Source organism: Bacillus sp. LJBS06 (assembly GCF_016924995.1).
Classification (GTDB): domain Bacteria; phylum Bacillota; class Bacilli; order Bacillales; family Bacillaceae; genus Bacillus; species Bacillus stercoris.
The window spans coordinates 264881-322551 of the sequence record NZ_CP070483.1 but is presented as its reverse complement, the minus strand read 5'-3'; the positions used below and the strand labels follow the sequence as shown (position 1 = coordinate 322551).

Below are 57671 nucleotides of genomic sequence, written 5' to 3'. Positions count from 1 at the left end.
TGATCTTTGTGCTTCTTCACATACTCAGCTGCGACTTTGGCAGGTTTCTCGCCTTCTTCCACTTTGATCATCACTTCGCCCATATCGTCTTGCGTCCATTTAAACTGGCTCAGAAGCTTTGCGGCATTCGGCTGCTCTTTGCTGAAGCCTTTGCGTGTGATCGTATGGATTTCCTCCGCGCTGCCATAAGATTGTTTCGGATCATCGAGATATTTCAGCTTATATCTGGAGAACATCCAGTGCGGTGTCCATCCTGTAATGATAATCGGTTTCTTACGGTCGTATGACTTTTTAAGTGTTGCGGTCATCGCGGCACTTGACGCTGAAATCAATGTCCAGTCATTCAGGTCATAATCCTTCATCGCTTTGTCAGTCAGGGCCATAATCCCTGAACCGGGGTCAATCCCGATGATGGTCTTATTCACCTGTTCTGCTGCGGTTGCATTTTCATCGTGTTGTGAACCGCAAGCCGCAAGTGAGAGCGCCAGCATGGCGGAAACGCCAATGCCGATGATTTTTTTAAGCATCAGGCATTCCCCCTGCTTTTCTTCTTCACTTTAATATTTTGAGTAATACGGTCCAGGGTAATGGCAACGATAACGATGGCGATACCCGCCTCTACTCCGACCCCGGTTTTCAGCTGTGTAACGGCGCTGTATACTTCAGAACCAAGTCCCGGCGCACCGACCATTGCGGCGATAACAACCATTGATAAAGCAAGCATGATGCTTTGGTTGATTCCGGCCAGGATGGTTTTTGTCGCAAGCGGAAGCTGAACTTTAAACAAACGCTGAGCTGTTGTAGAACCGAACGCCTCAGTCGCCTCAATCAGATCCGCCGGCACTTGTTTAATACCGAGAACGGTCATGCGGATTGTCGGAGGCATCGCGAAAATAACTGATGCAACAACACCCGGCACAACACCAATGTTAAAGAAGAAAATCGCCGGCAATAGATATACGAAAGCAGGCATTGTCTGCATTAAATCAAGAATTGGCGTTACAATACGGCGTACCATTTCTTTCTGGGACGCCCAAATTCCGATCGGAACCCCGACCACAATCGAAATAATCACAGATGTCAAAACAAGCGCCAATGTCTGCAGCATTGGGTCCCAATATCCTAAATAATCGATCAGGAGGAATCCAATCAATGTAAATAACGCAATTCCTCTTGTACTGATCCACCACGCAAGTGCGGCGAAAATAATCGTTAACAAAATAGATGGGATAAATCCAAGTCCGCTGACAATTCCATTTACAAAAGCGGCAAGTCCGTTTGCGATTCCGTCGAAGAATCCGCCAAACGTCATTGTAATCCAGTCAACAAAACGGTCAATGATATCTGCTAAAGGTATTCTAGGCAGTCTATCCATCTTACTTCACCTCCTGTGCAGAAGGATCTTGTGTTTGTTCGCCAGTGCCTTCAGCATTGATATACTCGTTATTGCCGGCAAGCGCGCCAATCAGTGCGCCTTTTACGACAATCCCTTTCATTCTTTGCTTCTCATCTACAACCGCAATTGGAATATTCGCGTCAGAAACAACGTCAAAAATCTCTGTCAAATACGTATCCTCTGGTACAGTCGTAAATTCTGTATTCAAGATATTTTGAAGTGACAAATCAGATTCAGCCGCTTTTTTCGCATCAGACGCATAGATAACACCTAACAATTTCTTTTGTTTATCCACTGCGTAAATTGAAGAAATTCCAAGGTTTTTCATCAATGTCAATGCCACGCGAGGCCCTTTATCAATCCGCACTGTTTCAGCGCGTTTCATAATATGGCCTGCTGTGAGGACTTTAGATAAATCAACATCCTCGACGAATTTCTCAACATATTCGTTAGATGGATTCATCAGGATTTCTTCAGGCGTGCCGATTTGAACGATGTTGCCGTCCTTCATCAGAACAATTCTGTCGCCGATCCGCAATGCTTCGTCCAAGTCGTGCGTAATAAAGATAATCGTTTTTCCGACATTATCGTGAAGATCAAGAAGTTCATCCTGCATATCTTTACGAATCAGTGGATCGAGCGCACTGAACGCTTCATCCATCAGAAGAATGTCCGGATCATTTGTCAACGCGCGGGCAAGGCCGACACGCTGCTGCATCCCGCCGGAAAGCTGGTCAGGATATTGGTGTTCAAATCCTTCAAGTCCGACGAGCTTTAAGGACTCAAGCGCTTTTTGCTGGCGCTCCTGTTTGTCTACACCTTGAAGCTCCAGTCCGTATTCTGTATTTTCAAGTATCGTTCTGTGCGGGAACAGAGCGAATTTTTGGAAGACCATGCTGATTTTTTTCCGGCGGACTTCCCGGAGCTGGTCTTTAGACATATTTGTTATCATGTCACCATCAATGTAAATATTTCCGGCAGTCGGTTCAATAAGCCGGTTTAACATCCGTACTAAAGTTGATTTACCGCTCCCTGATAGACCCATGATGACAAATATCTCACCATCATATACTTCAAAATCTGCCTGATTAACCCCAACGGTTGAACCGGTTGCTTTCAGGATCTCTTTTTTTGTCTTTCCATTGGCAAGCATTTGAACTGCCTTCTTTGTTTGTTTCCCAAAAATCTTGGAGACTTTCTCGACTTTTATCTTAATTGGTTTCTCATCTACACTCATATTTTCCCTCCATATTAAGCAATCCTAATAACCGTAACATTTATGTAACTTCCTACACAAACAGCATATTCTCTTTTATTCTGTACCATTTCTTTATAAACATCCATGTGACCACATGATCTTATTTATGCTTCTAAATACTCTGTAATCCTCCTATATAATTGTATTTTACGGGTGATTTTTCTCCTATCTATAGGTGAAAACGCTTTTATTGGAATTGAATTCCTCCTGCCTATTATGACTTCCTGCTCCTTTACTGGAAAAATAAGTTGCTTTCCCAGCATCAATTATGTATTATAGTTTCATGACTATAAAACAATCAGATGATCAAATCAGAGCGCAAATTTTTAAAGCACTGTCTGATGAATCAAGGCTTGCTATTATTCGTACGCTTTATGTCAGCGGAAAAGAACTCAGCTGCGGTGAAGTAGGTGAAAAGTGCAATATTGTGAAAACCACGGCATCTTATCATTTTAAAACGCTGCGTGAAGCGGGATTGACGGCAACCCGAAAAGATTCGCGGACAAAATATGTCAGTCTCCGTGAAGACACATTTCAAACATACCTGCCTGGCTTTTTGGAAACCCTCTAACAAAGGGTTTTCTCTATACATATTTGTTTCATAGTTTCAAAGTTATAAAACTATAGGAGTGATAAAATTTGAATCGTATTTGGCTTTTCTTCAGTGTCATGTTTGTCATTGGCACAGATACCTTTTTGCTTTCCCCGCTTCTCCCGCTTTTACAGGAGCAGTTTCATGTCTCTACTGATTTGTCAGGCTGGATGGTCAGTGCTTATGCACTCGGTTATGCGCTCTTCGCTTTCATTGCGGGCCCAATCTCAGACCGTTTGAACAGGAAAACAATCATGCTGTGGGGGCTTGCGGGCTTTATCGTATCCACGTTTTTATGCGGCATCGCTCCCTCTTTTGCCGCCATGTGCCTGTTCCGTTTTGCCGCAGGCGTTAGCGCTGCGTTTGTGACGCCTCAAATTTGGGCGTCCATCCCAATCATTGTTAAGCCTTCTCAGATCATAAAAAGCATGGGTATTGCGACAGCAGGATTGGCCGCTTCACAAATGCTCGGACTGCCGATCGGAGGGTTTTTCGCTTCCTTTACATGGCATACGCCATTTTTCGCTTTGTCAGCGTGCTCGATTATTCTTCTATTGATTCTGGCGGTGGTTATGCCTGATATCCGCCCTTCTGAACCATTGGTGCGCCCATCAATAATCAACCCATATCGGGAGCTGTTTTCACTGCCGAAAACATCGGTCATTCTGCTTGCCTATTTTCTCTTTCAAACCGGAAACTTCGCGTCGTTCAGCTTTCTCGGCACTTGGCTTTCCGCGGATTATCATTTAACCGTGTCACAAATTGGGGCAGCTATGCTTGTTCTCGGACTGGGAAATATGCTCGGAAGCCTTATCGGCAGCCGGATTTCAGCAAAGCTGGGCATGTTTAAGACATTGATCGGCGGGATGCTGCTGATGGGCGCTCTCTATTTCGCTCTTCCTTTCTTTCCTAACTTATTTTTAGTCGAAACGAGCTTTTTTCTCACGTTCTTTACAGCTGGCATTATCTTTCCGTTAATGATGGGTGTCTCTCAATCCATTTCACCAAACGCGCGAGGAACCATCGCTTCCCTTTCCAATGCCGCTATGTATGCAGGAACCACTGTCGGCACAGGTATTGCAGGTTTTTTATATCAAAGCACACAGCATTTCGGAGCTGTCACAGGATTTACTGCCATTCTGTTCATACTTTCTATGGCGCTCTACCAGACAATCAATAAAACCGGGAAACGCCAATCCGCAGCCCGGGTGCAAATGTAAAAAAAGCACCTCTTTCAAGAGGTGCTTTTCCTATTCCAGCTCAGTTTGTTTCGTCTCTTTCCCCATAATCAAAATACAAGCAACCGCGAGTAAGATGGCAATGCAAAAGATTGAAAAGATAACCGAAAACGAAATATGACGGGCTGCGAGCGTTCCAACGAGCAAAGGTCCGAAGATGCCGCCGATTCTTCCAAACGCCGCTGTCGTTCCTGAACCTGTTGCGCGAATCGCAGTCGGATATTGCTCCGGGGTATACGCATACAGCACGCCCCACGCACCGAGATTGAAAAACGATAACAGCATTCCAGCCGTAAGCAGAAGGCCTAAAGAATCAGCCGTTCCAAAGAAATAGGCGCTTCCTGCTGTACCAATCAGGTAAATGATGAGTATCCACTTCCGGCCCGCTTTTTCAATCAGCCATGCGGCAGAGAAATAGCCCGGTAGCTGAGCAAGCGTCATCAGCAGGACATATTCAAAGCTTTGAATCATGCTGAAGCCTTTCAGCAGCATGACACTCGGGAGCCATAGGAACATGCCGTAATAAGAAAACACCACACAGAACCAAACGATCGACAGCATTACGGTCGGCCGTATATACTGTCTTGCCCAGACGCTTTTTACATTCTCCCACACAGATTTCTTTTTGGCAGAAAGCGATTCATATTTTGGTGAATCAGGCAGACTCGTCCGCAGGTATAACGCATAAAAAGCAGTCAGTGCGGTTAACAGCAGGGCAGCCTGCCAGCCGAAGCTTGGTATCACAAAGTAAGAAATCAAGGCCGCTGCGAGCCAGCCCACAGCCCAAAAGCTCTCCAGAAGCACAATCACTCTGCCCCGCTTTTCAGGCACAACCGCTTCCGAAACGAGTGTCGAAGCGACTGGAAGCTCTCCGCCAAGTCCCATGCCGATCACAAAACGAAGGATTAGAAATGCCGATAAGCTCGTCACAAAAGCTGAAATGCCGCTTCCGATGGAAAAGCATAGAAGGGTGATAATAAATACTTTTTTTCGGCCGATTCGATCAGCCAGCAGACCAAACAAAAACGCTCCCGCAGCCATGCCGATGGAATTGACGCTTCCGATCCATTTCATTTCCTCGGGCGACAGATTCCACTCTACATGGAGCGCGGCGATAATAAACGATAATATTCCGACATCCATTGCATCAAACAGCCACCCCAAACCGGCGACGCCCAGCAGTTTACGCTGGGATATAGGCTGTTGTTTTCCCATTGCCAACACCTCTGATATGCAAAATGATTACCGTTTAAGTTTACACCTGTCTTTACACATTGTCATTAACTAAATGATGTAAATGAAAAACCCCGCTTATGTTCCACAAGCGGGGTTCTGATTATTGCTGCAATGCTGCTTTTTTAATATTATCCTGAAGCTGGGCAATTCGTCTCGCGCCGTCTTCGCGGAGGCGTTTGTTTTCTTCTTCGATTTGTTTTGTTTCCTGCATGCCGCTGACAATCGTGTTCCAAGACGATTCGATCGTTTCAATATCTATGCTCGGTCTGCCGGCCATTCTCGCAATTTCAACACTTTGGCTCGAGATGTTTTCAGCATTTCGTTTTAGCATCTCGTTTGTCCGGCGGTCAAGCTCGCTCATAGAATCAGCCACAAGCTTTTGCCGTTTCACCGTAACAGCCTGAATAATGCCGTTTTTGAAAATCGGAATGGTAATGATAAACGCGGAGTTGATTTTCCCGATCAGCTTTGCGTTTCCGCGCTGCAGGAGACGGATTTGTGGTGCGGTTTGAAGCGCCACCATCCGTGCCATGTCAAGATCATACACCCGTTCCTCAAGCGCCTGAATGCCGTTGCGCAGTGTATCGAGCTGCATTTGCGCCAGCTGGTTTCCGCTTGCCGCTTTTTCCTCATATGAAGGAAGGATCGACTGCATCTCTTCCAGTTTCATCTGCCCGGCAACGACGTATTTTTCAAGCTCCATATAGTATTTGATATTGTTTTCATACATTTCATCGAGCGTGTAGTTCGTCTTCGTCATCTCATCTTTGTATTTCGAAATCTCAACGTTGATTTTTTCAATCTCTCCGCCAAGTGTCTGATACTTTTTAAAGATTTTTTCAATCATGCTGCCGCCGCGTTTGAAAATTTTCGCCATTAATCCCTTAGGCTCATCAAAATCATTTTTGTCGAAGCGGTCCATGATTTTTCCAAGCTGGGTCAGCATTGTGCCAGAGTCTGTCACACTTGTTGTTTTCATCATCCCCAAGATGCGGTCAGAGAACTTGGAAATTTCAACGGCCGGCTCCTTGCCGTACTCAAGCAGCTCCATTTGGTTTTTGACGTCAATTTGTTGAGCAAGCCGCTTTACCTCTGGTTCCTGACGGAGCTGAAGACGGATATCGTCAGCTTTTTGCTGGGAAATCTCTTCATTTTTATCGAGAACAAGCGGATTTTGATTTTCTGTTGTCATGCTTTTCTTCTCTCCTTATTTTTGGGTAATGTTTCTGAAGAGCCTTTTCACAAGCGAAGGCTCTTTGTAGTCCTGCTGGAACACCATGTCGTCCAGCCAGTGGATATCATACTGATCCTCTTCAATAAACTGCTCAATATCTTGGTGTCCGGGCGGATTATAAATGATGATATCGATTCCGATTTCATTCAGGAACAGCAGGGCGGCAGCATCCGAACGCGTGAGTCCGCCGCTCATTTCCATATGATATAAAACGAGTTTCGGAACGGTTTGCGCATAGTCAAACATTTGAATTAATTTCAGCAGATTAGCAGGCAGGTTTGTCGTTTGTTTAAACAAATAGATTTGAACATCCTTGACTTGTTCCTGATGCAAAGCCTTAAGCCGAGGATGCCTGCACATTCTCGAAATCGTTTTGGCAATGGCGGTCTGAACGCCCGCCGGCAGCTGTTTGTACTGCCACACATTGCTTGCCATCAGCTTGTCCGGATCAATATTCCCTTCTTGATCAAGTGCGTGGCTGTAGTGAAATTGATAGTTCGACTTTATTTCTTCTGTAAATGGAAAGCTTCTGACCATTTCTGTTTCCTGATAATCCGCTAGAGTATGAAGCCTGTTCCAATATTCCTTATTGTCTTTCGACACGCCCATAATTTTGGCGAATACATTCGGAATTTCAATGGAGTGTTTATCTGCTTTGAAATTCGGCCGAATAAAGGCGCGTTCTTTCGTGATTAAAAACAGTTCATCATAGGTCGTTTTCAGCGTAACGGACACCGGTGTGTGATCTCTGAACTGCCATGGCTTGTACAGCATGGACTCCTCGTGATTCAGCACATGTTCAATTTCTTTTGTTGAGCGGTAAGCCACTGTTGATTTACGGTCTGGTTTTTCTTTCGGAAACGGCTGAAGCTCCGAAACATCCGGGAGCTTTTCCGTAAAACTGAGCTCCTGCTTTGGATCGACAAGCGCCAGCTGATCGGTACCCGCCGGATGAAACAGCAGAACATCACAGCCGACCAGCATCAGATAATATAAGAAATAGAGCTGGCTTTTCGTCGCATCTCCATACCAAACAACCTTTGGCATCTCACGCTCTATATCGGTTTTTTCCAGCCACGGATTCAGGTGATTTAAAGAAAACTTCGAGACATCAAGCAGCACTCTGCGAAAATCAGGATGATTCAGCCCCTTCTCATGACTGTCCGCAAAGGTATGTAAAAGCGTCATCAGCGCTTTTCTTAAATGGCGGTGCATCAAGGGGTTTGAGTGCTTCGCAATCAGCTTTTCCCCGTCCAGAAAGGCAACAAAGCGGCTGACTGACAGCCCTTTTTCTTTCTGATTGATGGAATGAATATGCTGAAGCTTTTGAAATGTTTCCGGTTCGATTGTTTTATCAAGCGTTTCACTCAAAATAGTCATGCGGTCATTTACAGACAGCTCATACAGCTCGTTATAGTAGTCTGTCTCATCAATAGGCGTGCCTAATATCTGTCCGGCAAGGCGGGAAAACGAAAGGCCCTGTGCTGTTTCATAGTGATCCCGCTCCGGCAATGGCTGAAACAGCAGGCTTTTCCAATCCCCATCAGCCGGAAGTGCTTTATGAATGATTACTTCTTCTTGTCTCATCATATCCTCCTTTCCGGTTTGTCATTGAACGATATTTCGGTAACAAAAAAGGAAGGACATTGAACCTCCCTCCTTGTTTTGTTTTATTCTTCTTTTGAAGCGGCTGTTTGTTCGCGCACCTGCTTTTGTTTGTTGATGTAGTGAATGATCAATGTTACCGCAAATGCAGCGATAATGATGATGAAGAATACAGAGTGCGGCATTTCGTAATGGAAAGCGCTCCCCGCCATTTTGAGCGCGATAATGCCGATTAACACGAATGCTGTGTTTTCCAGCTCAGGGATTTTATCAATCAGCACAAGGAACACTTTTGCCACTGTACGCATCATTAAAATACCAAGCATACCGCCGATCAGAAGCACCCATACTTTTTCAGATACCGCAAACGCGGCCAGGATGCTGTCCACAGAGAAGGCAAGATCCATTAATTCTACTGAAACGACAGTCGCCCAGAAGATCCCGAACGTGCGGACCATCCAAGAGTTTTTCTTCATGCCGTCCGCTTCTTCTTCTTTTTCGCCTATCCAGAAGTGCTTAATGACGAGCCAAGCCAGGTAAAGCGCGCCAAGCACCTTGATCCACCAGAATTTAATGAGGAGCATACCGAGCCCGATGAAAATAAACCTGAAAATATAAGCTCCAAACAAACCATACGTTAACGCTTTTTTACGCTGTTTTTCCGGCAGGTGTTTGACCATGACCGCAAGAACAAGCGCGTTATCGGCCGATAAAAGGCCTTCCAGAACAACAAGGGAACCGATCAGACCCCAGGAAACAGGATCAGTCAGAACTTCCCCCCACATTTTCCAATCGAAAAATGAAGCATACGTAGACATGATATGATGTAAAAAGTCCAAGTTTTTTCCTCCTATTAATTTGAAACGGTGACTTCTCTATTTGTCACTCGTTTACACTTGCAAACCGTAATTCCGGCACAATGCAGCCAGCCCGCCGGAAAAACCGCTGCCGATCGCATTGAATTTCCACTCGCCGCCGTGTCTGTATAGCTCACAAACGACAACAGCTGTTTCTATGGAGAAGTCTTCTCCCAAATCGAAGCGAAGAAGCTCATTCTGCGTCTCTTCGTCCACAACACGCACAAACGCATTGGAAACTTGTCCGAAGTTTTGGCTGCGTGCTTCAGCATCGTGAATGGTCACTGTGATGCCGATTTTCTCAATGTGAGCAGGAATTTTTGAGAAATCCACGATAATCTGCTCATCATCTCCGTCGCCTTCACCCGTACGGTTGTCACCCGTATGGATGACACCGCCGCTCGGGTGTTCAAGGTTATTATAGAAGACGAAATCGAGATCATTTACGCAGTTATCATGCGCATCAACTAAAAAGGCCGAAGCATCCAGGTCAAAATCGTGTCCGCCGGAGTACTTGTTTGTATCCCAGCCTAAACCGATCACCGCTTTTGTCAGTCCCGGATTTGTTTTCGTTAAATCAATGCGCTGTCCTTTTGATAATTGAATGGCCATACTGCCTCTCTCCTTTCTGCTCTTCGTATTTTTCTTAACCGACTTGCAAACCGTAGTCTGTTGCAATGCGGGCAAGGCCGCCTTGGTAGCCTGAGCCGATTGCGGAGAATTTCCACTCGCCGTTATGTCTGTAAAGCTCCCCTGCAATGATTGCCGTTTCAATAGAGAAATCTTCTGCAAGATCGTAACGGATGAGCTCTTCATTTGTTTCTTCATTTACGATGCGGACGAACGCGTTTGAAACTTGTCCAAAGTTTTGGCTGCGCGCTTCTGCTTCGTGAATGGTGATAACAAATGAGATTTTATCAATGTTTGCCGGTACAGCGCTGAGATTTACTTTTACATTCTCATCGTCGCCTTCGCCAGCACCAGTCAGGTTGTCGCCTGAATGAACGACTGAACCGTTGCCGCCTTCAAGCTGGTTATAGAAAATAAAGTCGTTTGGTGACGCGCATTTGCCTGCGGCGTCTAACAGAAACACACTTGAGTCAAGATCAAAGTCGTGTCCGCCGTCATACTTGTTCGTATCCCAGCCTAAACCGACAACAACCTTTGAAAGACCCGGATTTGTTTTTGTTAAATCTACTTTTTGTCCTTTTGCCAATGAAATTGTCATGTTTCATCCACTCCTTTTCTTTTATACGTATCGGCTGATAATATCTTCTAATCTCGTATCGTTCGTGCCTTCACCAATCGCCGCAAACTTCCACTCACTGCCGCTGCGGTAGATTTCTGCTGTAATCAGGCTTGTTCTGCCGGCATAATTGTCTCTCAAATTGTATTTGAGCATTTCTTCATGATTAGATTGATCAACTACGCGAATAAACGCATTTTGAATCATGCCGAAATCTTGTTTTCTTCTGACACAATCGTAAATGTTCACTACAAATACAAGCTTATCGATGTTTCCAGGCACTTTATCTAAATCTATCATAATTTGCTCGTCATCGCCCGCACCGTCACCCGTCAGGTTGTCGCCTGTATGCTGTACACCGCCGCAGCGGCTTTTCAGGTTGCCGAAATAAATCAGATTTTTCTTTTCGGTGAATTTTCCGTTTTCCAACATCAGCACTGAAGCGTCACAGTCGATATTCGGACCGCCTCCGCCAAGCAGTTTGCTGAAGAATCCTCCGCCTGAGGACACTGGGTCCCAGCCGAGACCGACCATCAATTTTGACAGACCGGCTTTTCCTTTTGTTAAATCAATTCGTTGACCTTTTTCTAAAGAAATTGCCACACGATTCACTCCTACTCATCAAAATGTGAAGATAGTCACATTTATTTTTACGCTCACAAGGAAAATAAGCCGTAAATTACTAATATATACGTTTGTTATTATATCAAAGTTTCGTAAAAGTTAAGAATAATTGACGAAAAACCTCGAAAAAAAACTTCCATATTTGATATATGATTTGCAAATGCTATAAAATGCACTTCTTAAACAAACCATTTGACGTGAGCGAGTCATTTTGCCTATTCTTGTGTCACATTGTAAAAACAGACAGAAAGGAAGCGGCCATTTGATTCATGTAAGCATACTTGATCAGGCACCTGTTTCTAAAGGAGAAAGCCCTGTGACAACTCTTCAGCATTCGGTTGAGCTTGCTCAATTAAGCGAACAGTGGGGCTATAAGCGTTATTGGTTTGCCGAGCACCACAGCACGAAAGGACTGGCAAGCACAGCGCCTGAAATCATGATCGCCCGCATCGCAGCACAGACAAACACGATTCGTGTCGGATCAGGCGGCGTCCTCCTGCCTCAATACAGCCCGTTTAAGGTGGCTGAAACCTTTCGACAGCTTGAAGCCCTGTACCCAAACCGGATTGACCTTGGCGTCGGCCGTTCCCCCGGAGGCACGACAAAAACCCGGCTTGCGCTAACAGACGGGGTGAAAAGAAGCTTAACCGAATTTAACAGACAGCTGCAGGATGTCTCTTATTTTCTCACAGATTCCCTTCCTCCCGACCATCCGTATGCAGGAATCAAAGCGGCGCCCCTTATTGATACTGCACCAGAGCTATGGGTGCTCGGTCTTGGCGAAAACAGTGCAAGACGTGCAGCGCACCAGGGGATTGGATATGTATTTGGGCATTTCATTAATCCAGAACGAGGAGAAAATGCGTTCCGCATCTACCGAGAAAGCTTTCGGCCCTCAGCCCATTTCCCAAATCCGGCCGCCCTTTTTACGATTTTTGTCATTTGCGCAAAATCAGATGAAGAGGCAGAGGAACTCGCGTTAAGCCAGGATTTATGGCTTCTTCGCGTCGGAAAAGGCTTGGACAGCCGCGTGCCGAGCATCGAGGAAGCGAAAGCGCATCCCTACACTAAATCCGATAAAAAACTCATTGCAGAAAACAGAAAGCGGATGATAATCGGTTCTCCAAGCACTGTCAAACAGCAGCTGTTAGACCTCACAGACCGCTATGAAACAAATGAAATCATGGCTCTGTGCAATGTGTTTGATTTTGAGGCGAAAAAAGAATCGTATGAGCGCCTTGCCGGATTATTTCTATAAAAAAAGCAGTTTCCCCTGGGGAAACTGCTTTTTTTGTTATTGGCGCCCTTTTTTGCGCTGTGCTTCTTTTTTGATAAACATCCAAACTCCCTGAACTGCAAATCCGAGCAAAAGCAGAACGATCAATAGCAGGGTAATTGACGGCCCTGGCGGCGTCCCGAGCTGATAGGATGATGTCAGTCCCGCAAATACGCTGAATAACGAAATGAGTATAGCTGTAATGAAGACCATGTTAAAGCCTTTTGCAATTCTAATGGCGAATGCTGCCGGCAATACGAGCAGGGCTGATACAAGAAGGACCCCGATGATCGGTATAATGACTGAAATCGCAAGACCTGTGACAATACTGAATGACAACGAGAGAACGTTTGTATTGATTCCCGATGTTTTGGCTGTTGCTTCATCAAACGTCAGCAGGTAGAGCGGCCTTCTCAATACGATAAAGTAAAGCAAGATCAGCAGTGTGATAATACCGATAATATAGACCTGCTGCTGGTTGACTGTCACAAGCGATCCAAATAGGTATTGATCGATGCTCATATTGGCTGTGCCTTTGGAAAGGCTGATTAAAAACATCGCGAAGGACAAACCTGCTGCCATTAAGATGGCAATGGACACTTCTGAATAAGTCCGATACGCCCGCCGCATGTATTCAATTCCGATCGCGCCGATGGTCACGACGACTATGCTCGCTGCGGTAATATTGGTGCTGAGAAAAAAGCCGATGGCAACACCTGACAACGAGATATGTGAAAGTGTGTCAGCCATTAAGGCCTGTCTTCTGAGAACGAGATACACTCCCAGTATCGGAGCCATGATGGCAATCATGCCGCCTGCTAGAAAAGCTCGTCGCATGAATTCCAAGTCAAACATTTCCATCCGCCTTTTTCTCCTCTCTCTAACCGAATCACTTTATCTAAAAATTGCTGTACTTCGTTTTGTTCGTGAGTAACCATCACAACTGTGCGGTTGTGATTTTTCACGAGGTGATGCATAAATTCGTAAAATCCTTTTCTGCTGTCGTAGTCAACTGCAGTTGTCGGTTCGTCCAGCATCAGGAGATCCGGGTTGCTGGCGAGCATTCTGGCGATACAGATTTTCTGCTTCTGTCCGCCTGATAAATCACCGATTTTGCGATGGCGGAGCTCCCACATTTCCACCATTTTCAGTGCTTTTTCTACTTCAAGATGATCTTCTTCATTTAAACGTTTAAACCATTTCCCTTTTGTGTATCGGCCTGACTGAACAAGCTCCAGCACCGTGCTCGGAAAGCCGGCGTTAAATGAAGAAATTTGCTGCGGGACGTACCCAATGGTCAGGCGTTTCCCTTCTGTGTTTCTTTTACTGATCGTCACTGTGCCTTCCCACGGTTTCAGCATGCCGAGCATTACTTTTATGAGCGTCGATTTAGAGGCGCCGTTTGGTCCAGTGATGCCGACGAACTCACCGCTTTCAATATCAAGTGATACTTTATCTAAAACAGGCGTATGGGAATAGCCGAATACGATATCTTTCAATGAGACGAGATTCATGTTAATCTTCCTTTCTCACAAAGAAATAGTGTGCACCCCTCCGGCGCACACTATCTTATGATTTAACCAATAGTGAATCTTTCAGGGCATCGAGGTTTTGTTTCATAATGTCGATATACCCTAAACCTTTATCCTGTTCTTCTTTGCTTAAGCCTTCCAGTGTATTCAGCACTTCTGTCTTCGCGCCGATTTCACTGGCGAGCGTATCTGCGACCTTTGAGGATGCAATTTCTTCAAAGTAAATGACTTTTACATTATGTTCTTTGGCATATGTTTTCAGCTTTGCCAAGCTGGCTGCGCTCGGTTCTTGGTCAGGAGAAAGCCCTGCAATCGGAACCTGCGTCAGGCCATATTCTTTTGCGAGATAGCCAAAAGCAGTATGCTGCGTGATAAATTCTTTTTTCTCCGCTTTTTTTGCGGTTGTACGATATAGTTTATCAAGATCCTGCAGTTTTGCAATATATTCTTTACTATTTTTCTCATAGTATTCTTTGTTAACCGGGTCTTGCTTTACGATTTGCGCCGTAATATTTTTAACTTCCTTTTGCGCCAGAACAGGGCTTAGCCATACGTGAGGGTCCATTGCATGACTGTGCTCATGCTCCCCATGATCGTGGTCTTCGTGTTCATCTTCAGAGCCTTCCATTAAATCAATGCCTTTGCTTGCGTTAACGAAAGCGGCGTGGCCTTGGCCCATGCTTTTTTCAGCTGACGGAACCCATGTCTCCATGTATTCACTATTATAAACGAACAGATCAGCATCCTGAATATTGGCAATGTCTTTCGGCGTCGGTTCCCAATCATGCGGTTCAACGGAAGATGGGATTAACAGATCCACATCGCCTTTGTCTTTTACAATTTGTTTTGTGAATTCATACATCGGATAAAACGTTGTGACAACGTGCAGTTTATCACCCTTTGAATCCGCCGACCCTTTTGTTGATGAGTTGCCGCATGCTGCAACCAATAAAAAGCACGCTGCAATCACAAACAAACCGCTCCATTTTTTAAACATATCGTATATCCCCTCTTTTTCAGTAGCTTTAAATCAAAATGATAACGATTTTGTAATCCTATATCATAATAAACCGAAGTCATTACGTTTTGCAAGAATAAATTTCATTTTCTTTTTATTCTTCCCGCCTGCAGAGCGAATATATGTACTAAAAAAACCCGGCTGAATGCCGGGCTGCTAAATCATTAGGTTGTTTTGTCCAGAAGGTACACCCTGCTTTCATAAGGCTGGAACACCATTTCGTCAGCAAGGTCGCCGTTGTTGTGATAGTTGCTGAGAAGCAGAGATGCCTGAGCTTTGCAGCAGTTCTTAGGCCATGGGAAAACAGCCTGCTCTTTTGAAAAATTATTGACTGACAAAAGCTGCTGGTTACCGTTTTCTCTCATATATACAAACAACTGCGGATCGTCCGGAAGCAAAAGATCATAGCTTCCTTTTATAAGGTCAGCATACCGCTTTCTCAGTCTGATCAGCTTTTTGTAATAGAGTAAGACCGAATCGGGGTCTCTCAGCGCTTCCTCCACATTGATGGAGGTGAAGTTCGGGTTGACCTTCAGCCATGGCGTGCCATCAGTAAATCCGGCATGTTTGCCGCTGTTCCACTGCATCGGGGTCCGGGCATGATCCCGGCTTTTGGCTAAGATTGATCTCATCACATCCTCTGGATCATAGCCTTTTTCAAATACCCGTTTATGATACATATTGATCGTTTGGATATCTTTGTAGTCCTCAATCTGGGTGAACGGCGCGTTTGTCATCCCGATTTCTTCTCCCTGATAAATGTATGGCGTGCCCTTCATGAAATAAAGTACGGTAGCCAGCATTTTCGCAGATGCTTTGCGGTATTTCCCATCGTCCCCGAATCTGGATACAATCCGGGGCTGGTCGTGGTTGCACCAATATAATGTATTCCAGCCTTGATGTTCAAGCTTTTTTTGCCATGCGGTCAAAACCGATTTTAAATCAGAAAGCTCAAGTGGCTTTACATCCCAATGTTCTTTTCCGGGCTGCTGGTCAAGCTCCATATGCTGAAAGTGAAAAATCATATTCAGCTCATGCTTATCTGTTCCCGTATATTTTAGGCCTTCTTCCGGCGTGACATTGCCGACCTCTCCGACAGACATGACATCATATTGAGAAAACACTTCATCTGTCATTTCTTTCAAATAGTCATGGATTCGATCGCCATTTGGCTGAAAGGGCTTCGGCTCTGCCTGCTGATTGATATAGTCCTCATACGAAGGAAGATATTCTTTCTTAGAAATGAGATGGAGCTGATCAATGCGCAAGCCGTCGACCCCTTTATCGAGCCAAAACTTCATCATGTCATACACCGCTTGGCGAACTTCGGGGTTTTCCCAGTTTAAATCAGCTTGTTTGACGGCGTTCATATGGAGATAATATTCTCCGGTATGCTCCTCGTATTGCCAGACCGGACAGCCATAGTTTGAGAGCCAGTCCGTCGGCGGGCCGTTCTTTGTGCCGGGACGCCAGTAATAATAGCTGCGGTATTTGCTGTTTTTGTCCAGCTCCGCTTCTTTAAACCACGGATGCTCGACCGAGGTGTGATTTAACACAAAGTCCATCACCAGCTTTAATCCCCGCTGATGCACCTGGTCCAGCAGCTCGTGAAAATCGTCCATTGTTCCGTATGAATCCATGATTGCCCTATGGTCTGTCACATCATAGCCGTAATCAACATTCGGAGAAGGATAGATTGGGCAAACCCAAATCACATCCGCCCCGAGCTCCTTTATGTAGTCAAGACGGGAAATAATCCCCCGCAAGTCCCCAATTCCGTCTCCATTGCTGTCTTGAAAGCTTCTCGGATAAATCTGGTACACCACCGCATCCTTCCACCAGTCTGTGTTCATCCCGCAATCCCCCTGTATTTGATGTTCTATTCAAGCTGAGACGGATAAAGTGTCATTCCGCCGTCGACGAAAAGTGTAGTCCCGGTCACATAGCTTGCTTCCTCAGATACGAGCCAAGCAGCTGCTGCCGCCACCTCTTCCGGTTTTCCGAAGGCTTTCATCGGGATTTTTTTCAATTGCTTTTGCCTGCTCTCTTCCTTTTTCGTATCAACATTTGATTCTGTGGCAATGGTGCCTGGCGCTATCGCATTGACGCGGATTCCCTTATCCGCATAATTGAGCGCCAGCGTTTCCGTCATCATCTTGATGCCGCCTTTGGATGTGGAATACTGAACATTGACTGGGCGCGGAATCTGCTGATGAACACTTGAGATATTCAGCACATTGCCCTTGATATTGTTTTTCATCATGTGGTTAAGTGCCGCTTTCGCTCCCATAAAGGTTCCAGTGACATTGACATCAATCACTCTCTGCCAATCTTCAATACTCATCTCGTGCGGCATCGCCTCAACGCCGTTAAAACCGGAGTTGTTTACCATCACATCGAGCGTTCCGAAATGCTCTAAAGCGGTGTCCAAGAGCGCCTGAATCCCTTCTTCTTTGGACACATCCGCCTCAACTGCAACGGCTTTCCCTCCGTTCTGCTTAATGATGTCCACAGTTTCATCGGCTCCAGACGGGTCGCTGTGATAGTTTACAACAACATTCATTTTCTCCTGTCCGAACCGTTCCGCAATGGCTTTCCCGATTCCTTTTGAAGACCCTGTCACAATCGCTGTTTTTCCAGTTAACTCTTTATACATACATGATATCCTCCTCTGATTTCTCACTATGCAGTGGAAAATACCCTGTTTTTCCGAGTTGAAAACAGCACAAAAAAAGCAGAGAACCTGTAGTTCTCTGCTTTTTTCTATTGAAAGCGCTGCTCGGCTAGCTTCTTTTTAATATTCATCAGCCTGCGGTAAAAGAAAGCGGCGGACTCGTAATGTTCCACCTGATTGAAACGTTCCGCTGTATCATGCAGCAGATCTTCGGCGTCGGCAAGAAGCTGCCTGGATTCCAGCAGGTCAAAGCATTCTGTAAGCACGGTCCGGTCGCCGCTTCCAAGATACAGCTCATGAATGAGGCGGAATTTCGTCAAGTACATGTCATCTTTCCATTCAGCCGCGCTCTTTATCCCGCGTTCATATGTCGCTACTGCTTTGTCGTATTTTTCTTCTTTACAGTACATATGAGTCAGTGAAAATACAGCTTGAACAGCCTGCTGAAAGTTGTGCTCCTCAAAAATAGCGGCGGCTGTTTTGAAATAGCCCTCCGCTTCTTTGTAATCGCCCAGGCTGTATTTACAGTGGCCGACATTATAATAGGCAGCGGCGATCATATACGTTTCTTCCAGCTGCCTGGCATGATCTAAGGCACTGCACAAGTGGGTCAGTGCTTTTTCATGATGATACACATCCGTCAAATTTCCGGCGATGATAAATTCACACTGCACGCGGCGGCGGCCGTACAGTTCATATTTTGTATAGATATCAAGCGCCTGGCTCGCATAGTTCATGGAAAAATACGTTTGTTTGATGTGGTAATACACTTCTGCAACCTTAAAAAGAAACTCAGCTTTTTCGATCTCATCCTCAACATACTCGAGCTTCTCCTCAGCATGTTTATAATGGTCAATCGCTAATATGAAATTTTTCTGCTTAAATTCGTACATTCCTCTGAAGTAATAAAAGTAGTATTCCAATAAGCCCGTGAGTTTTTGCTGATTGCTTTCAATTTCATTCAGCATATCAGAGAACGGAGGCTTGGTGTCGCTGTCTTTCACCGGCATCAGCTTATCAAGCATGATTCGGTGCCGGAATTCCATCAAAGAAAAATATAAAAGCAAGTCCTGGTTCTCTTCCATATCTTCTAAATCGTATTCAATCTCCTGCTTTAACGCTTCTGCTTGATCTGCTTCAAATGCGCGAATGAGCTTGTACCATTCATTTAGCTTTACTGCTACTTCTTCAGATGGAATCTTTGCTCTCATCAGTCTGCCTCCTTCCTCCTGCTACTATTTATGTTATATTTTATCATAGCTGTCCGCTTTTAGAGAGAGTCAATCACTTAAAAGCGTTAACATTCAGCACATCTTGAGAAAGTGAGACCGATATGAAGTTGGCCGCAAAAACATCTGTTATCTTATGTATTCTATTTTTTCTAAATCTTTGTGTTAGTTATATTCGGCATGAATGGCATTCTCAAAACACCTTGCAGCACATGCCTGTCCCTTCGGATCTTCATCCGATTGTGAAGCAGAATGCCGATGCACTCAAAGCCGCTGCAGCGAATAAAGGCATTACCGTCGTTATTACTGAAGGATTCAGATCCTTTAAGGAACAAGACGAATTATATAAACAGGGACGTACAAAAAAAGGGAATATTGTCACCTATGCAAGAGGAGGGGAATCGTATCACAACTATGGTTTAGCGATTGATTTCGCCCTTCAAAAAAAGGATGGCAGCATCATATGGGATATGGAATATGACGGCAATCAAAATGGAAAATCAGATTGGCTGGAGGTTGTCGAGATCGCCAAGCAACTCGGTTTTGAATGGGGCGGGGATTGGAAACGATTCAAGGACTATCCCCACTTGGAGATGATTCCCAACTAGACATCCCTCACAGCCTTTTCTTTTTCCTTATGTGCGCATCAATATAGGAAGGGTAAACCGGCTTATAGACAAGTTTGCAGTGCTGGTCACTGCCTGCTGTAAAATCAGGCTGCCATTCCAGCTTCACATCAAAAGCGGCTAAAAACGCTTCTCTCGCTTCTTCAGCGGAAATATCTGGCCTGTGATTTATTGCTTCCAATTGTTCAGGTTCAATATCAGGCGCCATAAAAGCATCAATCAATCCCGTTTCCGGATTGACAATGATACGGGCGGCGCCGAACCGCAGCGGCACTCCTTTATACCAGACAGAAAAATGATTGCGGATTCTCCCTCTTTCATCAATTCGGACGGGATTCAATTTGAAAAACTCGGCTGCTCTCGGATAAAGAGCATACAAAAATTGAAGCGCTATTGTCTGGCATTCTTCCATTGAGCATTGGCGGTTGTTGCGCCGCTCGATAAAAGAAAGCGCTGCTTTTAATTTTCCGGTTCTTTTATCCGTCTTCATTTTGATTGTGTTTTTATTTCTCGTTTCAAAATAACTTCCTATGCTCAGATCCTTACGCTCCGGTGCAGTGCCCCTGCGCCACGTGCTTCCTATTTGTTCCCCAAAGTCTTTTTCACTGACTTTCTGCATATCAGGGGTAAGACCCAGCAAGGCAAATATATCGACTTCTTCGTTGTTCCGAAGCTGCGGCAATGGCGCCGCGTTTTCTATTCTTTCATCTCCGATATGCTGGTCGGGCACAATTTCGTCTATATCCGCAGGATAGCTGTATCCCGGCAGAATTGGTTCATATACAAGCCTGGGTGCCTGATCGCCATCAATGACATCGTACATCAGCTGAAAAGACATTGTATTTAAGTAATGGGACACAACCTTCTCTTTCGCTACAAATTCTTTTGGAACTTCGGCTTTGTGCCCTTCTCCGTAATATAAAAAATGGATGATCTGACCGCTGCGTGTCACATCAATTAAAAAGCCTGAATTAGGAAGCGGAAGCCCTAATTCCATTTTGGTATACATAAAACGAATGTGCTGCCTCCGTTCTTCCTTGCCTTGAAAATGAAAATTCATAAATGTGCCGGGATGGTTAGCAGCGGCGAACTGAAGAGCCGTCAGCTTCAGCTCGGCGTCTGGAAGTTGTTTGTCTGTCTCGGAGCGGACGGATGTTGAAAAGGTGAGCAAAGCGCCGTCATTTCCGAGTTCCACTGTAATGTGCTTTTCCGGATCTTCAGGGTTCCTCCAGATGAAGTATGCCCGCCCCTTCTTCTTTTGTTTTTGATCATAATCTTCTATCTCAAGCTCATAATGCGGCGGTACATTCCCGATCTCTTGCGCCTTCTTTTTCAGCTGTTTATTTACCAATGAAGTCATCCTTTCAAAGAGTCTACGACAAAGAGAATCCAGTTTATTATATAAAAGGACCTTTCTTCTTTTAAAGTGAAGAAAGGTCCTTTTCTATTATTATCATTGTTTTTTGACATTCCTCCTGTTACTTTCATCACATATCCCTTTATAAATCTAAGGCAATTGTGTGACTTTTAGCTGTTTTACCATGAGCTAAAGACAGGCTCTCCTGTATGGGCTTCGATAAAACGGGGATACACCGGCTGATAGACGAGCCGGTAGCTGTGTTCTTCATCATCCCCGTACTCTCTTTCCCAGCCAAGCTCAACTTTAAAATGCTGCCAAAAGATAGACTTGGCTTGTTCAACTGAAATGGCCGGAACGGGATCAATGGCTGCCAGCTCATTTGGATTAATATCCGGCCCCATATAAACGGTGATATCCCCTGTCTGGCGGCTGACGCAAATTCTGATCTGCCCAAATCGGAGCGGAACTCCGTGACAATGCGCTTCAAACGTAAAACCAGCGACTGCGTTTTCTTCTTCATCCTTTTCGTCGTATCTGATCCTAAAATATTGATCGGCATTTGGAAATAAAGCAAACAGAAAGCGCAGCGCGATTTTTTCGCACTCTGCCTCAGTTACTGTCAACGGCCCTGTTTTCTCCATAAATGACATGACGCCTTCGAGTTTTCCGGTTTCTTTGTGATAGATGGTTTTCAGCACTTGATGCGTCCGTCCCTTGAACCAACTGTACAAACTTTTATCCGCCGGCTGATACATAGGTTCATTCGGATTCCGCCAAACGATCCCGATTCTCCCATCGTCCAAATCCACTTCCCGTTCTTTGACAAATCCTTTTTCGATTCCAATCATGCTGACAGGATCGGCCTTTTCGTAAATCTCCTCGAATAAAGGGAGAGGAAAGCTCTCCGGCTCCCTGTAATCATCGTCATCATCAACTGCCTGTTCTTCTTGAACCAAATCCGCAGGTACGGTAATGGCCCTGCATTCAGGCTCATACACCAAATGCGGCTGATCATCTCCGTTTTCGTAAACAGAACGATGGAGAACTTCAAACAAAAGGTCAAACTCCACGTCCTTCTTGAAGAAGGCAAGTGCCTCTTCAACATCCGCTATCCGTTTTGGCTTGATGATGCTGCCCGCTTTGCCGTAATAGCGGAAGGAAACGATCTCACCTGATAAAGAAACATCAGCCATAAATCCGCTCATAGGGAGAGGAAGCCCGGCCTCCATTTGAACATATGAAAATCTCACTTTATCACAGGATGTACGGTCATTTTCTTCACGAACAAAGGCAGAGAGTGCTCCCGGATGATGGGTCTCTACAAATTGGCGCATGATATCCTCTAGTTTCTCCTCAGACAGCCTTTCTCCGCTTTCAGGCTCCATATCACGGGAAAGGGATTCCAGCTCCCCGCCCGGTCCAAGTTCCACGATAATGCCGATATTCTCATCCTGAGGATCTGTCCAACAAAAATGAGCTCTTTTGTCATCATCGTCAAAATCTTCAATTTCCAGTTTTAAGTGTGTCGGCACCCGGCCGATTTCCAGTGCTTTTTGTTTCAATTCCTCTTTCTTCACAAAGACAGCCCCTTTCATCCTTCATATGTCCTCTTCAACAGGTTAAAAAGTAATAGTCTAAAATACACATTTTTCTGAGTTTACCAGTTTTACCAGAACATTTTTCACCAAAAATAGGATGATGAACCTATTCAATATAAAAGCTAATAATCTTAAAATTAATTCCGTTGTAACTTTTTATAGGTCCATTCATGACAAAGGAGGGCGGAGTTTCCAGAAAATCCGGTGAAAACCGTGAGAAAAGAACTGATTTTTTTGGTTATATGATGCTAATCCATTCAAAAAGATCCATTTCTCAAAGACAAAAGACTCCCCTTCCCTAAACCATTTGAGGAGGAAAAATGAATGTTTCAGAAAAAAACGTACGCTGTTTTCCTAATTCTTCTGCTGATGATGTTTACAGCTGCTTGTTCCGGCAGCAAAACAAGCGCGGATAAGAAAGAATCAGAAACAGAAAAAAGCTCAGATATAGCTCAAGTCAAAATCAAGGATGTTTCTTACACGCTTCCGTCTAAATATGATAAGTCCACTTCAGATGGCCAGCTTGTGTTAAAAGTGAATGTCGCTGTGAAAAACACAGGAAAAGACCCGCTGAATGTAGACAGCATGGATTTCACTTTGTATCAAGGTGATACGAAAATGTCTGACACAGATCCTGAAGACTATAGTGAAAAGCTTCAAGGCAGCACGATTAACGCTGACAAATCCGTTGAAGGAAATCTGTTCTTCGTTGTAGATAAAGGCAAGCAATACGAGCTTAACTATACGCCGGAGTCTTACGGTGATAAAAAGCCAAAATCAGTTACTTTTAAAATTGACGGAAAAGACAAAAAAATCTTGGCGACGGCAGATAAGCTCCAAGATTCTGCAAAAGCGTTATCGGCTTATATTGATGTCCTTCTTTTCGGCAAAGATAACGCCGATTTCGAAAAAATCACCGGCGCTAACAAGAATGAAATTGTCAATGACTTCAACGAATCAGCCAAAGACGGTTATCTATCAGCTTCCGGCCTTTCCAGCACATATGCGGACAGCAAAGCGCTTGATAATATCGTAAACGGCATTAAAGAGGGATTAAGCAAAAACTCTTCCATTCAGGCAAAAACGACTTCAATCTCTAAGGACGAAGCCATTGTTGAAGCCACAGTGAAACCTGTAGATGCATCTTCTCTTTCAGACCGTATCGAAGACAAAGTGAAAGACTACTATAGCAAAAACTCTAATGCCAGCTATGAAGAAGCTGTGAAATACGCGCTTCAAGTCTATCCTGAGGAATTCAAAAAGCTTGGACCGGCTTCATCTGAAAAAACAGTTGAAGTGAAAATGAAGAAAAATGACATCGATCAATGGCAGCTTGATATGGACGATTACAGAGCAGCAGAATTAGTCGAAGCATTCATCAAAGAATAAAACACCAAAAGGAAATAGCCTTGACGGCTATTTCCTTTTTTATTTGAAAATGTCGCTGATGAAATTCACTTCATCCTCGGTCAGATCAACGTTTAAGGTTTTCAGGTTATCCTGTAATTGCTCAGGTCGTTTAGCTCCTGGAATAATGGCATCAATCGCTGGTCTCGTTAACAGCCACGCCAAAGCAACATGTGCTGTCTCGGCTTGTTTTTCCTCCGCTACCGCTTTCAGTTTATCTACTTTTTTGAGATTGTGGATAAATGTTTCACCCTGAAATTGCGGTTTATCCTTTCTGAAGTCATCAAAGACTGTGTCTTGCGAGAATTTTCCTGTCAGCAGTCCGGACGCAAGCGGAAAGTAAGGAATAAAAGAAATGCCGTGTTGTTCACAGTATGGAAGAAGCTCCTTCTCGGCATCACGCTGAATGAGAGAGTATTCGGCTTGGAAGACCTCCAAATAGCCGTCAGCATTACATTCCTGCAATTGCTGATAATTAAGGTTCGATGCGCCGATCGCTTTGATTTTCCCCTCATCCTTCAGCTCTTTCAAAGTGCCCGCTACTTCAGCGAGAGGCGTTTTTCCATCCGGAAAATGAACATAATACAAATCAATGTAATCTGTTTTCAGCCGCTTCAGGCTCTTTTCCACCTCACTGCGAAGAAACTCCCGGCTATTGTCTAATTCAATGCTGCCATTCACTTCTTTATGGGCACCTTTGGTGGCAATGATGAGCTCATTCCGTGCGCCGCGCTCCTGCACAACTTCGCCGATTAATTCTTCAGATCGCCCCAACCCATATATAAAGGCGGTGTCGATAAAGTTCACGCCGCCATCCAATGCCGTGCGCACTAAATCCTTCCCTGTTTCATCATGTAGATTTGGAAATAGATTATGCCCGCCAACCGCATTAGCGCCGAGTCCGATCCGCTTCACCTTCAGCTTCGTTTTGCCGAGTGTACGTGTATGATCCATTGTTCCTTCTCCTTCGAAACCAATTTTGATGAAAAATAGTGCAGGTTCACTTTTTGTATTAGATATCCTTTTTCTATTTTCCTTCTTTTTTCAGGATATACAAAAAGGAGAAAGTGTATTTCTCCTTTTGCAAAGTTTATTTCGGAAGAACCCATTTGTCTTTCAGGAAGCAGGCTCTGGCCAGTAAAAAGAAAATGGCGATGAGCACGGCGATGGTTCCTGACGTGCACCAAATGGCAGCCGGGTCAACCATCCCGAATAAAAGCTGTTTGAATAACGCATGCAGGTTCAGAAACGGGATAAGAAAGTACGATAAATCAAATTGATTCGGTGCCTTGCTGAAGATGAAAAACATCGGGAACACAGGCAGAAAGACGACGAGAGACATATAGCTTTGCGCTTCCTTTACCGAGCTCGAAATGATGCTGATGAAAAGCTCCATCGCAGAGATCAGCAATGCAGAAAGCACGATGATTAAGGCTGAAGCGCCGATTACACTCCACATATGATCTCCCAGCTGGAGGGCCGTTTTTAAATTCTCAGTAAATAAGACGGTGGACAAAATCAAAAACACCAAAGCAAATACACCTGAAGCAACGCCAAAAGTAGAAACCGCAAGCCACTTGCCGACCAGCATTTTGTTTCTGCTGACTGGCGTCAATAACAGCGCCTCAATTGATTTCCGGTCCTTTTCCCCGGCCATGATATCAAGAGCGATCGGCATTGCGCCGGAAACAATGGAAGTCAGAATCAGCATGGGCAGGATGGCGGAAAGCATAATAGCGGAAACCCCTTTCTCCTCATCCGCTTCCTTTTGCTGAATCGTAAATGGCTGGATAACCGATTGATCAATGCGCTTATTTGTTAAACGTTCCTGCACAATTTCATTTTTATACTGATCTAAGGCAGATTGCACAAGCTGCATCGCATTTGACGACCCTTGATCGACTGAATTGCCGTAAACATCAATCTTAAATGGCGTCATGCTGTTGACATATGAGTCGAACTCTTTCGGGACGTTCAGATAGGCATCTGCTTTTCCTTCATCAACCGCTTCTTTAGGCTCAGCAAACGTTTTTACGCTGATCTCGTCAATCGCATGAAGCTTACTTTCCAGTGCGGGCGGCAGAGAATGGCCGACAGCCAGCGTGTATTGCTCCTCTTTGTCGGACAGCATGCTTTCATAAAAGAATACAAGCCCAAGCATCATAATCATCGGGACTAAGATTGTGAGTAATATTGTTTTTCTGTCGCGCAAAGCATCGATCATTTCTTTTTTATAAATATGGCTCAGCATTTAAGAAATCCCCCTGACAAGCTTAGACATAAAGATGTAATTCAAATCCTCACTGCGCTCGCTCTCGTATAGTGATTCAAGCGCCCCCCGGTAAATCACCTCTCCGCTGTGAATCATGATGACACTGTCACAGAGCGCCTGCACTTCCTCCATAATGTGGCTGGAAAAAAGAATGGTTTTCTGTTCTCTTTTCAGCTGCTGGATGAATTCGCGAAAGATATTGCTGGATGTAATATCAAGCCCTGTAGTCGGTTCATCAAATAAAATGATGTCCGGATCGTGAATCAGCGCTCTGGCAATGGCGACCTTCTGCCTCATGCCTTTCGAAAACCCGCCCACTCTGCGGTTCATATAATCGCGCATGCCGAACCGTTTCGATAAATCTTCTATTCTTGCTTTGATCTCGTGGCGGTTCAGCCCATACAGCCTGCCGAAGTATTGGAGATTTTCTTTAGCGGTCATCCTGTCGTAAAGCCCGGTTTCTCCTCCGAATAAGACACCGATTCTTTTTTTGACCTCAGCCGGCTGCTTGACCGTGTCAAAGCCGTCTACCGTGATTGCCCCTTGTGACGGTTCAAGCAGGGCAGCAATCATTCTCAGCATCGTCGTTTTGCCCGCACCATTTTCTCCGAGAATGCCGACGACTTCTCCTTTTTGAATTGTTAAGCTTACATCTCGCACCGCTTTGACTACTTTTTTCTTATCCTGAAACCTGCGGCTGCAATCGGTCAGTGTAATCATGTCATAATCTCCCTTTTCTTTTTTCTAATAATGACTATATACGAAATGCTGGATTTGTTGGATAAAGTTGTCGCGAAGAGTTCTTTTTATGTCGCGAAATGGGATAGAATAAAGATGATTCTATGTAACTAGGAGAATGATAATGGTAAAAGTCGGACTTGTCGATGATTATCGAGTAGATTTAGAGAAGCTGGAAGCGATCGTATCCAGAATGCAAAATGTCGAAATTGTCTTTTCCACCGATTCAGCGGAGGAAGCCTACAGCCGGGTAAAGAATGAAGACATTGATCTGCTGCTTGCCGATATCGAGATGCCTCATATGTCTGGCTACGAGCTTGCTGATTTGATCAGATCCCATTCACTTGATGTTGATGTGATTTTTGTTACCGGCCACAGCGGTTATGCGGTTCACGCCTTTGACCTGAACGTCCACGATTATATTATGAAGCCTTACTATGCTGACCGTCTGGCCGCTTCCTTCGACCGTTATTTGAAAAAGAAAACGGAAACGAGTTTGAATGGGCGTATATTGATCAAGCAAAAATCTGAAATGCACGTCCTGCAAAAGAAGGATATCATTTTCGCAGAACGGACGGGTCGTTCCACGACGATTGTGACAACCGCTGAAGAGGTGCAAACGTATCAAACATTAAATGATATTAAAGGCGACCTGCCCGAAAAGGATTTTCTCCGTTCGCATCGTTCCTTTATTATCAACATTCATTACATAAAGCACTTTTCCGCTTATACCAAGCATTCATTCACGGTTTCCTTTGAGGGAACGTCTAAAAAAGCGATGATCACCAAGCAGCAGCTTGATTATTTTCAAAACTACTATTTTTGAGGAGTTTAGTACGTGGTTACCCTTTTTAAAGGTCTTTATCTGATTTTATTTAGTTTCATATGTTATCAGGGGGCTGCTGCTCTTTGGCACAGTACAGCCGGCTCTTGGCTCGCCGCTGCTTTAGGTGCGGCGGCAGCAGGATTGTACCTATGGAAAACGAAGCTGGTGTGGGACCGCTGTTCCTTCCAGCTTTGTGCGTGGATTGCGGTGATTCAAGCGATGGCAGCGGCGGTAGTGCCGTTCAGCTCTGACATAATGCCGGCATTATTTGCGATCGTGATATTTGCAGGGTGTGAAGGGCTCCGTATCGGACAGTCTGCCCTGCAAGCAAGGCTTTCTGATCAAATTGATAAGCTGACACAAGCTGAACAGCACGCCAATCAAATGCTGATCGATGTCAGAAGCCGGAATCATGACACAATGAAACATATCACAGCAATCAAATCAGCTCAGCCCAAGGCAGATACACAAGCATATATTCAAAACTGGACGGATCAATACAGTCAATATGACCGTTTTTTGAAGGGAGAGAATGCGTACGTTGCAGGGGTGCTTTATGATTTTCTAGAAAAAGCCACCGCCTCAAATGTGAGTGTTTCACTTCATATGCATACACCGCTTTCTTCACTTCCATTTTCAGCTGCTGATCAGGTCAGCTTGGTCGGCAACATATTGGAAAATGCGCTCGACAGCGCGGCGGAGGCCCGAGAAAAAGCGGAGATTAAGCTGGAAACTTCGCTGCGAAGCGGGCTTTATGTACTGATTTGTGAAAACAGCACCCCCGGCATGGACCCTACGGTGCTCGATACTCTGTATCAATCGTTTGGCCGCTCAACAAAAGGCGGTGCTCATGAAGGCATGGGCACATATATCATTCAAAAACTGGTGAAGAGCGCTTTTGGCAGGCTGGATTTTACCTACCGCCACCCCGTCTTCCGGTTAGAAATCAAAATTCCGTTTCAGAAATAAAAAAACCTTGAAAAGCCTGGCTTTTCAAGGTTTTTTTCATTATGAGGATAACGCTTGGGCAAAGCGATCCGCCTCATCCTGCAGCGTGCTTTCAATTTCTTTGTAACGGCTGGAAATGGTTGATGCGCTGACGCCGTATTTTTTCGCCAGTTTAGCCTGGGAAACGGACGCGCCGTTAAGAGAAATCGCGTTCACATAATATTCAACTGCCGCCGCAAAAGCTTCCGGCTTTCTGATGACAGGTGATTTTTTCTCACAGAATGTTTTCCAAATCTCAATAACAGCCGGAATCAACTCAGTCGGATACTCATCCCCGCTCATGCCTTCTTCGATAGCCGCAGCGGTTTCTTTCTCCAAGTCGTTTGCCCACTCAACAGAGCTTTCCTCCGCTTTTTCTGCTTGCGGCTCTTCATCCTTTTCAGCTAACAGCGCGAACAGAACGCTGTTGAATTCCTGCTTCATGAAGTCCTCCGGCGTTTTGCCGTTCTTCACAGCGGCATCCGCATATTTCTTCACCTTGCTGATCAGCGCTTCTGTTCTCTTCACCGGGAAGATCGTGAACTGCATGAAGAATTCTGCTTTTTCGGCTTCATGGATTGGATATCCAAGAATCAGGCTTCCCACTGGAGGAAGGTCTTGATTGCTGGCGTCCATTTCCACTTCGAATTGTTTTGCCGTAATGACATCTTCAAAGTGAATGATGCCTTCTTTCAGATCCTTCAGCAACAATAAAGCTGGCGTCATGCTGTTCCATGATTCAACGATCTCACGCGTTTTCGGACGAGTGATCGAATCGCCTTTTTTCTGCAGGTACTCTTCGAAGATTGTCTTCTCACCGGCAAGCGGATGGAAGAAGATTCCCCAGATACCCAAGTTAAATACGCTGATGTCTTTCGTCTGTCTGTCCATAGCAGAAAGAAAATCATGCTGGTTGATAAAGCCTGAAATGCTTTCTCTATGTACTGTGAAGGCATACTCCACTAAGTCTTCCTGAATTTGTTTTGCTTCTTTTGCCGCTAACTCTGCCGGGAAGTCGACTACTTTACTTCCGCAGCATTTTTTATATTTCTTGCCGCTGCCGCACGGGCAAGGGGCATTTCGTTTCACTTTTCCCACAATAAACCCTCCGAATTCTGTTGTAACTTTTCTATTTTAACAAAAATAACTTCTGAGGGCTTGGTTTCGGGCTAAAAAAGAATTTGGTAATAGGATAAGCTGGTTGATCATGCCAATTTACCTATGACAATTTCATCAAATTTTGTGATTTAAGACTTATCACCTATTCCCACTTTAGACCCTTCTTTTTTACAATCATTAGGTATTTATTTAACATTTTAAGGAGTGTTTCTATTGGAACTAGCTGGTTTTATGCTGCGTGCCTGCGCTCTTGTACTTGATGTGGTCATTGCCGCAGCAGTGATTTTGGCAGCCGGATTTACGTTTGGCGACGGGTCCGCCGGTGTCATTATAGTCGCTATATTGATGCTGATTGTGTACCCGTTGCTGATGCCGCTGACAAAGTGGAAAGGGACACTGGGCAAAAAAATCATCGGACTGCAAATCGTAAGAGATGAAACACACGAGAAAATTTCTCTCCTACAGGCAATTGTCCGCTACATCATAGCGTGGGTGCACGTGTTCTCCCGCCTGATCTATTTGACTGCCGCATTTACGAAGAAAAAACAAACCGTTCATGATATGGCTGCAAAAACCATTGTGCTGAAAGCAGAATAACCTTGAAGAATAGCATTCTTCAAGGTTTTGTTTTTCATTAGTTCGTATTCTGGCCTCCGCCGTTCAGCCCTTCTTTGATCAGGCTGTTGACTTGGCTGTTCATCAATAAACCGATGTGTCCCACGCCATGAATTTGAACGTTTTTGGCACCATCTAATCTTGATAAGTAATTCATGACAATCATATCGGCACTGCTGTAAATAGATGTGTATAAAATCTTTTGATTTGGATCTGTTCCCGGAAGCGCCTTGCCTGTCGTCAAACGGTTCGCGCCGCCAAGCGTCACGACGTTTGCAACTTTATTTCCGCCGTCCAGATTTTTTATGTAGTAAAGTGTGTTCGCGCCCCCCATGCTGTGAGCGACAATATCCACTTTTTTCGCACCCGTTTCATCTAACACCTTTTGCACAAATCGTGATAATACCGGGCCATTGTTATAATTCGTGCCTGTCTTGTCCCAAAAATCAACCGCATACAGCTTGTCCCGTGACCAGCCTTGAGATACGAGATAGCTCTTAATTCCAGCAAAATTGAATGATGCTCCTCCAATACCGTGAACCATAACAACTGGGTTATGTTCAGCGGCTTTTGCTGACGGCTGCAACGCAAACAGCGATGTAACAGCCAGCATCAAAATTGTTACAACTGCAACGAACTTACTTTTTACAAATTTCATAATATCCTCCTTTTTTTGTAACAAATTCTCCAAATATATTACGTTACCAAATTAATTAAGTAAAGGGTAATTTTGGCTTATTTTTAAAGAAATTTTAAGATTCAGAGGTCATTATTGGTCCTAAAAAACAAAAAAAGAAGGCTTATTCGCCTTCTTTTCTCTTCAATACTTATTGAAATAAGCTTGGATCTTTTTAGGATCGTTGGTTTTGGTAAGCGCAAGCATCAGCAATATCCGCGCTTTTTGGGGGTTTAAAGAGTTCGATGCCAGGAGGTTCTTTTCCTCATAGTCTTTGTTTGGCGTTACGACACCATTTCCCGTACGGCTTGAACGCACCACAGTGACGCCTTTTTTGACTGCACTGCCAGCTCCTTTTTCGGCTGAGTCAGATAAAGACCCGTTCCCAGAACCAGCAAACACAATCCCTTTTGCTGCGGCTTTTACAGCTGCGTCAAACAGGTAGCTTCCGTCATTTTGGTATCCATAGATAATGTCTACTTGCGGCAGCTCATCAAGATTAGAAACCGAAAAATCCGTATCCTTCGTATGCTTGCGGGTTATTTCATTATTAAAATAAATATCATCGGCAATTGTTCCGACAAAGCCCATTTCATCTGATTTAAATGTATCTGTTGTGGTTGTGTTTGTTTTGGTGACATACCGTGCTGAAGCAATCCGGTCGTTAAGAACGACGAGCGCACCTTTTCCTTTTGCCTCAGGTGTGCCTGCCACTTTCACTGCATTGTACAGATTAGACGGCCCGTCGGCGCTAATCGCTGTGGATGGCCTCATCGAACCGACGACAACAACCGGTTTATCGCTTTTCACAGTGAGGTTCAAAAAATAAGCTGTTTCTTCCAGCGTGTCAGTTCCATGGGTCACGACGATTCCGTCTACATCATCTGAAGCGAGCAAGTTGTTGATTCGTTTCGCCAGCTTCAGCAATATTTTATTATCAATGTTTGTGCTGCCGACGTTGACAATCTGCTCGCCGCTGACGTTCGCGATGTCCTTCATTTCCGGGACTGCCTCGATCAATGATTCAACGCCGACAACACCTGCTTTATATTCAGTTGTTGAGGTTTTCGATTGATCGGCTCCTGCAATCGTGCCTCCTGTCGCTAAAATTGTAACGTTTGGCAGGTCCTTTTTGTCAGAGGCGGACGCCGAAGAGACTTTTTGTGTCTGCGTTTTTTCTTTCGGGGATTCTTTTGTTTCAGGAGAATGTGAACATCCGGCAAAAACAAACAGTAGTGCGGTAAAAAGTACAAGCAGTCGTTGTTTTTTCATCTCTTTCTCTCCTTACATCCTTATGATGATTAATCATTGAATATTTTATCTATTCAGTCAAAAGTCCAGTCAGCTTTTCTCTCACTTTTTTGTTGTAATATACTTCTTTTTTTGCCTTTTCATACAATGAATTTCTCTTGACAATTGATGAACGAATCAAGATAATAGACCAGTCACTATATTTTTGATTGAATTCAGTAAGGTGGGAATGTTATGAGTTATGGAGATTCCCGTGAGAAAATCCTTTCGGCAGCTACCCGGCTTTTTCAGCTGCAAGGGTATTACGGCACGGGGCTGAACCAGATTATAAAGGAAAGCGGCGCACCTAAAGGCTCTCTTTATTACCACTTTCCCGGCGGTAAAGAACAGCTTGCGATCGAAGCCGTGAATGAGATGAAGGAGTATATCCGCCAGAAAATCGCCGACTGTATGGAAGCCTACACCGATCCAGCGGAAGGCATTCAAGCCTTTTTGAAGGAGCTCTCCTGCCAGTTTTCATGTACGGAAGACATTGAAGGCTTGCCTGTGGGCTTGCTAGCGGCTGAGACGTCATTGAAAAGCGAACCATTGCGTGAAGCCTGCCATGAAGCCTACAAAGAATGGGCCTCTGTATATGAGGAAAAACTGCGGCAGGCTGGCTGCAGCGAGAGCCATGCAAAAGAAGCCAGCACTGTAGTTAACGCGATGATTGAAGGCGGCATTCTTTTATCTTTGACGGCAAAAAACAGTACGCCGCTCCTTCATATCTCCAGCTGCATTCCTGACCTGCTGAAGAGATAAAAAACGACATCCTACATGCAGTTGATAGAGAGGGGAAATGATTTTGGAAACAACAGCTAAAGCATCTCAGCAATACAAAGTGATGCCGATTATGATTTCCTTGCTGTTGGCCGGTTTTATCGGCATGTTCAGTGAAACAGCGCTGAATATTGCGTTAACCGACCTTATGAAGGAATTGAACATTACAGCGGCAACCGTTCAATGGTTAACGACGGGCTACCTGCTTGTCCTCGGTATCCTGGTTCCTGTTTCTGGACTGCTGTTGCAGTGGTTCACAACAAGACAGCTTTTTACCGTGTCACTTATCTTTTCAATTTTAGGCACATTCATTGCGGCGCTTGCGCCGAGCTTCCCGTTTTTATTAGCGGCAAGGATCGTTCAGGCACTTGGAACCGGTCTTTTACTGCCGCTGATGTTTAACACAATCTTGGTGATTTTCCCGCCTCATAAACGGGGCGCCGCAATGGGAACGATCGGGCTTGTCATTATGTTCGCGCCCGCCATCGGCCCAACTTTTTCAGGATTGGTTCTGGAGCACCTCAACTGGCATTGGATTTTCTGGATCTCTCTTCCGTTCCTTGTGCTGGCGCTTGTTTTCGGTATCGCATATATGCAGAATGTATCTGAAACGACAAAGCCGAAAATCGATGTATTGTCTATCATCCTGTCGACGATTGGCTTCGGCGGCATTGTGTTCGGATTCAGCAACGCGGGTGAAGGCTCCGGGGGATGGTCCAGCCCGACTGTTATCGTGTCGCTGATTGTCGGCGTTGTCGGCCTTATCCTATTTTCAATCCGCCAGCTGACAATGAAGCAGCCGATGATGAACCTCCGTGCGTTCAAATACCCGATGTTTATTTTGGGTGTGGTCATGGTGTTCATTTGCATGATGGTCATTCTGTCATCTATGCTGCTTCTGCCGATGTACCTGCAAGGCGGCTTAGTCCTGACGGCATTTGCATCTGGTCTTGTTCTCTTGCCAGGCGGTATTTTAAATGGATTTATGTCCCCTGTTACAGGCCGCTTGTTCGATAAATACGGGCCGAAATGGCTTGTCATTCCTGGATTTGTGATTGTCACTGTTGTTCTTTGGTTCTTCTCAAATGTCACAACCACATCAACGGCTGTGCTGATTATCATCCTGCACACCTGCTTGATGATCGGGATTTCTATGATCATGATGCCTGCGCAGACAAATGGTTTAAACCAATTGCCGCGCGAGTTTTATCCAGACGGCACCGCCATTATGAATACACTGCAGCAAATGGCGGGCGCTATCGGAACAGCGGTTGCGGTCAGCATTATGGCTGCAGGCCAGCATGATTATATGAGCACCGTTAAAAACCCTGCCGATCCGGCAGTCATCCCGCAAGCTTTGACAGCGGGTGTGCAGCACGCGTTTGTGTTTGCGATGATTGTTGCCATTATCGGTTTAGTTGGCGCATTCTTTATGAAGCGCGTTAAAGTAGATCATTAATATGAAAAGCCCCTGACCTAGTGTTCAGGGGCTTTTCTATGTTTACTTATCAATCATTTTCGCCGCGATTTCATCAATCGCGTGCCGCATGTCCTCCTTCGTATTATAAAAGTGGGGAGCGAGACGGATGACTTCGTCCCGCGGCGCGCAAATCACTTTTTTCTTCTTCAGCAATTCCGCCGTTTCCGATGCCCGCTCATCCCGGATCGCAACCATGCCCGGCTGAACCCCGCCTTGTGCTGACGCCAGCTGCAGGCCTTTTGCAGCAGCATAATGACAAGCATCGGCACAGATCGTTTTTACATGATTCCGGATATAAGAAACCCCGATATGATTCAACAGCGACAAAGCCGCTGCAGCTGCGTATATGCTGATAAAAGCTGGGGTGCCTGTTTGAAAACGACGCGCGTCTTTTGCATAAGCCCCATCAAATCCGTTCTCTCTGCCGAACCAAGCTGATGCTTTCGGCTTCAGTGCGTCAGCCAGCTCCTTTCTCACATAAAGAAACGCCACACCCGGTATGCCGAGCAAATACTTCCGGGTGCCTGCTGCCAGTATATCTACGCCCCACTCCTTCACATCAATGGGAATGTGTCCCGCTGATTGATAAGCATCCACAAATAATAGAGAGCCTTTTCTCTGAGAAATCTCGGCGATCGCTTTTATATCCTGAACATAGCCGTCACGATAATGAACGTGAGGAACACACGTCAGCACTGTTTCTTCTGAAATATGCGTTTCATACTGTTCGAGCGGCATCACACCGTCTATTGATGGAATGACAGATATGTGATAGTCGCATTGTGCCTGCCAGACATGAGACACTGCCGGAAAATCCATCTCCGTATACACAACATGTTTCTTTCTAAAAACAGATAGGGCCGCTACGGAAACTAGCGCATCAGAAACTGACGGCACAATCGCCACTTCATCCGGTTCAGCCCCGATTAGCTTAGCAAACTCGTTTCTCGCACTCTCTGTTTTTTCAATCGCTTCTTTCCAGTTCGTCCCCCTATGCAGCAGGCTGTCATGATAATCCTGGATCGCCCTTGATACAGGCTCTGCCAACGCGCTCTGAGAACAGCTGGCAAGCATCATATGTGTCTGCAAGGTTGGGAATAACTGGCGATACTGCTCCGGCAAATGTGCCATTATGATTCACTCCTTTACATTATTTTGATGAAAAACCCATAAATAAACAATAGAATAAAAGAAAAAGGAGATGAGTAGATGAGAAAAAAAGTGCTGATCACAGGCTTTGACCCTTTTGACAAAGAAACCGTCAATCCATCATGGGAAGCGGCAAAACGTCTTAATGGTTTCGAGACGGATGAAGCCATCATTACAGCGGAACAAATTCCAACCGTCTTTAGATCCGCTCTGGACACTCTGCGCCAAGCCATTCAAAAACATCAGCCAGATATCGTGATTTGTATCGGCCAAGCCGGAGGGCGGATGCAGGTCACACCGGAACGAGTGGCGATCAACCTTGCAGATGCGCGAATCCCCGATAACGAAGGACAGCAGCCAATTGATGAGGAGATTTCTCCAGACGGGCCCGCCGCTTACTGGACGGGACTTCCCGTGAAACGAATGACTGAAAAAATGAAGGGAAACGGCATTCCGGCCGCTGTTTCGTATACAGCGGGAACCTTTGTATGCAACTATTTGTTCTACGGATTAATGGATCACATTAGCCGGACAGCTCCGCACATTCGCGGAGGGTTTATTCATATTCCTTACATTCCGGAGCAAACAACAGACAAAACAGCGCCGAGCCTCAGCCTCGACACGATTGTCCGGGCATTGAGAATCGCCGCTGTTACGGCCGTACAATATGATGAGGATGTGAAGTCACCAGGCGGTGCGCTGCACTAAGCGGCCGCCGTTTCGTCCCTAAGCCTCTTTTTGTAGACAAACGCTGATAGGGTGACACTTACTTCAAACAGGACAAGAAGCGGGATCATCACGAGAAAATCAGAAATGAAATCCGGCGGTGTAATCAATATGGACACAACGATCAGCAGAAAATAGGACAGCTTTCTCGCTTTGGCTAGTCTGTAGGGATTTAAGATGCCCAGTCTTGTTAAAAACATCACCACCAAGGGCATCTCAAACAAGAAGCCGAACGGCAGGCTCAAATTCACCATAAACCTGAAGTAGCGGTCAGCCGTAAACATCGTTTCAAAATGGCCCGAGGATAAATGAGTCAAAAAGCTGAGCACGATTGGAAACAAGACAAAGTATCCGAAGGAGATGCCCGCCAAAAACAACGCAAATAAACCTGGTATGTACATGAGCGTCACCTTGCGCTCCGTTTTCGTCAGCGCCGGGGCAACGAAACGCCACAGCTGGTACGCGGCAACAGGGATAGAAGCCGCAATGGCACAAATACCGGAAAGCATCATATACACCCAAAGAATTTCACTCGGACCAAGCACAGCCAGCTTTCCGTCCAAATCCCTGATCAGCCAGTCATAAATGTCCTGTACAAATAAAAAAGCCGTGATGAGAAATAGAAGAAATGCCGCGAGGGTTATGATCATCCGGCGGCGAAGCTCTTCTAAATGCCCGATCAGATGGGTTTCTTTTTTATCCATTCAAAAAAGCCCTCCCTTTCATAAAAAAAAGAGGCAGACCCGGTGTCTGCCTCCTCAGCACTCAGCCCGCGTTTTTGTCCTGCTTCACCGCTGTCAGCTCAGCTGATTTCTCTTCTTTTTCATCACCAGACACAAGTGATTTTGTGGCACTTTTAAATTCCAGCAATGTCCGTCCGGCGGCTCGTCCGATTTCCGGCAGCTTGGAAGGGCCAAAAATAATGAGGGCGATGACGAAGATCAGAATCAAGCCCGGTATTCCAATGTTTGAAAACATAATTTTCACTCCTTAATTCGTGATTTTTGCACGCTTCTTAATCATTTGTTTCTCGTGGGCTTTGTTGTGCGCAAAGAAACGATCCTCTTCGACCTCATCGGATTGCTTCACCCCGCCTTGGATTGTTGTAGATGATACCTTTCTCAACCCAGTTTGGTCTTTCTGGTAAACGAATGAAGCCCGCGTGGAAATGGCTGCGCCCGGCTCGGTTACAAACGGCATCACCCGATAGTCGGCTTTCCACTGGTGAGGCGTCACTGTACATCGGACATATCCGCGATAGTCGTTAAAGAACTTGATGTGCGGATTTTCTTTTAGAATTTGGTCTGTATCCGCCCGCTTATCTGCGCCGTTTCCTCCGGAAGTGATCGAGGTTCCGACAAATTCGGCTCCGAATATTTTTGAACTTGTCTTCTCGAAATCGACATGCAAATTCGATGCCCAACTTGCGTGTACATCACCTGTCAGTACGACAACATTATTCAGATTTTTGCTTTTAATGAAATTGATAACTCGTTCGCGCTGAGCCGGATAGCCGTCCCAAGAATCCATGCTGTAGATCGGGCTTGCGCTTGTCCCAAAATTCCATTTCGCAAAGAAAATTTGCTGCGCCAACACATTCCAGTGAGCGGTCGAGCTGCTCAAATTGTTGAAGAGCCACTGCTCCTGTTCTTTTCCTAACAGGGTCCGATTCGGATTGCGCGATTCATCAGAAGGCGGCTTATTGCCGTCGTTATTGGCTTGGTCATCCCTGTACTGGCGGGTATCAAGCACATTGAAGGACGCCAGGTTTCCGTACGTAAAGTGCCGGTACAGCTGCATATCCGGGCCATTCGGCAAAGATGAAATGCGGAGCGGCATATGTTCATAGTATGCCTGATATGCTGCCGCGCGGCGGAGCACAAATGCTTCAACCGACTGTCCTTTTTCCGGTATTTTATTGGCATAGTTGTTTTCGACTTCATGGTCATCCCATGTCACAACCCAAGGGAACGCAGCATGTGCTGCTTTAAGATTGGCATCAGAGCGGTATTGGGCGTGACGGTTTCGATAGTCTTGCAGCGTATAGATTTCCGCGCTGTTGTGCGTGCGGACATTGCCCGTTTTTGATACATACTCATTTGGCCCGTATTCATATATGTAATCACCGAGATGGAAGACAAGATCAAGCTTTTCCTTCGCCATATGCTTGTAGGCCGTATAATATCCATGCTCATATTGCTGGCAGGAAGCAAACGCAAAGGTCATTTGCGGCACATTGGCGCCAGGGGCAGGCAGTGTTTTTGTTTTTCCGACAGGGCTTAGTTCATGTCCGGTTTTGAAACGGTAATAGTACACTTTGTTCGGCTCAAGCCCGTCCGCTTCCACATGAACGGAATGGGCAAGACTCGGTTTAGCCATTTCAGTGCCTTTTCTTACGATTTTGCGAAAATGCTCATCCTTTGCAACCTCCCATTTGACAGGCACCGCTTGCTTCGGCATTCCCCCGCCATTCAGCGGATCTGGTGCCAGGCGCGTCCAGAGCACGACACTGTCAGAAAGCGGATCACCTGACGCTACCCCTAATGTAAACGGATAGCTTGAGAATTTAGGCGCAGCATTTACTTCAAAGGCCCCAACCGACTGGGCAATGGTTAATCCAAGAGAAAGTCCTGCAATCTTCCCCGCTCCTTGAATAAATTTGCGGCGGTCAAACGTATTGTTTTGAAAGCTTTCCTCTTTCAGTTTCTGTACCCATTCATCAAAACGACTGTCGTATGCCATTCAAGATCCCCTCTCTTCTCATTGATCGTCTCCATTATAGGAAATCATTGTTAAACGACTGTGAAGAAGTGTGAACCGATTGTAAGCGATGAACATCAAAAACAGGTCTTCCCTCACAAGCCTGCCGCTGAAACATGCCGAAAGCTGGCTGAATGACGCGTTTTCTGCATATCCTGTCGTTTGCAAGCCGCCCATTCGGCCTATTTTTCTTCACATGATCTTAAAAAAACAAAAACACCGAGCCATTTCGCAGAATGGCTCAGTGCCTTATCAGTTATTTCGAAAACAATCTGCTGAAAAAGCCCTTCTTTTTCGGGTTTTCAGCAGGGGGCTCTTGATCTCTTACAATTCCTTTTTCCATCGCTTCTTTCAGCCAAAATGGAAATTCAGCAGGGCAGAGCATCATAAAGCTCATCATCAGAAATGCGGTCAATTTCTTCGATATGCAGGATGTTCGTGTTACCAACGCCACGCCTTTCTAGCGTATGGAGTTTATTGAGAAAATCAATTTTCCAATGCCGCCAAACTGCCAGAACACCGTTTTATCAAAGGAGGCTTCAATAATTGGTTTGATTGACTTTTTACAGCCTCCGTCATTGATAAAAACAATGAAAGCGGGATACGAGCTCGGTTCCTCCGCAACATATTTGCGCAACATGTCCTTCATGACCGGCGGCTCATCATTTCTGCCGAATTTATGCAAGCGGTCATTATTTTAAATTCCACGCTCGACATAGCCCGAAAAATCCTTTTCTGAAACTGGCTTTTATCGGGAATATTCATTATCATACACACATACATCCAGCAACTATCAAACTGATCAGCCACTGCCAAATTCCGCTCCACCACATTCCGCTCCACCACATGTTGAACCGTTCCGTTTTTGTAAAGCAATCTCATCAATCCCGAAATATCAAGAACCAGTCCGACACGAGCCATCACCTTCGTTAATTGCTGTTTCTCCAGTACGATCTTTACACTTTTGCAGGTCGATTGTTGCCATTCTGTCATCTCCGTCAGTTCTTTTCACGGGAATATTTTCCATTGCATTTCTTCAAAGAAAAACACCGTTCAATTTGAACGGTGTCCAGTCTCTAAAATGTGTTATATACATTTTCACACGTCTCCGCCGTCGGCTGATAAAAGCAGTGTGACTTAAACCTGGCCACAAACGGCTGGTTATACCACTGGGCGGGACAGTTTCCCTCCGGCCTGAAGTACCATAAACTAAATTTTGCAGGCCAGCGCCTTTCACCATTAATCGACCGGCGTGCAAGGGCACGCTCGCTATCTCGCGCCCTTTGATAAAAATATCCATGAGTCACAGCCTCAAACGCGTGTGGCTGATAAATCATCTGCCTGATGGTGCGGAGGCCTTTAAAATCTGAGCAATTCGCCCGCAGCCGATTAATTCCAACGTTGCCGACAAGCAGCATCCCCTGCTTGCCTTCGCCTTCCGCTTCCGCTCTGAGCAGCCTTGCCATCAAATCGACATCCGCACTCGTTGCTCTCACGACCGCCATCACGTCACCTCCCCTTGATCTCTTTTCATCATATTTCATTACTTCAGAAGTGATGACGGAGGGACAGGAGAAGTTTTAAAATTAATTCATCTAAAAACACCAAACATTTTGTTTGCTGCAAAGAAAAATGGGCGGTTGGCCGTCAAGGCAGCGTCTGGTGCGAGACGGCCGCCGCAATTTCCGCTGACGTATGGGCGCTGGCCCCCCTCTCCCAGCAATTTTTGCACCCGCCTCCGAAAAGCATAAACATCAGCATCACTGTGATCTCCTCCTATATATGGATCCGAAAAAGTACGAAATAAGGTTTAAGTTTTTACATTTGAGGAATTATACATAACAAATCAACTGACAAAAGGAGGAAATGCAATGACACATGTGAAAGCGCTCGCGATTAAAGGTATTATGACGATTATTGTGTTGTATCTGGTGCTTGGTCTGGGCTTTGGTTTCACGTTTGGAGATACGCTGTTAATGACGATAGTGTTAGGGGTTATTTCTTATTTGCTTGGGGATCTGTATGTATTGCCGAGATGGAATAATATGATTGCAACTTTGGCTGATTTTGGCTTGGCCTTTCTCGTGATCTGGCTGATGGGCATGCCGCTCTCCCTGGGGATGACTGGCGGTGAAGTTGCGTTGGCGGCTTTATTCGGCGCGATCGCCATGGCAATCGGTGAATATTGCTTCCATTTCTATATGATGAGCAAAGAGATTGGCAAGAAGCATTATCTTGAAACAAGAACAGACTCATAATAGAAAGGCCGGCGCTGACAGCATCGGCCTTTTGTGATTTTGCGGGCGCGTTATTTCAAGCATCCTGTTTGTCTACATTCCTAATCGCCAAACAGGAAAAAATGAAACCGAGGGCTGCTAGAAATAATGGGATATACACAACAGATGAAATTGAGAAGCCCGGACTTGTTTGACTAGTGAGTGTTACAATCACTATAGACGAAATGATGGTTGCTGGAACGGAGTGTTTACGCATCCCAAAAAAGATGGGAACTAAACTCGTTCCAGCGGCGCCAAAAGTGAAAACCGCCATTTTTACCGCCTGCTGAGAAATGATTTCAGAAGTTAACTCACCTGGTGTAAAATGGTATATCGAGTTCAACCCAAAGAAAACTGCGGCTATGAGTATATTCGAAAGTAAAATCGTGATAAACGTCAGTCCGGCCGCGATCATGAGCTTAGCTGTAAGCAGTTTTTTACGGCTGATCGGGTACGTGAACATCACAAGAATGGTTTTGTTTTTATATTCCGAAATCACCAATTTTGCGATCAGCACTGCGCCAAAAATGATAAATACTGATCTGACAAAGGTGCCGATGATGAGAAACGCTTCCTCCATGCTTTGGAACGAAACCCCGCCATCAGCTTTTTCGGAATAACTGATCAGCCATAAAAAGCCCATAATAATCAGGTTGGCAATGAGGGCGCCTCTGACATACCAGCCTATTTTCATTTTTCTTAATTCAATTCTGATCAAATTCATCAACGTGTCTCTCCTCCTTTACGCACTGATGCTATTGCCGTTGATCAAGTTGATAAAATAATCCTCCAGCGACGTATACTTTTTGTTCATTGATTCAATGTCTACATCATTCAAAATCAACGCTTTGGATATGTCAGACTGAGAGGCTTCAGCCTCGTAAATTCGAATCGTTTTCTCATTTAAGATTTTAAAGTTCGTTAAATGCAGCTCTTTCTCAAGCACAAAGCAGGCCTTTGTCTGATTCGATGTAACAAGCTCAATGTATTCAGTGTTCTGGCCTCTGACATCCTCCATTGATACCTCTTCAATCAGTCTGCCGTCCCGAATGACGCCAATCGTGTCCGCAATTTGTTCGATTTCACTCAGCAAGTGGCTTGAGATCAACAGTGTCATCCCGTATTCTTTGCTCAGCACTTGAAACAATTGCCTGATTTTTTTAATGCCGAGAGGATCAAGCCCATTCACCGGCTCATCCAGAATAAGCAGATCCGGCTTTGTGAGGATGGCACGCGCAATTCCAAGGCGCTGCTTCATTCCGAGCGAAAAGGTTTTGACGTGCTGCTCGTTGGTTTGTTTTAAATTCACCATATCCAGCACTTCTTGAATGGCTTTTTTATTGTGGTATCCCATGTATTCACAATGCAGCTCTAAATTTTCTTCAGCTGTCAGGTTTTCATAAAAAATCGGATATTCAATCATGCTGCCGATGTTCCCCAGCACCTCATATGACGTGTGGGTGAGCTTATTCCCAAGGATGCTGATTTCACCGCTTGTCGGTTTAACAAGGCTAGTCAGCATTTTCATAATAGTTGTTTTCCCCGCGCCGTTCGGGCCGAGGAAGCCATAGATTTCACCTTTTTTAATATGCATGCTGACATCGGATACAACCTCTTTGCCCTGATACGTTTTGGTCAGTCCGTTTGTTTGTACGATATAAGTCAAATTTGTTTCTCCTTCCCTCTCTTTTCCTGTTTTCTATTGTAGCGGCGAGCCCTGTCATTTTTATTTCTCAAACCTTACGAAATTCTTACGTTTAAAATGTCATGCGTTTCAATGTGATCGTAAATGCAGTCCGTTCGTACGGCTTGCTTTTGACAGATATAGCGCCCCCCATTTTTTCTGTAAGCCGCTTTGTGATGGTTAAACCGAGACCACTTCCTTGAAATGCTTTATTTCTGGATTCTTCAAGTGTGTACAGCCTTTCAAACACCCGCTGCTGATCGGTTTCACTTATCCCTTTTCCGCGATCCCATATGGTGATGGCAATGTTCGTCTCATCATATGACAGCGTCAGTCCGATTAACTTGCCGGCCGCGCCATACTGAATCGCATTTGACAATAGGTTTTGCAGGATTCTGTCCAGAGCCTCTTCATTCGCCTGCGCATACACCGGCGTATCCGGGATATCAATGGCTGCACGAAAGCCTTTAGACTGAACTGCGTCATAATAATGCAGGATATTGCGTTTGCATATGTCGTTCATATGTACTTTGGTGATTGGGATGTCTTTATCTTCAGATTCTAATTTCGCTAAATCAAAAAAGGAATTGATCATCTGAATGAGTTCATTTGTTTTCTGGCGGAGCTTCCCCAGCAATCTTTCCCGCTCTTCGTCTGGCATATTCGGATCACTTTGGATGGTTTCGATATAACCGAGAATGACCGTTAACGGCGTTTTCAGGTCGTGCGACATATTGGTCAGCATTCGCTTCATGGAATGCTCTGTTTTCGCAAACCGGGCACTGATCTGCTGACGATTCTCAAGGAAAAGATTGATGTTAACAAGCAAGTCTTTGAGCGCTTGATCGTCTGTAGGAAGCAAAATTCGCCCCGCCGAATCCTGCCTGAGCATGGAGCCAAGCTGTTCTGCCATATATGCCAAATTCCCGTCTCGCTTCTTTTTCATTATGAATTGAATCACATTCAGGCACGCCAGAACGATGACGGCGGCCATCCATAGCACTGTCATTCTAAAACTCTCCTAATTTATAACCGATGCCCCATAGCGTTTTAATATATTGAGGGGAGGAGGGGTCATCTTCAATCTTTTCTCTAAGCCGCCGCATATGTACGTTAATAATGTTTTGATCGCCAAAATACTCTTCATTCCAGACAGAACGGTAGATTTGTTCTTTCGTAAACACTTTTTTAGGATTTGCCGCAAATAGACACAGCAGCTGCCATTCTGTTGATGTCAGCTGAAGCGGTTCTCCATTTTTCATAACTGAGACATTGTCTATATCGATCGCAAGCTGGTGAATCCGGATCACCTTATTCTCAGCCGGTTCCTCTGCTGAATATTGCGTCGCCCTTCGTATCGCGGCTTTTACTCTTGCTGTCAGCTCAATCATCGAAAACGGTTTGGCGATATAATCATCCGCCCCAAAACCCAATCCCAATGCCTTGTCAACCTCTCCGTCTTTTGCCGAAATCATTAAGACCGGTATATTGCTTCTTTCCCGGATGATTTTCAGAAAATCCATGCCGTTCAGCTTCGGGAGCATGATATCGAGGAGGATCAAATCGTATGAACTCTGCTGAAACAGCCGGATGCCCTCTTCTCCGTCGAAAGCATGTACAATCCGAAAGCCTTCTTTTGTTAAATAATGATCCACCATTTCACTGATTGAGTGGTCGTCTTCCACAAGCAATATGCTCTGCATCTTCTCACCTAACCTTTACAAAATCAAAAAACACACACGTAATTACACTTATTGTAATTGAAAAACGTGTGTGTTTTATAAAAATTATTCATTTTTTCCTGTTTTCAGCTTCCTGTATTCCATCACCGTAATGACAAAGAATACGGCACCACATCCGATGGCTTGAATAAGCCGAAGCCGTTCATCAAGAAATAAAGCCCCAAAGAAAATCGTCAGGACAGGCCCTGCCATTGAAATGACGGCGGCCCGCTGCGCCCCGATTCGTTTAATCCCCTCAAGCATTAGCACAAATGGAATCACAGTGGTAGCGACTGCAATGACCGCAAAAACACCGTACATAGCAAGCGGGTATGCTGCTATTGGCGTATTCATGCCAGCCGCCGATTTGATCCCTGTGTAAAGCATCATGGCCGCTCCGGCTGCTGTCATCCCGTATGCATTAAGACGGATGCCTCCGATTTGATGGACGAGCCGCCCGGAAAGAACAAGATAACCAGCATAGACGGCCGAGGATAACAAAATGAATGCAGCGCCAATCATATTCGCCTGAAAAAGCTCAGCATCCCAGCCGCCCAACGCTAAGAAAAGTCCGAACATGACCGCCAGCACTGTGAAAAGGTCCTGAACTGTAACCATATTCCGATCACGACACGCTGTAAATAGGATTACAAATATCGGACAGCTCATAAGCAAAATACGCTCAACCATTGCGGATACATGGTTCAGCCCGATAAAATCAAGCAAGGGAGACAGAAAAAAACAAAACACGCCCGCGACACAGGCCTTCACTAGGTCTCCTTTTTTATTGCCGTCTGGCATTGAAGGACGGTAAAACAAGAAAATCAGCCAAAACAGCGGAACAGCAAACAGCTGTCTGTATAACAACACCGCGTCTGGCTCAGCACCCATTTGATAGGCCCATTTAATCCAAATTGACTTAGACGCAAAACAAACCGTTCCGATCAGCAAAAAAATTGTACCTGAAGCGGCCTCGCGAAACTTCCTCTTCTCTTCTTCTCTCATCTCAACTCAGCTATTCTCCTTTACTTATTCAAATGCTTTTGGATAAAATCGAGAAGCGTATATCCTTGGGCAGTCAGAATAACACCTTTCCCGCTGCAGGCCGGGCATGGTGTTCCTTCAATTTCTCCCGCTCTTTCACATTTAGGACATGCGACCTCAAGATCATCAGTTGCAATGACCATTTGACATCCTCCTTTCCTATTCATCTGCTATGCACCACCAGCCATCGTCCATTGGCCGTCACCTCCTTTAAGAAACACAAAAAAACCCCCATCCTATGCAAAGGACGAGGGTCTCGCGGTACCACCTTTATTAACAGCTATACAGCCGTTCACTCTAAGTACAGAAAACCTATGTTTCAATACTCCTCTCTTGGTAACGGGGAGAGAAACCCGGCATCGCCTACTATCCGTTCAGCAAAGCAATTCAGAAGCCCATTCAGCATCAGGGGAGGATCGGTTCACACCTGCCACCGACTCTCTGAACCTCCATTCTGATGCGTACTTACTCTTCCTCACGATTGTTGTTCCGTTCTATTATTTGTAAAGTTTATAATACTTGGTTCATGAAATGAAGTCAATTCTTAATCCGATGTTACACCGAGTGCTTCAAGCGCCATATCAACGTGCTCCTCCTGCTGTGTTTGCAGAGCGAGCTTGGCGATTTCCAGCGGATACGCCGCCTGCATCTCTGAAATGTGCTCCTGCATTTTTGCCCATATCCGGCCGCCTGCTCGATCATAGTGTTCAAGTAAACGGGCAGTTTCTTTTTCCCCGAAAATGGTTTGATAAAGAACAAAATCCTTGGCTGGATCGGCAACCTTCGCTTCTGTCCAATCCAGAAGCCCTGTGACACGTTCATTTTGGTCAATAAGAATATGCGGCGGGTGGAGATCGCCGTGTATCAGTGCAGAAAAACCAGGCCAGTATGCATCATCATTTATCCACGTTTGCCATCTTTCCCAAAGCTGACTAGATACACCAAGCTTATTTTTCACATCAACCATAGAGTCTGCTGTCATTTGCCTGAAATCTTCTGGCTTTATCACTTCTATTCCCGATTGTCCGGCAGCTGTTTGATTTGTGTCATGTAATTCCGCCAGTATGCCGGCAAGTGTATGAACAAAATCGTCTGATGGCGGCTGATGATTCATGTTCCATACATATTGTTTCTGTTCCAAATCAATTTCAGCCGCCGGCGTTCCTTTTAACATTGGGTAAGCGATCAATTCCGGTGTGTGAATTCTCCAATCCGGCACATCAGCTGTAAGATTCGCGCGGAGAAAGGCAAGCGTTTTGTCTTCCGCAGATGCTCTTTCCACAACATCCCTGCGACGCGGCTTTCGCAGCACCCATTGCATACCTGTATCGTCCTCGGCAAATACAACTTGAAAGTCCATTCCGGTTTCATTCAATTGCGCGTTCTTAGAATGAACCGTCAAACCTTGGCTGCGTGCAAGCCCGACAATCTCTGTAATTAGCTGTTTTTCGGCAAGGTTTGTCATCCCCATTTCCCCTTTCTCATGCTCCGGCCTGAAGTAGAGAGAAGGGATATTGAAGGCACAAAAAAAGAAGGCAGGCATCGCCACCCTCTTTTTTGATAACCATATAAGGGCTCATACATAGGCGGATTCATCCCGATTCTCCCTCATTCAGGCGAGATTTGTTCACTATTGAATTCGTGTCACTCGGAATCTAATGAATGCCATGCTGTAACCCCTCCGTTTCCTAGACGTTAATTGCATTTTACAGCATATTCCATCTCTTCGCTATAAAAAATGAATCAAGTCACTGGAGCAGGATTGAACAAGCACAAATCATTATGAAGGCCCCAACGGTCAGCCCACGTTTGTTTGCGGCCGCTTGCCACATCCAAAATCGTTCTGAAGATTTCCCAGCCTACATCTTCGATACTGGCCTCTCCTGTCGCGATTCGGCCCGCATTGATATCGATTAAATCCGCCCAATGCTCTGATAATGAATGCCGCGTCGATACTTTCAGCACCGGTGCAGCCGCCAGGCCGTACGGTGTTCCCCTCCCTGTCGTAAACACCTGCAGATTCATGCCCGCAGCCAGCTGCAGAGTGCCGCACACAAAATCGCTTGCCGGTGTCGCCGCGAACAGCAGGCCTTTTTGCTCTGCCCTTTCACCTGGGCCGAGCACGCCGGAGATAGGGCTAGTGCCTGATTTCGCCACCGAGCCTAACGCTTTTTCCACAACATTGGATAATCCGCCTTTTTTATTGCCTGGTGAAGGGTTTGCGCTTCGATCTGCGTCTCCCCGCCGGAGATAGCTGTCATACCACTTCATCTCATTGATCAGCGATTGTCCGACCTCTTCACTGACAGCACGAGGCGTTAATAAATGAATGGCATCACGTACCTCTGTCACTTCAGAAAACAAAACCGTCGCACCTGCGTGAACCAATAAATCAGCCGCATACCCCACGGCAGGGTTCGCCGTCACGCCGGAAAACGCATCACTGCCGCCGCATTGCAGACCGATAACCAGATCTGAAACAGGGCATGTCACACGGGTTCTGCTGTTCAGCCTGATTAACCGCTCCTCCGCCATTTCCAAAATGGATTGGATCATCGCCGCAAAACCTTGATGATCCTGGAGCGATAGAATGTCATCATCATTCTCAGAGGCAATTCTTGCCGGAAGGAGCTTTTCACATCCCAATCCGATTACCATTACTTCTCCGCCGAAGTTCGGATGCTTCGCGAGATTTTGAATCGTGCGGATCGGAATGACGGCGTCGGGCGCATTGATCGCCACGCCGCATCCGTATTGATGATGCAGCGGCACAACGTCATCGACATTTGGGTATTTCGGCAGCAGCTCTTCTTTGATCCGTTTGACCGCATAATTTAATACGCCAACGACACATTGAACACTTGTGGTGATGCCGAGAATATTTTTTGTCCCCGCACTGCCGTCCGCATTTCGGTATCCTTCAAATGTATATCCTTCAAGAGGGGGCAGCGGCTTCGGCACTCTGTTTGCGAGAGGAAGATCGCCTAACGCCGGGGGATCGGGCATTCTCACGAGGGATTCCCGTATCCAGCTTCCGCGCTTGATCGTCTCATCAGCAAATCCGATCACCTCTCCGTAACGCACGATCTCATCCCCTTGATTGAGATCGGTTAAGGCCACCTTATGGCCTTGAGGGACATCCTCTTCAAGGACGAGCCCGCATGAGAAAACAGTGCCCTTTGGCAGTCCTCCATCATTTACAATAATCGCCGTGTTATCTGTGTCATTCACTTTGATGTAAAGGGGCGCTTGGTTTTGCCTTAGGTTCATCGCCATATGAAAATCACTCCTCATATCTTAGTAAGCGTTTTCTAAATTGGTTTTAAAAAAACCGCAGCTCCTACGTTTCAACTGCGGTTGTCTCACCATTATTTTTCATCCAGTCCTTTTAGAATTTTGTCACGGACAAATTTCAGATGCTCATACATGTGGTAATGCGCTTTGTAAGGATCTCTATTGGCAAGGGCGTCGTAGATTTTTTTGTGATATTCGACCGTTACATCTCTCTCCCTGTACGGAATTTGGCTGTCAATTTTCGCATGGGTGATTAAGAGGGATTGAATCATCCCCTCTACAACGGGATTATTGGCACTTAACGCTATAATTCGATGGAATTCTTTATCCGCTTCACCATAAAGATTGTCAGTGCTGTTGGCAATATCGTCGATTGTCTTCTGCAAACGCTGAAGCTCATCCTCGTTGATTTTTTCTGCGGCAATCGTCACGAGTCCTAGTTCTAACGCCATCCGCGCTTCAATGATTGCCGGAAGATTATCAGTCGCCAAGGCAAGCATGACGGAAAATGGCTGCATGCCGATTTTATCGTTGAAATATGTGCCCCCGCGTGTTTTTCTCGTAATGACGCCCAGCGTTTCAAGTGAACTGAGCGCCTCCCGAAGCACCGGCCTGCTGACATGCAAAATGTCCATCAGTTCCATTTCTGTCGGCAATTTGTCTCCGGCCCTCAACTGGCCGCTCGATAATAAATGGACAATCCGTTCGATGACCTGTTTGGCTAATGTTTTCCGATTGACTGTATCGACTTTCAAATCCTCTAAACCTTCGTACACGAACAACTCTCCCTTCAGTTGTTCAATTGTAAGACAAAATAGCCGATATGACAATATTTACAATAAAACTTATCGTACAAGACACGGGCGCTTCCGGTCAAATTCCCAGTTGCGGATCAGGAACTGCATAGAAATCGCGTCATTTCGGGCGCCTACATTCATTTTCCGGTAGATCTCATGCGCTTTTTCCACTTGTTTCATATCAATATCAACGCCTAGTCCGGGCTTATCCGGCACCTTGACACAACCAGCGGAAATCTCAAAAGGCTGTTTCGTTAATCGCTGGCCGTCCTGCCAGATCCAATGGGTATCAATCGCCGTGATGCGCCCCGGAGCCGCTGCTGCCACATGGGTAAACATCGCAAGGGAAATATCAAAGTGGTTGTTGGAGTGTGAGCCCCATGTCAAACCCCAATCATGGCACATTTGCGCAACCCGCACCGACCCTTGCATCGTCCAAAAGTGCGGATCAGCCAGCGGTATATCCACCGCATGAAGCTGGATCGCGTGACCCATTTCCCGCCAGTCGGTCGCAATCATATTTGTCGCAGTCGGAAGCCCTGTCGCGCGGCGAAATTCAGCCATCACTTCGCGAGCGGAGTAGCCGTTCTCATCCCCGCATGGATCTTCTGCGTACGCGAGCACATCTTGCTTTCCTTTGCATAATGCGATAGCCTCCTCTAATGACCACGCCCCGTTCGGATCAAGGGTGATTCTTGCCTCTGGAAAACGTTTCGATAAGGCGGTAACAGCTTCGATTTCTTCTTCTCCCCGCAGCACCCCGCCTTTGAGCTTGAAATCCTGAAAGCCATAGCGCTCCTGTGCAGATTCGGCAAGACGCACAATGCCCTCCGGCGTCAGCGCTTCCTCATGGCGCAGACGGAACCACGCACAATCTGACTGCTCATCGCTTTGATACGGCAAGGTCGTCCGCTTTCGGTCACCGATGTAAAAAAGGTAACCAAGCATTTTTACTTCATCGCGCTGCTTCCCTTCGCCAAGCAAAGCTGCGACAGGTTCCTGAAGAAATTTCCCAAGCAAATCCAACAAAGCCGCTTCCAATGCGGTGACGGCGTGCACAGTGGTGCGCAAATCAAACGTCTGGATTCCGCGTCCTCCCCTGTCCTGATCGCCAAACTGCTTTCTGACCCTTTGCAATATCGCCTGGTACGCACCAATGGATGCTCCGACAACAAGCGGCTCTGCCAGCTCCAGTGTGCGGCGAATATGCTCTCCGCCAGGCACCTCGCCGACTCCCTGATTTCCGCTGCTGTCTGTTAAGATTACGATATTCCGGGTGAAAAACGGGCTGTGCGCTCCGCTTAGATTCAGCAGCATGCTGTCATGTCCCGCAACCGGAATCACCTTCATTTCTGAAATTGAGGGAATATTCGATCTTTTTTCTTTTTGAACCTGCTCTTGTATTGATGAGCCCATGCTTTTTCCTCCTTTTATAAAGCGCTTTCATAAATATTAGACAGGCAATGATTGATCGGGGTCTTGTTCTTGTTTCTTTAACACGACCCGTTTAATCGGGCCGACCAGCAGCAAATAGCTGAGGATCGCAACAATCGCATTAGCGCCGACAAACACGAGCGCGCCATTAAATGATCCTGTGGCATTGACGATGTAACCGATAATAATCGGTGTTGTAATCGAGGCAATATTTCCGAAAGTGTTGAACAAACCGCCGCTCAGTCCTGCACACTCTTTCGGAGACGTGTCCGACACGACAGCCCAGCCCAGTGCGCCGAAGCCTTTTCCAAAAAACGCGAGCGACATAATAACAACGACGAGCCACGCTGAAGCTGTATAGTTGCAGACGATCATACTGCAAGACAGCAGCATGCCGGCAATGATTGGCACTTTTCTAGCAAAGGTCAGTGAACGGCCTTTTTTGAGTAAGATGTCGGACACAATACCTCCAAGCACGCCGCCGGCAAATCCGCACAGCGCCGGCAGGGAGGCGACAAACCCAGCTTCTAGAATAGACATGCCGCGGGCCTGAACCAAATATACCGGAAACCATGTGAGAAAGAAATAGGTGAGAGTCGTAATGCAATATTGCGCGATGTACACGCCAATCAGCATGCGGTTCGTTAACAGCTGTTTGATATACGGCCATTTCGATTCTGTTTCTTGTTTGCTTTTACTGTCATCCATGGAAATCAGCCCGCCGCCCTGTTCGATGTACGCAAGCTCAGCTTCGTTAATCTTTGGGTGTTTTTTCGGTTCATACACCGTTTTTAGCCAGATGACAGCCAGAAGAATCCCCGCAGCCCCCATGACAACGAAGACGGAATGCCAGCCGAAAGAGTGGGTGAGCCAGCCCATTAAAGGAGAAAAAATGACGATTGCGAAGTATTGTGCTGAATTAAAAAAGGCTGAAGCTGTCCCGCGCTCGGAACTTGGAAACCATGAGGCAACAACTCTGCCGTTTCCGGGAAATGAAGGCGCTTCTGATAAGCCTACCAGAAAACGCAGTGCAAACAGCAGGATAATCGCTGTGCCGGCTGAGAAAAAGCCAATCGCCCCTTGCAGCAGCGTAAAAAACGACCAGAAAAAGATGCTTAACGCAATGATAGTCTTTGAACCAAAACGGTCCAGCAGCCAGCCGCCCGGAAGCTGCCCGATGACATAGGCCCAGCCAAAGGCAGAAAAGACATATCCCATGGCGACCGAGTCCAACCCCAAATCATGCTGGACGGAATCTCCGGTGATGGAAAGCGTCGCTCGATCCGCGTAGTTAATAGAGGTCACAAGAAACAGCATAAACACGATGAACCAGCGCACAGACGTTTTTTTGCCCGCCGGTGTAACACTCGCAAAGTCTTTTTTCATAGTATCTTCTCCTTTTCAAAGTAGAGAATCATATGCTGGCTGTGATAAAGCTGGGAAAGAGACATACGCCTCTTTCCAGCACCATTACGGCTTCACAAAAACGGTTTTGATCGCTGTGAAAAAGTCCTTCGCCGCCTCACCCTGTTCGCGGGAGTGGGAGCTCGACTGCTTCATGCCGCCAAAAGGCGCCTGCAGCTCAACGCCTGCGCTTTCTGCATTGACCCGAACCAGTCCGGCATCGATTTCTTCAATGAAAGAAAGCATTTTGCCTATGTTTTCCGTGAAGATGGATGCACTTAAACCGAACTTCACATCATTGGCGATGTCCAGCGCCTCCTCCATCGAATCAACCTTGATCAAGACAATCACCGGACCGAAGATTTCCTCCTGGGCAATCGTCATCTCAGATGTCACATTGTCAAAGATGGCAGGCTGAACATAATAGCCGTTTTGATACTTTCCGTTCTCCAGCTTTTCTCCTCCCATTAAAAGGGAAGCGCCCTCCCGCTTGCCTTTCTCAATGTATGACAGGCAGTTATCAAGCTGATTCTTGCTGGCGATCGGTCCCATCCAGACATCCTCTTTTAAGCTGTCTCCGATTGTAATATCCTTTGTGCGCTGGAGCAGTTTTTCTTTAAAGCGCTCATAAATGCCGCTTTGTACGATGACACGGCTTGTCGCGGTGCATTTCTGGCCGGTTGAACGAAAGGCCCCCGTAATGACAGCTTCAGCCGCAGCTTCAAGGTCAGCGTCATCAGCTACGATAACAGGGTTTTTGCCGCCCATTTCAAGCTGATATTTAGCTCCCCTCGCTAAAGCGGCTTGCCCGATGATTTTTCCGACTTGATTTGAACCGGTAAACGTAACGGCGTTTACACCGTCATGCTCAGCAAGCCCCTGCCCGACAACAGAGCCCGGGCCTGTCACCAAATTGATGACCCCTGCCGGCAGCCCCGCTTCCTCAAAGCAGGCAATGAGCTTCGCGCATGTCACAGCTGTTTCTGTCGCCGGTTTGATGACAACGGTATTGCCGTATACCAGTGCCGGCGCCATTTTCCAAATCGGAATCGCCACAGGGAAATTCCATGGAGAAATCACGCCGACCACACCGAGCGGGACACGGGTGGTAAACATGAGGGCGTCTTTGTCAGTAGACGGAATGACGTCACCCGTTTTGCGCATGCCCTCTCCGGCGTAATAGCGCAGAATGGCAATCCCCCGGGCTGTTTCTCCCTTAGCTTCCGGCAGTGTTTTGCCCATTTCACGCGTTGCACAGGCGGCGATTTCCTCCAAGCGCCGCTCCATGATATCCGCTGTTTTGTATAAGTATTGGCCTCGCTCGGCACCCGTCAGCTTTCTCCAAGCCGTTTTGGCTTTATTGGCGGCGGCGACGGCACGTTCCACATCCTCAGCTGTTGAATTCTGTACATAACCGACAATATCATTCACGTCGGCAGGGTTTTCGACCTTGACCATATCGCCTGATTGAGACTGAACCCACTCTCCGTTAATAAAGTTGAGATACGTGTTTTGTTCCGTGATCACAGACATGCCCATTGCCCCTTTCGTGTTTTTTCTGGTCAAACCGTTGCGGCTTTTTTCGGAAAACGGTCAGCCGCCTGCTTCAAAATCGCTTCCAATTGCTGATAATGTTCTTTTTCAACCGGGCCGACAGGCGGTCTGGCTGTATTTCTTACATTCAGCCCCATGATCTCCATCCCCGCTTTAATCAAGGATACGGCGTAGCTCTTTCGTTGTTTGCGAATATCGTTGATTGGGAGAATCACATGCTGATAGATTTCCTTCACCAGCTCGGCATCTCCGTTTTTCAATGCATCATAGAACATTCGCGAAATATGCGGGATATAATTTGAAATCGCTGAAGAGTAAGAGTGGAACCCGATCGGCAGGTAAGCCGGCATCGTCACTTCAGCCATCGGCATTCCATTGAGCCATCCCAAGCGGTCGCCGATCGTATAGACGAGGTTAATATTTAAATCCATATTCCCTACCCCGTCTTTGACACCGACAAGCTGTTCACATTCGGTCAAGCGTTTGATCTGTTCTACAGCGAGAATGGCGTTATCACGCTGATAGAGAATCGCATTCAAGTCAGTGCTTTCAATAATCGTTTTCGCATACTGATACAGTCCCTCCTGTTCGCCATGCACCAAATACGGGGGCAGGATCAAGTAGCCGTCGGCGCCCTTTTTCTCCGACAGCTGCGCCCATTCAAGCGCTGTGCTGAGGTTGCCGCCCACCCCAGTGTAAACCGGCACCTTTCCCCCAGCTGCCGAGACTGCGACTTCCACCATTTGCTCATATTCCTTCTGGCTGAGAGATTGAAATTCACCAGACCCGCAAGCGATAAATATCGCTTCTAAGCCCTCTTTCAGCAAAAACTCAATGTTTTGAAAAAGAGCTTCTTCCTCCAGCTTTCCTTGTGTGTTAAAAGGAGCAACCGGAAAACCTAAAATGCCAGCGGGTGCTTTTCTGATACGGCTCATCAACATAACCTCCTGTTATTTGTGTATACAGCCTCTGACTGAAAGCGCTTTATTATTCTTTCTTTCACATCCACTCCTTTCCATATATCCTTTTGTTTAATTGTAAGACAAATAAACAATAAGTCAATATCTTTATTTTCTGATATTTTATAAAAAAACAGTAAATCGCTGTCCCGCCGGGATTCTGCGCAGCAAAAAAACAGCCGGATCAGCCGGCTGTTTGGTTTATATCCTTCTTTGTTTCATCGTCTCGTGCAAAAGCTTCGCTTCCAAAAAAAACACGTGGATGAATTTTTTCATATTTATTCTAGCAGGGGCGAGAGGTTTTGCATCCTTGGATTGGAGTTCTTTCATTTTCTGGCTGACTACCGGAAAATCAAAGAACTTCGACGCATAGGTTTCAAATTTTGGATTCGAAAAATCAGTTGTCCCCAGTGATGCAAAATGGTGCAGCGAATGGATAATCGCTCTGCGGATACGCTGCTCTGAGGCTTTCATTTCCCGATTGACCTCCGTCTGAGAGGCCCCTGTCCCCAGCTTCCGTTCGGCTACTTGGGTGAATATTTGTTTTAGCGAAGGGCTTTGTTTTTCGTGCGGCTCGGATTGCTCGTATTCTGCTAAATACTGCAGGACCGCCATGAGATCCTGCGCGCCGCCTTCTCCCATCATGCCCAGCTCGGACAGCAGAAATGCTCCCGCCTCTTTTAAACCGCTGTCACTCTTCTGCTGGGGACGCGCTTTCCGATCAGTCCGATTGACAAGCCGGCTTAGTGAATGCTGAATGGCTCCAATCGAGTGTTCAAGCTCAATCCGCTCCTTCACCTTTTGGAGAACCGTAACAATTTCAATGCGGTTAATCGGCTTATGGATAAAATATTCGATGCCAAGCGAGTACGCTTCTCCGACCATTTCCTTCGCCTCCACTTGAGAGATCATGACGATTTTGCCGGAGTACGTATGCTGGATCTCACGAATGGTCTCAATGCCGTCTCTTCCGGGCATTAACAGATCGATTAATAAAATATCAATCTGTTTGAACTGCAGCATATGCCCTTCCACTTGGCTTCCGTCGTCTGCTTCACCAGCAGCCTCCCCAAGATCCTCGTCCTCAATGATCTGCCTTAAAATTGACCGTACCGCACGGTCATCATCAGCGATAAAAAAACGCATAGCTTTCGGTTCACCCTTTCTGAATCAAATGCCGGACAGGCAGCCTGATGGCAAACACCACTCCCCGCTGCTGATTATTAAACGTAATATCCCCATCTAGTTCAGTCACCATTTCCTTCACATAGGAAAGTCCTATTCCCGTAGAAGGCGTGCCGAATTCGTCATATTTTGAAGTAAAGCCCGGGTCGAACACAATCTCCCCTATTTTTTCAGATATACCGGGACCATTGTCTTCCACCTGAAATTCTACCATACTCTCATTTAACTTATGGAGCCTCAGGCTGATCATTCCCTCTTCATCCATAGCCTCTACCGCATTTGCCGTTAGATTATTAATGATCGAAAGCACAATAAATACGTGATATTCGTCATGCTCTCCCTCTATGGAGCAGTAAAAATCAATCTGCTTTCCCAGTGCTTCAGCGTACTTTTCATTCATTCGAATCACGAGCTGCAGCAAATCAGAGGCCCTCATATAATCTCTCAAACTCTCATTCGAAATCAGTTTTGAAAGCCCAGCGAATATCCGCTGGTTGTCCTTTTTCACTTCATGAATCTCCCCGGCCAGTCTCAGGATTCTGCCGCTGAGCTGATGATCCTTGCCCTTCATTTCCCGATAGAGCTGATACGAATCGTTTGTCACTTTCTCTGTCGTTTTCAAAGTCTTTTTTAGGTGCACCGTTTCTTCATATAAATTAGAAACGATCATCAGCATGTGCTCATGCTGCTGCCTTGTCTGTTTTTCTCTCGATTGTGTTTCATACAGCTTCAGCACACTATAAAAGCTCATCACGATAAATGTGTGAGAAATCGCAATCACCGCAATGTCAGTAATTTCCTCAGGCGTGACAACCGTATGAAAAATGAGAAATTGCACAGCCAGCTCGACACAATCTGACACAACTTCAATCATAAACCCGATGAAACCGAGCAT

The 57671-nt window shown here is 45.9% G+C and carries 58 protein-coding genes, 2 pseudogenes and 1 other annotated feature (2 of these 61 running past the window's edge); of the genes and pseudogenes, 14 read left to right on the top strand and 46 right to left on the bottom strand.

The window, feature by feature from the left end:
* The 3 genes in view from opuAC to opuAA are tightly spaced (at most 1 nt apart) and all read right to left on the bottom strand, a layout consistent with a single transcriptional unit that may run on beyond the window.
* A protein-coding gene (opuAC, locus tag JQX68_RS01750; RefSeq protein ID WP_014662686.1) for a glycine/proline betaine ABC transporter substrate-binding protein OpuAC crosses the window boundary here: on the bottom strand, positions 1-527 show its 5' portion. 355 nt of this gene lie to the left of the window's left edge; 527 of the gene's 882 nt are visible here — the first part of the coding sequence; the start codon lies at positions 525-527; the stop codon falls past the left edge of the window.
* Positions 527-1375, bottom strand: coding sequence for a glycine/proline betaine ABC transporter permease subunit OpuAB (gene opuAB / locus JQX68_RS01745; protein WP_014662685.1), 849 nt, complete (start codon positions 1373-1375; stop codon positions 527-529). Before opuAB ends, opuAC begins: the two co-directional genes overlap by 1 nt.
* Position 1376: 1 nt before the next feature.
* The gene (opuAA, locus tag JQX68_RS01740) at positions 1377-2633 is read right to left on the bottom strand and encodes a glycine/proline betaine ABC transporter ATP-binding protein OpuAA (protein WP_014662684.1); all 1257 of its coding nucleotides are present in this window, start codon (positions 2631-2633) and stop codon (positions 1377-1379) included.
* A 289-nt stretch (positions 2634-2922) separates the two neighbouring features.
* On the opposite strand from opuAA, the gene JQX68_RS01735 reads away from it, so the two are divergent.
* Entirely contained in the window at positions 2923-3225 is a 303-nt protein-coding gene (locus tag JQX68_RS01735; protein WP_205440482.1) for an ArsR/SmtB family transcription factor, read from the top strand.
* A 68-nt stretch (positions 3226-3293) separates the two neighbouring features.
* Complete coding sequence (locus tag JQX68_RS01730; protein WP_205440481.1) at positions 3294-4466, top strand: MFS transporter; 1173 nt, start codon at positions 3294-3296, stop codon at positions 4464-4466.
* Between the two features lie 30 nt (positions 4467-4496).
* Here JQX68_RS01730 and niaP read toward each other — a convergent pair whose 3' ends face one another.
* The 7 genes from niaP to JQX68_RS01695 form a co-directional block, all read right to left on the bottom strand.
* Complete coding sequence (niaP, locus tag JQX68_RS01725; protein WP_069148909.1) at positions 4497-5699, bottom strand: niacin permease NiaP; 1203 nt, start codon at positions 5697-5699, stop codon at positions 4497-4499.
* A 121-nt stretch (positions 5700-5820) separates the two neighbouring features.
* Entirely contained in the window at positions 5821-6912 is a 1092-nt protein-coding gene (locus JQX68_RS01720; RefSeq protein WP_014662680.1) for a toxic anion resistance protein, read from the bottom strand.
* A 15-nt stretch (positions 6913-6927) separates the two neighbouring features.
* Positions 6928-8541 carry a YceG family protein gene (locus tag JQX68_RS01715; RefSeq protein ID WP_205440480.1) on the bottom strand — a complete coding sequence of 538 codons (1614 nt, stop codon included), beginning with the start codon at positions 8539-8541 and terminating at the stop codon, positions 6928-6930.
* An 83-nt stretch (positions 8542-8624) separates the two neighbouring features.
* Positions 8625-9398: a TerC family protein gene (locus JQX68_RS01710; protein ID WP_014662678.1), complete on the bottom strand. Its 774-nt coding sequence runs from the start codon at positions 9396-9398 to the stop codon at positions 8625-8627.
* A 51-nt stretch (positions 9399-9449) separates the two neighbouring features.
* On the bottom strand, positions 9450-10028 hold the full coding sequence (locus JQX68_RS01705; protein WP_003241242.1) for a TerD family protein: 579 nt from the start codon (positions 10026-10028) through the stop codon (positions 9450-9452).
* A gap of 34 nt (positions 10029-10062) precedes the next feature.
* Positions 10063-10644, bottom strand: a complete 582-nt coding sequence (locus tag JQX68_RS01700) for a TerD family protein (protein WP_014475718.1) — start codon at positions 10642-10644, stop codon at positions 10063-10065.
* Between the two features lie 21 nt (positions 10645-10665).
* Positions 10666-11265, bottom strand: a complete 600-nt coding sequence (locus tag JQX68_RS01695; RefSeq protein WP_014662676.1) for a TerD family protein — start codon at positions 11263-11265, stop codon at positions 10666-10668.
* Positions 11266-11548: 283 nt separating this feature from the next.
* On the opposite strand from JQX68_RS01695, the gene JQX68_RS01690 reads away from it, so the two are divergent.
* Positions 11549-12544, top strand: a complete 996-nt coding sequence (locus JQX68_RS01690) for an LLM class flavin-dependent oxidoreductase (protein ID WP_147772872.1) — start codon at positions 11549-11551, stop codon at positions 12542-12544.
* A gap of 36 nt (positions 12545-12580) precedes the next feature.
* On the opposite strand, the gene znuB is transcribed toward JQX68_RS01690, so the two are convergent.
* The 6 genes from znuB to rapJ all read right to left on the bottom strand — a co-directional run bounded on the left by znuB (position 12581) and on the right by rapJ (position 18997).
* Entirely contained in the window at positions 12581-13423 is an 843-nt protein-coding gene (gene znuB / locus JQX68_RS01685; protein ID WP_014662674.1) for a zinc ABC transporter permease ZnuB, read from the bottom strand.
* Entirely contained in the window at positions 13381-14076 is a 696-nt protein-coding gene (gene znuC / locus JQX68_RS01680; RefSeq protein ID WP_014475714.1) for a zinc ABC transporter ATP-binding protein ZnuC, read from the bottom strand. The genes znuB and znuC overlap by 43 nt, the downstream gene beginning before the upstream one ends.
* A 55-nt stretch (positions 14077-14131) precedes the next feature.
* The gene (locus JQX68_RS01675) at positions 14132-15091 is read right to left on the bottom strand and encodes a metal ABC transporter substrate-binding protein (protein WP_205440479.1); all 960 of its coding nucleotides are present in this window, start codon (positions 15089-15091) and stop codon (positions 14132-14134) included.
* 185 nt (positions 15092-15276) lie between these two features.
* The gene (locus JQX68_RS01670) at positions 15277-16965 is read right to left on the bottom strand and encodes a glycoside hydrolase family 13 protein (protein ID WP_205440478.1); all 1689 of its coding nucleotides are present in this window, start codon (positions 16963-16965) and stop codon (positions 15277-15279) included.
* A 26-nt stretch (positions 16966-16991) separates the two neighbouring features.
* Positions 16992-17768, bottom strand: coding sequence for an SDR family oxidoreductase (locus JQX68_RS01665; RefSeq protein ID WP_014662671.1), 777 nt, complete (start codon positions 17766-17768; stop codon positions 16992-16994).
* Between the two features lie 107 nt (positions 17769-17875).
* The gene (gene rapJ / locus JQX68_RS01660) at positions 17876-18997 is read right to left on the bottom strand and encodes a response regulator aspartate phosphatase RapJ (RefSeq protein ID WP_014662670.1); all 1122 of its coding nucleotides are present in this window, start codon (positions 18995-18997) and stop codon (positions 17876-17878) included.
* 122 nt (positions 18998-19119) lie between these two features.
* Between rapJ and cwlK the strand changes: the two genes are divergently transcribed.
* Positions 19120-19623, top strand: coding sequence for a peptidoglycan L-alanyl-D-glutamate endopeptidase CwlK (gene cwlK / locus JQX68_RS01655; RefSeq protein WP_205440477.1), 504 nt, complete (start codon positions 19120-19122; stop codon positions 19621-19623).
* 7 nt (positions 19624-19630) lie between these two features.
* On the opposite strand, the gene JQX68_RS01650 is transcribed toward cwlK, so the two are convergent.
* Positions 19631-20992 carry a YcdB/YcdC domain-containing protein gene (locus JQX68_RS01650; protein WP_147772867.1) on the bottom strand — a complete coding sequence of 454 codons (1362 nt, stop codon included), beginning with the start codon at positions 20990-20992 and terminating at the stop codon, positions 19631-19633.
* Positions 20993-21177: 185 nt separating this feature from the next.
* Entirely contained in the window at positions 21178-22596 is a 1419-nt protein-coding gene (locus JQX68_RS01645) for a YcdB/YcdC domain-containing protein (protein ID WP_205440476.1), read from the bottom strand.
* Positions 22597-22769: 173 nt separating this feature from the next.
* Here JQX68_RS01645 and JQX68_RS01640 point away from each other — a divergent pair, with 173 nt between their 5' ends.
* Together JQX68_RS01640 and JQX68_RS01635 are read left to right on the top strand one after the other, a co-directional pair.
* Entirely contained in the window at positions 22770-22901 is a 132-nt protein-coding gene (locus JQX68_RS01640) for a hypothetical protein (RefSeq protein WP_134976045.1), read from the top strand.
* A gap of 22 nt (positions 22902-22923) precedes the next feature.
* Positions 22924-23988 (top strand): DUF4352 domain-containing protein, encoded by a 1065-nt coding sequence (locus JQX68_RS01635; RefSeq protein ID WP_147772865.1) that lies wholly within the window; start codon positions 22924-22926, stop codon positions 23986-23988.
* 39 nt (positions 23989-24027) lie between these two features.
* Here JQX68_RS01635 and JQX68_RS01630 read toward each other — a convergent pair whose 3' ends face one another.
* From JQX68_RS01630 to natA, 3 genes are all read right to left on the bottom strand, one after another.
* Entirely contained in the window at positions 24028-24960 is a 933-nt protein-coding gene (locus JQX68_RS01630) for an aldo/keto reductase (protein ID WP_069148903.1), read from the bottom strand.
* A 136-nt stretch (positions 24961-25096) separates the two neighbouring features.
* Entirely contained in the window at positions 25097-26257 is a 1161-nt protein-coding gene (natB, locus tag JQX68_RS01625; protein ID WP_014662663.1) for a sodium ABC transporter permease NatB, read from the bottom strand.
* Positions 26258-26998 carry a sodium ABC transporter ATP-binding protein NatA gene (gene natA, locus JQX68_RS01620; protein WP_014662662.1) on the bottom strand — a complete coding sequence of 247 codons (741 nt, stop codon included), beginning with the start codon at positions 26996-26998 and terminating at the stop codon, positions 26258-26260. It lies immediately after the preceding gene.
* Positions 26999-27140: 142 nt separating this feature from the next.
* Here natA and natR point away from each other — a divergent pair, with 142 nt between their 5' ends.
* Positions 27141-27842, top strand: coding sequence for a two-component system response regulator NatR (gene natR, locus JQX68_RS01615; RefSeq protein WP_014662661.1), 702 nt, complete (start codon positions 27141-27143; stop codon positions 27840-27842).
* Positions 27843-27854: 12 nt separating this feature from the next.
* Positions 27855-28811, top strand: a complete 957-nt coding sequence (gene natK / locus JQX68_RS01610) for a two-component system sensor histidine kinase NatK (RefSeq protein ID WP_014662660.1) — start codon at positions 27855-27857, stop codon at positions 28809-28811.
* A gap of 39 nt (positions 28812-28850) precedes the next feature.
* Here natK and JQX68_RS01605 read toward each other — a convergent pair whose 3' ends face one another.
* Positions 28851-29927, bottom strand: coding sequence for a helix-turn-helix domain-containing protein (locus tag JQX68_RS01605; protein ID WP_014662659.1), 1077 nt, complete (start codon positions 29925-29927; stop codon positions 28851-28853).
* Between the two features lie 234 nt (positions 29928-30161).
* Here JQX68_RS01605 and JQX68_RS01600 point away from each other — a divergent pair, with 234 nt between their 5' ends.
* A complete protein-coding gene (locus JQX68_RS01600) occupies positions 30162-30545 on the top strand; it encodes an RDD family protein (RefSeq protein ID WP_014662658.1) in 384 nt (127 codons plus the stop codon).
* Between the two features lie 37 nt (positions 30546-30582).
* On the opposite strand, the gene estA is transcribed toward JQX68_RS01600, so the two are convergent.
* Positions 30583-31221 (bottom strand): lipase EstA, encoded by a 639-nt coding sequence (estA, locus tag JQX68_RS01595; protein ID WP_205440475.1) that lies wholly within the window; start codon positions 31219-31221, stop codon positions 30583-30585.
* A gap of 162 nt (positions 31222-31383) precedes the next feature.
* Positions 31384-32511 (bottom strand): asparaginase AnsZ, encoded by a 1128-nt coding sequence (gene ansZ, locus JQX68_RS01590; protein ID WP_205440474.1) that lies wholly within the window; start codon positions 32509-32511, stop codon positions 31384-31386.
* Between the two features lie 213 nt (positions 32512-32724).
* Between ansZ and lmrA the strand changes: the two genes are divergently transcribed.
* Together lmrA and lmr(B) are read left to right on the top strand one after the other, a co-directional pair.
* The gene (gene lmrA / locus JQX68_RS01585; RefSeq protein ID WP_014662655.1) at positions 32725-33291 is read left to right on the top strand and encodes a transcriptional regulator LmrA; all 567 of its coding nucleotides are present in this window, start codon (positions 32725-32727) and stop codon (positions 33289-33291) included.
* 37 nt (positions 33292-33328) lie between these two features.
* Positions 33329-34768 carry a lincomycin efflux MFS transporter Lmr(B) gene (gene lmr(B) / locus JQX68_RS01580; protein WP_041521240.1) on the top strand — a complete coding sequence of 480 codons (1440 nt, stop codon included), beginning with the start codon at positions 33329-33331 and terminating at the stop codon, positions 34766-34768.
* A 42-nt stretch (positions 34769-34810) separates the two neighbouring features.
* On the opposite strand, the gene JQX68_RS01575 is transcribed toward lmr(B), so the two are convergent.
* Complete coding sequence (locus tag JQX68_RS01575) at positions 34811-35920, bottom strand: aminotransferase class V-fold PLP-dependent enzyme (protein WP_205440473.1); 1110 nt, start codon at positions 35918-35920, stop codon at positions 34811-34813.
* 78 nt (positions 35921-35998) lie between these two features.
* Here JQX68_RS01575 and pcp point away from each other — a divergent pair, with 78 nt between their 5' ends.
* On the top strand, positions 35999-36646 hold the full coding sequence (gene pcp / locus JQX68_RS01570; RefSeq protein WP_205440472.1) for a pyroglutamyl-peptidase I: 648 nt from the start codon (positions 35999-36001) through the stop codon (positions 36644-36646).
* Here pcp and tatC read toward each other — a convergent pair.
* The 6 genes and pseudogenes from tatC to cwlJ all read right to left on the bottom strand — a co-directional run bounded on the left by tatC (position 36643) and on the right by cwlJ (position 40929).
* A complete protein-coding gene (gene tatC, locus JQX68_RS01565) occupies positions 36643-37368 on the bottom strand; it encodes a twin-arginine translocase subunit TatC (protein ID WP_205440471.1) in 726 nt (241 codons plus the stop codon). The genes pcp and tatC overlap by 4 nt on opposite strands.
* 61 nt (positions 37369-37429) lie before the next feature.
* Positions 37430-37642 (bottom strand): sec-independent protein translocase protein TatAD, encoded by a 213-nt coding sequence (gene tatAD / locus JQX68_RS01560; protein WP_003223835.1) that lies wholly within the window; start codon positions 37640-37642, stop codon positions 37430-37432.
* A 12-nt stretch (positions 37643-37654) separates the two neighbouring features.
* Positions 37655-39406, bottom strand: a complete 1752-nt coding sequence (phoD, locus tag JQX68_RS01555) for an alkaline phosphatase PhoD (RefSeq protein WP_040084278.1) — start codon at positions 39404-39406, stop codon at positions 37655-37657.
* A gap of 18 nt (positions 39407-39424) precedes the next feature.
* Positions 39425-39601 (bottom strand): hypothetical protein, encoded by a 177-nt coding sequence (locus JQX68_RS01550; RefSeq protein WP_069148895.1) that lies wholly within the window; start codon positions 39599-39601, stop codon positions 39425-39427.
* Positions 39602-39680: 79 nt separating this feature from the next.
* A pseudogene (locus JQX68_RS01545) lies at positions 39681-40417 on the bottom strand (VWA domain-containing protein).
* Positions 40418-40500: 83 nt separating this feature from the next.
* Complete coding sequence (cwlJ, locus tag JQX68_RS01540; protein ID WP_014662646.1) at positions 40501-40929, bottom strand: cell wall hydrolase CwlJ; 429 nt, start codon at positions 40927-40929, stop codon at positions 40501-40503.
* 366 nt (positions 40930-41295) lie between these two features.
* On the opposite strand from cwlJ, the gene JQX68_RS01535 reads away from it, so the two are divergent.
* Positions 41296-41682, top strand: a complete 387-nt coding sequence (locus JQX68_RS01535; protein ID WP_014662645.1) for a YndM family protein — start codon at positions 41296-41298, stop codon at positions 41680-41682.
* Positions 41642-41771: pseudogene (locus JQX68_RS01530) on the top strand (hypothetical protein); the annotation flags it as partial. The gene JQX68_RS01535 and the pseudogene JQX68_RS01530, both read left to right, overlap by 41 nt.
* Here JQX68_RS01530 and JQX68_RS01525 read toward each other — a convergent pair.
* From JQX68_RS01525 to glnK, 15 genes are all read right to left on the bottom strand, one after another.
* Entirely contained in the window at positions 41738-42424 is a 687-nt protein-coding gene (locus tag JQX68_RS01525; RefSeq protein ID WP_080478301.1) for an ABC transporter permease, read from the bottom strand. The pseudogene JQX68_RS01530 and the gene JQX68_RS01525 overlap by 34 nt on opposite strands.
* Before the next feature lie 18 nt (positions 42425-42442).
* On the bottom strand, positions 42443-43366 hold the full coding sequence (locus JQX68_RS01520; protein ID WP_040084280.1) for an ABC transporter ATP-binding protein: 924 nt from the start codon (positions 43364-43366) through the stop codon (positions 42443-42445).
* A 91-nt stretch (positions 43367-43457) separates the two neighbouring features.
* Positions 43458-44393, bottom strand: coding sequence for a HAMP domain-containing histidine kinase (locus tag JQX68_RS01515; protein WP_040084281.1), 936 nt, complete (start codon positions 44391-44393; stop codon positions 43458-43460).
* Position 44394: 1 nt separating this feature from the next.
* Positions 44395-45075 carry a two-component system response regulator YcbL gene (ycbL, locus tag JQX68_RS01510; RefSeq protein WP_080478300.1) on the bottom strand — a complete coding sequence of 227 codons (681 nt, stop codon included), beginning with the start codon at positions 45073-45075 and terminating at the stop codon, positions 44395-44397.
* A gap of 96 nt (positions 45076-45171) precedes the next feature.
* On the bottom strand, positions 45172-46110 hold the full coding sequence (locus JQX68_RS01505; protein ID WP_205440470.1) for a DMT family transporter: 939 nt from the start codon (positions 46108-46110) through the stop codon (positions 45172-45174).
* A 20-nt stretch (positions 46111-46130) separates the two neighbouring features.
* On the bottom strand, positions 46131-46292 hold the full coding sequence (gene rtpA, locus JQX68_RS01500; protein WP_003234807.1) for an anti-TRAP regulator: 162 nt from the start codon (positions 46290-46292) through the stop codon (positions 46131-46133).
* Positions 46293-46389: 97 nt separating this feature from the next.
* Positions 46390-46637, bottom strand: a binding site (T-box leader).
* A gap of 56 nt (positions 46638-46693) precedes the next feature.
* Positions 46694-47614 (bottom strand): macrolide 2'-phosphotransferase MphK, encoded by a 921-nt coding sequence (mphK, locus tag JQX68_RS01495; protein ID WP_205440469.1) that lies wholly within the window; start codon positions 47612-47614, stop codon positions 46694-46696.
* 278 nt (positions 47615-47892) lie between these two features.
* On the bottom strand, positions 47893-49425 hold the full coding sequence (garD, locus tag JQX68_RS01490; protein ID WP_147772852.1) for a galactarate dehydratase: 1533 nt from the start codon (positions 49423-49425) through the stop codon (positions 47893-47895).
* Positions 49426-49517: 92 nt separating this feature from the next.
* Positions 49518-50219: a FadR/GntR family transcriptional regulator gene (locus tag JQX68_RS01485; protein ID WP_040084284.1), complete on the bottom strand. Its 702-nt coding sequence runs from the start codon at positions 50217-50219 to the stop codon at positions 49518-49520.
* A gap of 69 nt (positions 50220-50288) precedes the next feature.
* The gene (gene gudD / locus JQX68_RS01480) at positions 50289-51656 is read right to left on the bottom strand and encodes a glucarate dehydratase (protein WP_205440468.1); all 1368 of its coding nucleotides are present in this window, start codon (positions 51654-51656) and stop codon (positions 50289-50291) included.
* Positions 51657-51692: 36 nt separating this feature from the next.
* Positions 51693-53060, bottom strand: a complete 1368-nt coding sequence (gene gudP / locus JQX68_RS01475) for a glucarate transporter GudP (protein WP_134976022.1) — start codon at positions 53058-53060, stop codon at positions 51693-51695.
* 84 nt (positions 53061-53144) lie between these two features.
* On the bottom strand, positions 53145-54611 hold the full coding sequence (gene gucD, locus JQX68_RS01470) for an alpha-ketoglutaric semialdehyde dehydrogenase GucD (RefSeq protein ID WP_040084287.1): 1467 nt from the start codon (positions 54609-54611) through the stop codon (positions 53145-53147).
* Between the two features lie 29 nt (positions 54612-54640).
* Positions 54641-55567, bottom strand: a complete 927-nt coding sequence (gene kdgD / locus JQX68_RS01465) for a 5-dehydro-4-deoxyglucarate dehydratase (RefSeq protein ID WP_040084289.1) — start codon at positions 55565-55567, stop codon at positions 54641-54643.
* 225 nt (positions 55568-55792) lie between these two features.
* Complete coding sequence (glnL, locus tag JQX68_RS01460) at positions 55793-56737, bottom strand: glutamine utilization two-component system response regulator GlnL (RefSeq protein WP_014662630.1); 945 nt, start codon at positions 56735-56737, stop codon at positions 55793-55795.
* Positions 56738-56747: 10 nt separating this feature from the next.
* Positions 56748-57671 carry the 3' portion of a two-component system sensor histidine kinase GlnK gene (gene glnK / locus JQX68_RS01455; protein ID WP_080478299.1) on the bottom strand. The gene runs 309 nt beyond the window's last position, so the window shows 924 of its 1233 coding nt (coding positions 310-1233); the start codon falls outside the window, past its right edge; its stop codon occupies positions 56748-56750.

What these genes read in the sequence shown, in the direction of transcription:
- znuB (WP_014662674.1), bottom strand. Translation starts at nt 13,423, where the DNA reads ATGGAAATGTTTGACTTGGAATTCATGCGACGAGCTTTTCTAGCAGGC.
- JQX68_RS01505 (WP_205440470.1), bottom strand. Translation starts at nt 46,110, where the DNA reads ATGAGAGAAGAAGAGAAGAGGAAGTTTCGCGAGGCCGCTTCAGGTACA.
- JQX68_RS01515 (WP_040084281.1), bottom strand. Translation starts at nt 44,393, where the DNA reads ATGACAGTGCTATGGATGGCCGCCGTCATCGTTCTGGCGTGCCTGAAT.
- glnL (WP_014662630.1), bottom strand. Translation starts at nt 56,737, where the DNA reads ATGCGTTTTTTTATCGCTGATGATGACCGTGCGGTACGGTCAATTTTA.
- natB (WP_014662663.1), bottom strand. Translation starts at nt 26,257, where the DNA reads ATGCTGAGCCATATTTATAAAAAAGAAATGATCGATGCTTTGCGCGAC.
- JQX68_RS01535 (WP_014662645.1), top strand. Translation starts at nt 41,296, where the DNA reads ATGACACATGTGAAAGCGCTCGCGATTAAAGGTATTATGACGATTATT.
- garD (WP_147772852.1), bottom strand. Translation starts at nt 49,425, where the DNA reads ATGGCGATGAACCTAAGGCAAAACCAAGCGCCCCTTTACATCAAAGTG.
- ansZ (WP_205440474.1), bottom strand. Translation starts at nt 32,511, where the DNA reads ATGAAAAAACAACGACTGCTTGTACTTTTTACCGCACTACTGTTTGTT.
- JQX68_RS01705 (WP_003241242.1), bottom strand. Translation starts at nt 10,028, where the DNA reads ATGGCCATTCAATTATCAAAAGGACAGCGCATTGATTTAACGAAAACA.
- JQX68_RS01715 (WP_205440480.1), bottom strand. Translation starts at nt 8,541, where the DNA reads ATGAGACAAGAAGAAGTAATCATTCATAAAGCACTTCCGGCTGATGGG.
- JQX68_RS01700 (WP_014475718.1), bottom strand. Translation starts at nt 10,644, where the DNA reads ATGACAATTTCATTGGCAAAAGGACAAAAAGTAGATTTAACAAAAACA.
- phoD (WP_040084278.1), bottom strand. Translation starts at nt 39,406, where the DNA reads ATGGCATACGACAGTCGTTTTGATGAATGGGTACAGAAACTGAAAGAG.
- JQX68_RS01735 (WP_205440482.1), top strand. Translation starts at nt 2,923, where the DNA reads ATGTATTATAGTTTCATGACTATAAAACAATCAGATGATCAAATCAGA.
- tatC (WP_205440471.1), bottom strand. Translation starts at nt 37,368, where the DNA reads ATGGATAAAAAAGAAACCCATCTGATCGGGCATTTAGAAGAGCTTCGC.
- JQX68_RS01645 (WP_205440476.1), bottom strand. Translation starts at nt 22,596, where the DNA reads ATGAAAGGGGCTGTCTTTGTGAAGAAAGAGGAATTGAAACAAAAAGCA.
- rtpA (WP_003234807.1), bottom strand. Translation starts at nt 46,292, where the DNA reads ATGGTCATTGCAACTGATGATCTTGAGGTCGCATGTCCTAAATGTGAA.
- kdgD (WP_040084289.1), bottom strand. Translation starts at nt 55,567, where the DNA reads ATGAGCCGTATCAGAAAAGCACCCGCTGGCATTTTAGGTTTTCCGGTT.
- cwlK (WP_205440477.1), top strand. Translation starts at nt 19,120, where the DNA reads ATGAAGTTGGCCGCAAAAACATCTGTTATCTTATGTATTCTATTTTTT.
- JQX68_RS01575 (WP_205440473.1), bottom strand. Translation starts at nt 35,920, where the DNA reads ATGGCACATTTGCCGGAGCAGTATCGCCAGTTATTCCCAACCTTGCAG.
- JQX68_RS01720 (WP_014662680.1), bottom strand. Translation starts at nt 6,912, where the DNA reads ATGACAACAGAAAATCAAAATCCGCTTGTTCTCGATAAAAATGAAGAG.
- JQX68_RS01640 (WP_134976045.1), top strand. Translation starts at nt 22,770, where the DNA reads ATGACAAAGGAGGGCGGAGTTTCCAGAAAATCCGGTGAAAACCGTGAG.
- lmrA (WP_014662655.1), top strand. Translation starts at nt 32,725, where the DNA reads ATGAGTTATGGAGATTCCCGTGAGAAAATCCTTTCGGCAGCTACCCGG.
- JQX68_RS01635 (WP_147772865.1), top strand. Translation starts at nt 22,924, where the DNA reads ATGTTTCAGAAAAAAACGTACGCTGTTTTCCTAATTCTTCTGCTGATG.
- JQX68_RS01525 (WP_080478301.1), bottom strand. Translation starts at nt 42,424, where the DNA reads ATGAATTTGATCAGAATTGAATTAAGAAAAATGAAAATAGGCTGGTAT.
- gucD (WP_040084287.1), bottom strand. Translation starts at nt 54,611, where the DNA reads ATGTCTGTGATCACGGAACAAAACACGTATCTCAACTTTATTAACGGA.
- JQX68_RS01670 (WP_205440478.1), bottom strand. Translation starts at nt 16,965, where the DNA reads ATGAACACAGACTGGTGGAAGGATGCGGTGGTGTACCAGATTTATCCG.
- opuAA (WP_014662684.1), bottom strand. Translation starts at nt 2,633, where the DNA reads ATGAGTGTAGATGAGAAACCAATTAAGATAAAAGTCGAGAAAGTCTCC.
- estA (WP_205440475.1), bottom strand. Translation starts at nt 31,221, where the DNA reads ATGAAATTTGTAAAAAGTAAGTTCGTTGCAGTTGTAACAATTTTGATG.
- JQX68_RS01630 (WP_069148903.1), bottom strand. Translation starts at nt 24,960, where the DNA reads ATGGATCATACACGTACACTCGGCAAAACGAAGCTGAAGGTGAAGCGG.
- tatAD (WP_003223835.1), bottom strand. Translation starts at nt 37,642, where the DNA reads ATGTTTTCAAACATTGGAATACCGGGCTTGATTCTGATCTTCGTCATC.
- pcp (WP_205440472.1), top strand. Translation starts at nt 35,999, where the DNA reads ATGAGAAAAAAAGTGCTGATCACAGGCTTTGACCCTTTTGACAAAGAA.
- JQX68_RS01550 (WP_069148895.1), bottom strand. Translation starts at nt 39,601, where the DNA reads ATGGGCGGCTTGCAAACGACAGGATATGCAGAAAACGCGTCATTCAGC.
- opuAB (WP_014662685.1), bottom strand. Translation starts at nt 1,375, where the DNA reads ATGGATAGACTGCCTAGAATACCTTTAGCAGATATCATTGACCGTTTT.
- gudP (WP_134976022.1), bottom strand. Translation starts at nt 53,060, where the DNA reads ATGAAAAAAGACTTTGCGAGTGTTACACCGGCGGGCAAAAAAACGTCT.
- gudD (WP_205440468.1), bottom strand. Translation starts at nt 51,656, where the DNA reads ATGGGCTCATCAATACAAGAGCAGGTTCAAAAAGAAAAAAGATCGAAT.
- natA (WP_014662662.1), bottom strand. Translation starts at nt 26,998, where the DNA reads ATGATTACACTGACCGATTGCAGCCGCAGGTTTCAGGATAAGAAAAAA.
- JQX68_RS01665 (WP_014662671.1), bottom strand. Translation starts at nt 17,768, where the DNA reads ATGTATAAAGAGTTAACTGGAAAAACAGCGATTGTGACAGGGTCTTCA.
- niaP (WP_069148909.1), bottom strand. Translation starts at nt 5,699, where the DNA reads ATGGGAAAACAACAGCCTATATCCCAGCGTAAACTGCTGGGCGTCGCC.
- natR (WP_014662661.1), top strand. Translation starts at nt 27,141, where the DNA reads ATGGTAAAAGTCGGACTTGTCGATGATTATCGAGTAGATTTAGAGAAG.
- JQX68_RS01675 (WP_205440479.1), bottom strand. Translation starts at nt 15,091, where the DNA reads ATGTTTAAAAAATGGAGCGGTTTGTTTGTGATTGCAGCGTGCTTTTTA.
- znuC (WP_014475714.1), bottom strand. Translation starts at nt 14,076, where the DNA reads ATGAATCTCGTCTCATTGAAAGATATCGTATTCGGCTATTCCCATACG.
- mphK (WP_205440469.1), bottom strand. Translation starts at nt 47,614, where the DNA reads ATGACAAACCTTGCCGAAAAACAGCTAATTACAGAGATTGTCGGGCTT.
- cwlJ (WP_014662646.1), bottom strand. Translation starts at nt 40,929, where the DNA reads ATGGCGGTCGTGAGAGCAACGAGTGCGGATGTCGATTTGATGGCAAGG.
- rapJ (WP_014662670.1), bottom strand. Translation starts at nt 18,997, where the DNA reads ATGAGAGCAAAGATTCCATCTGAAGAAGTAGCAGTAAAGCTAAATGAA.